This window comes from Rhizobium sp. 16-488-2b (genome assembly GCF_017741815.1).
GTDB lineage: Bacteria > Pseudomonadota > Alphaproteobacteria > Rhizobiales > Rhizobiaceae > Rhizobium.
The window spans coordinates 1-57,518 of sequence record NZ_JAGHMF010000022.1 but is presented as its reverse complement, the minus strand read 5'-3'; the positions used below and the strand labels follow the sequence as shown (position 1 = coordinate 57,518).

The 57,518-nt window shown below is 63.0% G+C and carries 50 protein-coding genes and 2 pseudogenes (1 of these 52 running past the window's edge); 22 read left to right on the top strand and 30 right to left on the bottom strand.

All coding sequences use genetic code 11. The annotated features are described in order from the left end of the window. Positions 1–778, top strand: the 3' portion of a protein-coding gene (locus J5286_RS19055; protein ID WP_018901926.1) for a TRAP transporter substrate-binding protein. 329 nt of this gene lie to the left of the window's left edge; the window shows 778 of its 1,107 coding nt (coding positions 330–1,107); its start codon lies beyond the left edge, outside the window; its stop codon occupies positions 776–778. Positions 779–980: 202 nt separating this feature from the next. Here J5286_RS19055 and J5286_RS19050 read toward each other — a convergent pair whose 3' ends face one another. Together J5286_RS19050 and J5286_RS19045 are read right to left on the bottom strand one after the other, a co-directional pair. Further along, positions 981–2,489, bottom strand: coding sequence for a TRAP transporter large permease (locus tag J5286_RS19050; protein ID WP_209191707.1), 1,509 nt, complete (start codon positions 2,487–2,489; stop codon positions 981–983). A gap of 21 nt (positions 2,490–2,510) precedes the next feature. Continuing rightward, complete coding sequence (locus J5286_RS19045) at positions 2,511–3,050, bottom strand: TRAP transporter small permease subunit (RefSeq protein WP_209191706.1); 540 nt, start codon at positions 3,048–3,050, stop codon at positions 2,511–2,513. Positions 3,051–3,381: 331 nt separating this feature from the next. Here J5286_RS19045 and J5286_RS19040 point away from each other — a divergent pair, with 331 nt between their 5' ends. The 4 genes from J5286_RS19040 (at position 3,382) to J5286_RS19025 (ending at position 7,605) form a co-directional block, all read left to right on the top strand. Then, complete coding sequence (locus tag J5286_RS19040) at positions 3,382–5,688, top strand: putative bifunctional diguanylate cyclase/phosphodiesterase (protein ID WP_112942840.1); 2,307 nt, start codon at positions 3,382–3,384, stop codon at positions 5,686–5,688. A 188-nt stretch (positions 5,689–5,876) separates the two neighbouring features. Continuing rightward, a complete protein-coding gene (locus tag J5286_RS19035) occupies positions 5,877–6,629 on the top strand; it encodes an N-acyl amino acid synthase FeeM domain-containing protein (RefSeq protein ID WP_112823385.1) in 753 nt (250 codons plus the stop codon). 174 nt (positions 6,630–6,803) lie between these two features. Then, complete coding sequence (locus J5286_RS19030) at positions 6,804–7,028, top strand: aa3-type cytochrome c oxidase subunit IV (protein WP_209191705.1); 225 nt, start codon at positions 6,804–6,806, stop codon at positions 7,026–7,028. Positions 7,029–7,257: 229 nt separating this feature from the next. Next, positions 7,258–7,605 (top strand): DoxX family protein, encoded by a 348-nt coding sequence (locus tag J5286_RS19025; protein ID WP_348529275.1) that lies wholly within the window; start codon positions 7,258–7,260, stop codon positions 7,603–7,605. A gap of 19 nt (positions 7,606–7,624) precedes the next feature. Here the strand turns inward: J5286_RS19025 and J5286_RS19020 are convergent, their stop codons facing one another. The 4 genes from J5286_RS19020 to rpsU (J5286_RS19005) all read right to left on the bottom strand — a co-directional run bounded on the left by J5286_RS19020 (position 7,625) and on the right by rpsU (J5286_RS19005) (position 11,807). After that, positions 7,625–9,283: a sensor histidine kinase gene (locus J5286_RS19020; RefSeq protein WP_209191703.1), complete on the bottom strand. Its 1,659-nt coding sequence runs from the start codon at positions 9,281–9,283 to the stop codon at positions 7,625–7,627. A gap of 216 nt (positions 9,284–9,499) precedes the next feature. Beyond that, on the bottom strand, positions 9,500–10,561 hold the full coding sequence (locus J5286_RS19015; protein WP_209191702.1) for an NAD(P)/FAD-dependent oxidoreductase: 1,062 nt from the start codon (positions 10,559–10,561) through the stop codon (positions 9,500–9,502). 32 nt (positions 10,562–10,593) lie between these two features. Further along, positions 10,594–11,457: a tetratricopeptide repeat protein gene (locus J5286_RS19010; protein WP_018899828.1), complete on the bottom strand. Its 864-nt coding sequence runs from the start codon at positions 11,455–11,457 to the stop codon at positions 10,594–10,596. A 134-nt stretch (positions 11,458–11,591) separates the two neighbouring features. Continuing rightward, the gene (rpsU, locus tag J5286_RS19005) at positions 11,592–11,807 is read right to left on the bottom strand and encodes a 30S ribosomal protein S21 (protein ID WP_018899827.1); all 216 of its coding nucleotides are present in this window, start codon (positions 11,805–11,807) and stop codon (positions 11,592–11,594) included. A 420-nt stretch (positions 11,808–12,227) separates the two neighbouring features. Between rpsU (J5286_RS19005) and J5286_RS19000 the strand changes: the two genes are divergently transcribed. The 4 genes from J5286_RS19000 (at position 12,228) to J5286_RS18985 (ending at position 14,409) form a co-directional block, all read left to right on the top strand. Continuing rightward, positions 12,228–12,374 (top strand): hypothetical protein, encoded by a 147-nt coding sequence (locus J5286_RS19000; protein ID WP_018899826.1) that lies wholly within the window; start codon positions 12,228–12,230, stop codon positions 12,372–12,374. 139 nt (positions 12,375–12,513) lie between these two features. After that, positions 12,514–12,753 (top strand): 30S ribosomal protein S21, encoded by a 240-nt coding sequence (gene rpsU / locus J5286_RS18995; RefSeq protein ID WP_018899825.1) that lies wholly within the window; start codon positions 12,514–12,516, stop codon positions 12,751–12,753. A gap of 34 nt (positions 12,754–12,787) precedes the next feature. Then, a complete protein-coding gene (locus J5286_RS18990) occupies positions 12,788–13,012 on the top strand; it encodes a hypothetical protein (protein WP_047509628.1) in 225 nt (74 codons plus the stop codon). 206 nt (positions 13,013–13,218) lie between these two features. Next, positions 13,219–14,409, top strand: coding sequence for a vWA domain-containing protein (locus J5286_RS18985; protein WP_209191701.1), 1,191 nt, complete (start codon positions 13,219–13,221; stop codon positions 14,407–14,409). A 69-nt stretch (positions 14,410–14,478) separates the two neighbouring features. On the opposite strand, the pseudogene J5286_RS18980 reads toward J5286_RS18985, so the two are convergent. Beyond that, positions 14,479–15,218, bottom strand: a pseudogene (locus tag J5286_RS18980) (SDR family oxidoreductase). 121 nt (positions 15,219–15,339) lie between these two features. Between J5286_RS18980 and J5286_RS18975 the strand changes: the two are divergent. After that, the gene (locus J5286_RS18975; protein WP_209191730.1) at positions 15,340–16,263 is read left to right on the top strand and encodes a LysR family transcriptional regulator; all 924 of its coding nucleotides are present in this window, start codon (positions 15,340–15,342) and stop codon (positions 16,261–16,263) included. A 58-nt stretch (positions 16,264–16,321) separates the two neighbouring features. Here J5286_RS18975 and J5286_RS18970 read toward each other — a convergent pair whose 3' ends face one another. Further along, positions 16,322–16,759: a VOC family protein gene (locus J5286_RS18970; RefSeq protein ID WP_209191700.1), complete on the bottom strand. Its 438-nt coding sequence runs from the start codon at positions 16,757–16,759 to the stop codon at positions 16,322–16,324. A gap of 14 nt (positions 16,760–16,773) precedes the next feature. Beyond that, a complete protein-coding gene (locus J5286_RS18965; protein WP_209191699.1) occupies positions 16,774–17,040 on the bottom strand; it encodes a DUF2277 domain-containing protein in 267 nt (88 codons plus the stop codon). 131 nt (positions 17,041–17,171) lie between these two features. Here J5286_RS18965 and J5286_RS18960 point away from each other — a divergent pair, with 131 nt between their 5' ends. Continuing rightward, positions 17,172–17,843, top strand: coding sequence for a hypothetical protein (locus J5286_RS18960; RefSeq protein ID WP_209191698.1), 672 nt, complete (start codon positions 17,172–17,174; stop codon positions 17,841–17,843). A 9-nt stretch (positions 17,844–17,852) separates the two neighbouring features. Here J5286_RS18960 and J5286_RS18955 read toward each other — a convergent pair whose 3' ends face one another. Then, positions 17,853–18,254 (bottom strand): DUF930 domain-containing protein, encoded by a 402-nt coding sequence (locus tag J5286_RS18955; protein WP_209191697.1) that lies wholly within the window; start codon positions 18,252–18,254, stop codon positions 17,853–17,855. 257 nt (positions 18,255–18,511) lie between these two features. Here J5286_RS18955 and J5286_RS18950 point away from each other — a divergent pair, with 257 nt between their 5' ends. Genes J5286_RS18950 through J5286_RS18935 form a run of 4 tightly spaced genes read left to right on the top strand, consistent with a single transcriptional unit; the run spans position 18,512 to position 23,650 of the window. Next, positions 18,512–19,765: a sarcosine oxidase subunit beta family protein gene (locus tag J5286_RS18950; protein WP_016557052.1), complete on the top strand. Its 1,254-nt coding sequence runs from the start codon at positions 18,512–18,514 to the stop codon at positions 19,763–19,765. Positions 19,766–19,777: 12 nt separating this feature from the next. Continuing rightward, positions 19,778–20,119 (top strand): sarcosine oxidase subunit delta, encoded by a 342-nt coding sequence (locus J5286_RS18945; RefSeq protein ID WP_209191696.1) that lies wholly within the window; start codon positions 19,778–19,780, stop codon positions 20,117–20,119. Next, positions 20,116–23,109 carry a sarcosine oxidase subunit alpha gene (locus J5286_RS18940; protein ID WP_209191695.1) on the top strand — a complete coding sequence of 998 codons (2,994 nt, stop codon included), beginning with the start codon at positions 20,116–20,118 and terminating at the stop codon, positions 23,107–23,109. Before J5286_RS18945 ends, J5286_RS18940 begins: the two co-directional genes overlap by 4 nt. Continuing rightward, complete coding sequence (locus J5286_RS18935) at positions 23,102–23,650, top strand: sarcosine oxidase subunit gamma (RefSeq protein WP_209191694.1); 549 nt, start codon at positions 23,102–23,104, stop codon at positions 23,648–23,650. The genes J5286_RS18940 and J5286_RS18935 overlap by 8 nt, the downstream gene beginning before the upstream one ends. Before the next feature lie 102 nt (positions 23,651–23,752). Here J5286_RS18935 and J5286_RS18930 read toward each other — a convergent pair whose 3' ends face one another. From J5286_RS18930 to J5286_RS18865, 15 genes are all read right to left on the bottom strand, one after another. Further along, positions 23,753–24,178 (bottom strand): type II toxin-antitoxin system VapC family toxin, encoded by a 426-nt coding sequence (locus tag J5286_RS18930; RefSeq protein WP_209191693.1) that lies wholly within the window; start codon positions 24,176–24,178, stop codon positions 23,753–23,755. A gap of 423 nt (positions 24,179–24,601) precedes the next feature. Further along, entirely contained in the window at positions 24,602–24,727 is a 126-nt protein-coding gene (locus J5286_RS31560; protein WP_280638487.1) for a hypothetical protein, read from the bottom strand. A gap of 277 nt (positions 24,728–25,004) precedes the next feature. Then, entirely contained in the window at positions 25,005–25,490 is a 486-nt protein-coding gene (locus tag J5286_RS18925) for a MaoC family dehydratase (RefSeq protein ID WP_209191692.1), read from the bottom strand. A gap of 90 nt (positions 25,491–25,580) precedes the next feature. Continuing rightward, positions 25,581–27,536: a glycogen debranching protein GlgX gene (gene glgX / locus J5286_RS18920; RefSeq protein WP_209191691.1), complete on the bottom strand. Its 1,956-nt coding sequence runs from the start codon at positions 27,534–27,536 to the stop codon at positions 25,581–25,583. Positions 27,537–27,744: 208 nt separating this feature from the next. Further along, complete coding sequence (locus J5286_RS18915; RefSeq protein WP_111563428.1) at positions 27,745–29,376, bottom strand: alpha-D-glucose phosphate-specific phosphoglucomutase; 1,632 nt, start codon at positions 29,374–29,376, stop codon at positions 27,745–27,747. Positions 29,377–29,382: 6 nt separating this feature from the next. Then, positions 29,383–30,825 (bottom strand): glycogen synthase GlgA, encoded by a 1,443-nt coding sequence (glgA, locus tag J5286_RS18910; RefSeq protein WP_209191690.1) that lies wholly within the window; start codon positions 30,823–30,825, stop codon positions 29,383–29,385. Positions 30,826–30,828: 3 nt separating this feature from the next. After that, positions 30,829–32,091 (bottom strand): glucose-1-phosphate adenylyltransferase, encoded by a 1,263-nt coding sequence (glgC, locus tag J5286_RS18905; RefSeq protein WP_018899809.1) that lies wholly within the window; start codon positions 32,089–32,091, stop codon positions 30,829–30,831. 19 nt (positions 32,092–32,110) lie between these two features. Then, the gene (glgB, locus tag J5286_RS18900) at positions 32,111–34,318 is read right to left on the bottom strand and encodes a 1,4-alpha-glucan branching protein GlgB (protein ID WP_209191689.1); all 2,208 of its coding nucleotides are present in this window, start codon (positions 34,316–34,318) and stop codon (positions 32,111–32,113) included. Then, a complete protein-coding gene (locus tag J5286_RS18895; RefSeq protein WP_209215372.1) occupies positions 34,315–36,777 on the bottom strand; it encodes a glycogen/starch/alpha-glucan phosphorylase in 2,463 nt (820 codons plus the stop codon). Before J5286_RS18895 ends, glgB begins: the two co-directional genes overlap by 4 nt. A gap of 273 nt (positions 36,778–37,050) precedes the next feature. After that, entirely contained in the window at positions 37,051–38,268 is a 1,218-nt protein-coding gene (locus J5286_RS18890) for a pilus assembly protein TadG-related protein (RefSeq protein WP_209191687.1), read from the bottom strand. A gap of 5 nt (positions 38,269–38,273) precedes the next feature. After that, positions 38,274–38,438, bottom strand: coding sequence for a hypothetical protein (locus tag J5286_RS18885; protein WP_209191686.1), 165 nt, complete (start codon positions 38,436–38,438; stop codon positions 38,274–38,276). Between the two features lie 95 nt (positions 38,439–38,533). Next, the gene (locus J5286_RS18880) at positions 38,534–39,523 is read right to left on the bottom strand and encodes a TadE/TadG family type IV pilus assembly protein (RefSeq protein ID WP_245206279.1); all 990 of its coding nucleotides are present in this window, start codon (positions 39,521–39,523) and stop codon (positions 38,534–38,536) included. A 185-nt stretch (positions 39,524–39,708) separates the two neighbouring features. Beyond that, complete coding sequence (locus J5286_RS18875) at positions 39,709–40,587, bottom strand: transglutaminase family protein (protein WP_209191685.1); 879 nt, start codon at positions 40,585–40,587, stop codon at positions 39,709–39,711. Positions 40,588–40,591: 4 nt separating this feature from the next. Further along, positions 40,592–43,009 carry a circularly permuted type 2 ATP-grasp protein gene (locus tag J5286_RS18870; RefSeq protein WP_209191684.1) on the bottom strand — a complete coding sequence of 806 codons (2,418 nt, stop codon included), beginning with the start codon at positions 43,007–43,009 and terminating at the stop codon, positions 40,592–40,594. A gap of 13 nt (positions 43,010–43,022) precedes the next feature. Further along, positions 43,023–46,343 (bottom strand): transglutaminase family protein, encoded by a 3,321-nt coding sequence (locus tag J5286_RS18865; RefSeq protein WP_209215371.1) that lies wholly within the window; start codon positions 46,341–46,343, stop codon positions 43,023–43,025. A gap of 159 nt (positions 46,344–46,502) precedes the next feature. On the opposite strand from J5286_RS18865, the gene J5286_RS18860 reads away from it, so the two are divergent. Both J5286_RS18860 and J5286_RS18855 read left to right on the top strand, forming a co-directional pair. Beyond that, on the top strand, positions 46,503–46,778 hold the full coding sequence (locus J5286_RS18860; protein WP_209191682.1) for an AbrB/MazE/SpoVT family DNA-binding domain-containing protein: 276 nt from the start codon (positions 46,503–46,505) through the stop codon (positions 46,776–46,778). Further along, entirely contained in the window at positions 46,775–47,173 is a 399-nt protein-coding gene (locus J5286_RS18855) for a type II toxin-antitoxin system VapC family toxin (protein WP_209191681.1), read from the top strand. Before J5286_RS18860 ends, J5286_RS18855 begins: the two co-directional genes overlap by 4 nt. Before the next feature lie 36 nt (positions 47,174–47,209). On the opposite strand, the gene J5286_RS18850 is transcribed toward J5286_RS18855, so the two are convergent. The 3 genes from J5286_RS18850 to J5286_RS18840 form a co-directional block, all read right to left on the bottom strand. Then, on the bottom strand, positions 47,210–48,583 hold the full coding sequence (locus tag J5286_RS18850; RefSeq protein WP_209191680.1) for a sensor histidine kinase: 1,374 nt from the start codon (positions 48,581–48,583) through the stop codon (positions 47,210–47,212). Continuing rightward, positions 48,580–49,284 carry a response regulator gene (locus J5286_RS18845; RefSeq protein WP_209191679.1) on the bottom strand — a complete coding sequence of 235 codons (705 nt, stop codon included), beginning with the start codon at positions 49,282–49,284 and terminating at the stop codon, positions 48,580–48,582. The genes J5286_RS18850 and J5286_RS18845 overlap by 4 nt, the downstream gene beginning before the upstream one ends. Positions 49,285–49,355: 71 nt before the next feature. After that, positions 49,356–51,206: an adenylate/guanylate cyclase domain-containing protein gene (locus J5286_RS18840; protein ID WP_209191678.1), complete on the bottom strand. Its 1,851-nt coding sequence runs from the start codon at positions 51,204–51,206 to the stop codon at positions 49,356–49,358. A 164-nt stretch (positions 51,207–51,370) separates the two neighbouring features. Here J5286_RS18840 and J5286_RS18835 point away from each other — a divergent pair, with 164 nt between their 5' ends. Together J5286_RS18835 and J5286_RS18830 are read left to right on the top strand one after the other, a co-directional pair. Continuing rightward, positions 51,371–52,438 carry an ABC transporter substrate-binding protein gene (locus J5286_RS18835; protein WP_209191677.1) on the top strand — a complete coding sequence of 356 codons (1,068 nt, stop codon included), beginning with the start codon at positions 51,371–51,373 and terminating at the stop codon, positions 52,436–52,438. 267 nt (positions 52,439–52,705) lie between these two features. Then, a pseudogene (locus J5286_RS18830) lies at positions 52,706–53,110 on the top strand (response regulator); the annotation flags it as partial. A gap of 155 nt (positions 53,111–53,265) precedes the next feature. Here the strand turns inward: J5286_RS18830 and J5286_RS18825 are convergent. Further along, the gene (locus J5286_RS18825; RefSeq protein WP_112942864.1) at positions 53,266–53,466 is read right to left on the bottom strand and encodes a hypothetical protein; all 201 of its coding nucleotides are present in this window, start codon (positions 53,464–53,466) and stop codon (positions 53,266–53,268) included. Between the two features lie 326 nt (positions 53,467–53,792). Between J5286_RS18825 and J5286_RS18820 the strand changes: the two genes are divergently transcribed. The 3 genes from J5286_RS18820 to J5286_RS18810 are packed head-to-tail and all read left to right on the top strand — an operon-like array spanning position 53,793 to position 56,765. Further along, on the top strand, positions 53,793–54,737 hold the full coding sequence (locus tag J5286_RS18820) for a Bug family tripartite tricarboxylate transporter substrate binding protein (RefSeq protein WP_111563451.1): 945 nt from the start codon (positions 53,793–53,795) through the stop codon (positions 54,735–54,737). Next, entirely contained in the window at positions 54,734–55,225 is a 492-nt protein-coding gene (locus J5286_RS18815; RefSeq protein ID WP_111563415.1) for a tripartite tricarboxylate transporter TctB family protein, read from the top strand. Before J5286_RS18820 ends, J5286_RS18815 begins: the two co-directional genes overlap by 4 nt. 22 nt (positions 55,226–55,247) lie before the next feature. Next, positions 55,248–56,765 (top strand): tripartite tricarboxylate transporter permease, encoded by a 1,518-nt coding sequence (locus tag J5286_RS18810; protein ID WP_018899791.1) that lies wholly within the window; start codon positions 55,248–55,250, stop codon positions 56,763–56,765. 96 nt (positions 56,766–56,861) lie between these two features. Here J5286_RS18810 and J5286_RS18805 read toward each other — a convergent pair whose 3' ends face one another. Further along, positions 56,862–57,467, bottom strand: coding sequence for a dienelactone hydrolase family protein (locus tag J5286_RS18805; protein WP_209191728.1), 606 nt, complete (start codon positions 57,465–57,467; stop codon positions 56,862–56,864). Positions 57,468–57,518: the final 51 nt, after the last annotated feature.

Sequence of the window (57,518 nt, the reverse complement as noted above, 5' to 3'; positions counted from 1 at the left end):
CTACGCGATCGGCACCGCCATTCCCTTCGGGCTTAACGGGCGCCTCACCAATGCCTGGTTCTACGAGGGCAACGGCAATACGCTGATGAACGAATTCTACGCCACGCAGGGCATTTACGGCCTGCCGGCGGGCAATACCGGCGCCCAGATGGGTGGCTGGTTCCGCAAGGAAATCAACACGCTGGATGATCTGAAGGGCGTGAAGATGCGCATCGCCGGCCTCGCCGGCCAGGTGATCAGCAAGCTCGGCGTCATCCCGCAGCAGATCGCCGGCGGCGATATCTATCCGGCGCTGGAAAAGGGCACGATCGACGCCTCGGAGTTCGTCGGCCCATACGACGATCTGAAGCTCGGCCTGCACAAGGTCGCGAAGTATTACTATTATCCCGGCTGGTGGGAGGGTGGCCCGACGGTGCACGCCTTCTTCAATCTGGAAAAGTGGAACAGCCTGCCGAAGCACTATCAGGCGGCACTCACCGATGCCTGCGCCTTCGCCAACACCAACATGATGGCGAAGTACGACATGAAGAACCCGCCGGCGCTGAAGCAGCTGGTCTCCGAGGGGGCGACGCTCAGGCCGTTCAGCCAGGAAATCATGGAAGCCTGCTTCCAGGCTTCGCTTGGGATCTATGCGGAGATTTCGGCGTCCAATCCCTACTTCAAGAAGATCTACGAGGATCAGACGGCGTTCAAGCGCGATGCGTATCTGTGGATGCAGCTGTCTGAGTATACGTTCGATACGTTCATGATGATCCAGCAGCGGGCTGGGAAGATTTAGCTCGAGTTCTGAGGGGGCTGGCGTTCTGGCGTGTGGCCCCCTCATCCGACCCTTCGGGCCACCTTCTCCCCGCTGGGGAGAAGGGGAGGTCGGCGCGAGCGGCCCACTAAGAGTCTCTTCTCCAACGGGGAGAAGGTGCCGGCAGGCGGATGAGGGGGCTCCGGTCTCCCACCCATCCAAAATCATTATCCAACTGAAATCCCTACTTGATCACCGGCGGCTGGCTCAGATCCGGCTGCGCGGGTTTCACCTGTGCCGGTGGTTGCCCCGGCAAGCCATTCATCGGCGGCAGCGCCAGGCCCGGCATCCCGGGTGGCGTGCCAAGCCCGTTGCCGCTAAAGCCGGGGACCTCGATCTTGATCGTGTTGAGATCCACCTCCGGCCCCTTCTTCAGCCAGTAGGTCACCGATTGCGGCCAGAAGATCACGATGGCGACGAGGATGAGCTGCATGCCGACCCAGGGCAGGGCGCCCATGTAGATGTCGGAGGTCTTGACGCTGCGGTCGGCGATCGAGCGCAGATAGAAGAGCGCGAAGCCGAAGGGCGGGTGCATGAAGCTCGTCTGCATGTTGACGCAGATCAGCACGCCGAACCAGATGAGGTCGATGCCGAGCGCGGAGGCAACGGGGGCCAGCATCGGGATGACGATGAAGGCGATCTCGAAGAAATCGAGGAAGAAGGCGAGCACGAAGATGAAGATGTTGACGAAGATCAGGAAGCCCACCGGGCCGCCGGGGATGCCTGAGAGCATGTGCTCGATCCAGCGCGAGCCGTCCATGCCCTGAAAGACGAGGCTGAAGCAGGTGGAGCCGATCAGGATCATCACCACCATCGACGTAATGTGCATGGTGGAGCGCATCGCCTCCTGCATCAGCGGCCAGGTCAGGCGGCGGTGCATGGCGGCGAGCGCCATGGCGCCGACGACGCCGAGCGCGCCGGCTTCGGTCGGGGTCGCGAGCCCCATGAAGATGGTGCCGAGGACGAGGAAGATCAGCACGATCGAGGGCACCATGCCCGACAGCACCTTGAAGAGCAGCGCCCAGGTGAAATCGCCGCGCACCTCCTTGGGCAGCGGCGGCACGGAGGCGGGTTTTACGATCGACAGGATCAGGATGTAGATCATGAAGATCGCCACCTGCAGGATCGAGGGGCCGATGGCGCCGAGATACATGTCGCCGACGGACTTGCCGAGCTGATCGGCGAGGACGACGAGAACGAGCGAGGGCGGGATCACCTGGGTGATGGTGCCGGATGCGGCAATCACCCCGGTGGCGAGCCGCGGGCTATAGCCGTAGCGCAGCATGATGGGCAGCGAGATGACGCCCATGGTGATGACCGAGGCTGCGACCGTTCCGGTGATGGCGCCGAGCACCGCGCCGACGAGGATGACGGCATAGGCAAGGCCGCCGGGGATGCGGCCGAAGAGCTTGCCCATGCCCTCGAGCAGGTCTTCCGCCAAGCCGCAGCGCTCCAATATGGCGCCCATGAAGGTGAAGAAGGGAATGGCGAGCAGGAGATCGTTGGAGACGATGCCGAAGAAGCGCAGTGGGAGCGCCTGCAGGAAGGCCTCGCTGAAATGGCCGGTGGCGACACCAATGATGCCGAAGAACAGGCCGACGGCGGCCAGCGAAAAGGCCACCGGGAAACCGTAGAGCATGAACAGGACCATGCCCACGAACATGGCCGGCGGAATGATGCCGAAATCAAACAATGGCTTTCCTCCCGGTCGCGGTCACTGCAGCGGTTTTTCGTATTTGGTCTCGACGACCAAATGACCCGTCAGCGCGGCGATGCGCTTGATCAGCTCGGAGAGACCCTGCAGCGTGAGCAGGCCGAAGCCCGCGACCAGGATGAGCTTGACCGGCCAGCGGATCAGGCCGCCGGCATTGGAGGAGACCTCGTGCTTGATATAGGAGAGCCAGAAGAAGGGCCAGCAGAGCCAGGTGAGGAAGATGCAGGCCGGAAGCAGGAAGACGATCAGGCCGATCGTGTCGATCCACAGCCGCGCCCGGTCTGACACCGAGCCGTAGATCAGGTCGACGCGGACATGTTCGTTCATTCTGAGCGTATGGGCGGCACCCAGCACGACGACGAAGGCGAAGAGATACCACTGGATCTCGAGCCAGCCGTTGGAGCTGTAGTTGAAAGTGTAGCGGATGAGTGCGTTGGCGGCGCTGATCAGGCAACAGAACAGCACCATATATTCGGACAGCTTGCCCATGAACTGGCTGACAGCATCGATCAGCCGGCTGGCGGCTAGAAAAACCGGCATGCCTTTCCCCCTCCTATTTCATGGGTTTTACCCCATGCTCTCCCACCTCAAGTGGTAGATCAGGGACCCTGAAATTGGAAGCGGAAAGCCCGGATGTTGGATTATAGTCTTATATCGCGGGCGACCCGCCAGCAGCGCTTGCCGGCTGCAAAGACGACAACCTGTGGATGGACCGCCTCATTGTGAAACATCCCCGCGAAGCTGCAAAAACTGCCGATTCCCGCTCTTGTTCTCGCTAAGATTGTAGAAAAATCAACAAAATGTGTGGGTGACCTGAAATCAATTTTTAAAGGGTTGGCGGTAGGGTGCTGCGGTACAGGGAAAATATTGGATGAAGCCAGATAGCCCGAGCAGGGTCCCTACGGATGTATATCTCTCGTTTGTGAGTTCCCTCTCGGGAAACCGCATGACGCTGCTCGCCGGTGTCATCGTTCACATCGCGACCTGCCTGGCCATTGCCTTCAAGACCGGCACCACCCTCTACCTCTGGCTTGCCGCGGGCTTTCTCCTCGTCTTCTGCGCACGCATGATCATTTTCCGCCAGTTCGACCGCGTCGACAAGCAGACGCTGACGCATGCCGGCATCGAGCATTGGGAGCGGATCCTTGTCGCGGGCGCTGCCTGCACGACGACGCTGCTCGGTATCTGCAGCGGTTATGCGATCTTCATGGTGCACGACAGCTTTTCGGAGCTCGCCAGCATCTCGGTGACGATGGCGACCATGGTCTCGGTCGTCGGGCGCAACTATGGGTCGCGCATGGCTGTCGACCTGCAGACCTTCTCCTGCTGCCTGCCGATGATCATCTGCAGCCTGATGGCGATGGATTTCTATCGCGGCATCCTGTCCATCTTCCTCATTCCCTTCTGGCTCACCACCCGGGCAATGGCCAACGGCGTGCGCGAGTTCCTTTATGAGAACGTCATCGCGCGGCGGGAGATCACCTCGATCGCCGACCGGTTCGACACGGCGCTCAACAACATGCCGCACGGACTCGTCATGGTGGACGCGGAAAACCGTATCCAGGTGGTCAACCGCAAGGCATGCGAACTCCTGAAGATCGGTGCGCCGGACCGGTTGAAGGACCGCGATCTCGGTGCCGTGCTGCGCTATGGCGCGCGCTACAATTTCATGGATTCCTCGCAGCCGGAGCTTATCCTGCGGCAGATGACGCATGTCGCCGAGGGCAAGCTGTCGCGCATGCTCATCCATTTTCCGGAAGACCTGTCGCTCGAGTTCTCCGCCAGCCGCCGCGCCGATGGCGGCGCCGTGCTGATCTTCGAGGACGTGTCGAGCCGCGTGAAGGCCGAGCAGAAGATCCTGCACATGGTGCGCTACGACGCGCTGACGGGCCTGCCGAACCGCGAATATTTCAGCCACCTCGTCCAGGACTACCTGAACAAGCATCCGAAGAAGCGTGGCCCGCTCGGCTTCATGGTTCTCGACATCGACGAGTTCAAGCATGTCAACGACATGCGCGGCCACATCACCGGCGACCGGCTGCTCTGCGCCATTGCCAACCGCATCGAGGAGCGCTCGCGCAAGGCGATCGTCGGCCGCCTGATGGGCGACCAGTTCATCCTGTTCTTCCCGCACGCCAAGGATGCGGAAGCGATGGACGCGGAGATCCGCCGCGTGCATGCCGAGATCCAGGGGAATTACGAGGCCGACGACGTCACCTTCCTGGTGTCGCTCTCGGCCGGTTTCGCCATCCTCGAAAGCGATGCCTTCGCGATGGACGAATGGAGCATCAAGGCGGATCTCGCGCTGTTCGAGAGCAAGTCCAAGGAGCGCGGCGGCATTTCCGGCTTCGAGCGTGAGATGGACGGCCGCTATATCGAAAAGCAGAAGCTGAAGGCGGACCTGCGCGAGGCGGTGGCTGCCGGCGGGCTCAACATTGCCTACCAGCCGATGTTCAAGGCCGACGGCTCGCGCATCGAATGCGCCGAGGCGCTGGCGCGCTGGGTGCATCCGGAGAAGGGGGCCATTCCGCCGGATGTGTTCATCCGCCTTGCCGAGGATATGGGCATCATCTCCGACATCACGCGTTTCATCCTGATGAAGGCCTGCATGGACTGCATGACGTGGCCGGATCACATCGCGGTCTCCGTCAACCTTTCGGCGCGCGACCTGCGCGACAACGACATTCTCGCGGTCGTCTCGCAAGCGCTGAAGAACTCCGGCCTGAGCCCCGATCGGCTGCACCTCGAAATCACCGAGAGCTGCCTGATCGATGAGCCGGCCGCGGTACGCGCGATCCTGGCGGAGCTGCGCAACAGCGGCATCACCATCGCCATCGACGATTTCGGCACCGGCTTCTCCAGCTTGAGCTATCTCGACACGCTGCCGCTCGACATCATCAAGATCGACCGCTCGTTCCTGCGCAATATCGTGGAGGACGGCCGTCGTCTGAAGCTTCTGCGCGGCACGGTCAACCTTGCCCGAGAACTCGGCCTCAAGATCGTCACCGAAGGCGTCGAGACCACCGAGCAGCTGGCCTTGCTCAACAAGTACCGGGCGACCGATCTCGTCCAGGGCTACGTCTTCTCGCCGCCAGTGCCGTCGCAGAACATCGCGCTGCTGCAGGAGGCGATTGGCCGCCGTACGCCGGTGCCGCGCCGCCGCAACAACGTGGCCTGATCCTTCATCTCACCACTTCTGATCGCCGCTGATGCCGTCCGCTTTGCAACCGGGCGGCTTTTAGTCATTCCTTAATGATTGCGGCGCGTTAACCTTAACAACTTAAATACGATTAAATTTATCTTAAAATCTTGCGTTCCGGGCCGTAATCGTATGATTAATAAGCCGTTAACGAACGGACGGACAAAATGTCAGGATCACATTCCAACGTAAGTGATTTCAGCCGCAAGATTCTTGAAGTTCTCGATAATGTCGAATACCGCCGCGTTGAAAGCAACGAGGACCTGGCACAGGTGGAACGCCTGCGCTACAAGGCCTACAAGGCGCACGACGTGCTGGCGCTGGCCCCCAAGGGCCTGCTCGACGACAGCGATTTCGACAGCCATGCCTATGTTTTCGGACTGTACTATTATGGGGAGATGGTCAGCACCGTCCGGATCCATTATGTGACACCCGACCATCGGCTCAGCCAATCGGGCGGGGCGTTCCCCTGGGCGATGGACGCGATGCTCGATGCCGGTCTGACGCTGATCGACCCGGCGCGCTTCGCCGCCGATCCCGAGATGACGGCGGATCTCTCCTGGATCCCGTATCTCACGCTGCGCCCCTCGATCGTCGCCGCGGCCTATTTCCGCGCCAGCCGGGTGCTGCAGTTCTGCCGGCCGCCGCATGCCGCCTTCTACAAGCGCGTCTTCTATGCCGACACCATCGTGCCCGGTCAGCTGGCGAAGAACTACGGCATCGACATGACGCTGATGGCGACCAACGTGATCGAGGTCGGGCGCAAGCTTTTGACGCGCTATCCGTTCTTCATCTCCAGCGCCAGCGAACAGCGGATGATGTTCTCGCGCAACCCGAACGACACGCTGCCGCCGCTGACCATCATTCCGACGGCGCGTTTCGTGCCCGAGGGCCAGTTCGGCACCGATCTGCCGCTCTGAGGCAATCCAACACGATGCATGGGAAAGCCGCGTGGCCGCGGCATTCTCATGCATTGCGCTTTTCCGGGCTTTGTGTAATTCCTCTAGCGGGACATTTGTACGTGGGAGCGTGCGGATGAGAAAGTCATGCGGCCGCATCGTGATGCGGGCCGGGGTTTCAGGGAGATGACAAGCATGGCCGAGTACAATACCGGACCCGCCGAAGTCGGCGCGCCGATGGACTATCCAGCGCACGAGCAGACCTACAACATGTTCCTGGCGGCCGCGAAGTTCGGCACGCTGTTCCTCGTTGCGCTGCTGCTCGGCATGACCGCCGGCTTCTTCGCAGGCGCCGGCCTGCTCGGCGGCATCGTGGTGCTGCTAATCGTCTTCATCGCCGGCCTCGTGCTGCTGCGCTAATCAGCCACCGACATCAGATCGACGTATCGAGAGCAGGGCGGGAATGCGTTTCCCGCCTTTGCGCGTGTATTCGCTTGCCAATTATTGCAACATGCGGTTTCATTCGTCATCGCGGCGGCATCATTCAAGTGCATTCCTTGCAAAGCAACTCGGTTTTGATGGGTGTCACAGATGGCTTTTACACATGGATCGTGAAGTCTCTATCTTCAGTGTCATTGCTGGGTGGGCCTTGAGCGCGCTTGTTTGCGTGGCGTTGCTTGCCGATGCCGGCATCAATCTGTTTGCGCCGCAGATGCTGGCGACCGACATGGCAGCATCGGGCTTCCCGCCCGAACTCGCGACCAAGCTCGGGCTTATCATCCTCGTCTGCGTCGTGCTTTACGCCATTCCGGCAACGGCTGCGCTCGGCGCTGTCATGATAACGGGGTTTCTCGGCGGAGCGATCAGCATTCATTTCCGGCTCGGCGAGATATTCTCGCCGCCGCAGCTGATATGTCTGATGCTTGGCGTGCTGGCGTGGGGTGGTCTCTATCTGCGCGATGCGCGGATCAGGAACATCATTCCTATCCGCCTTTGAGGCTGTGTACGGTCGGGCTTCAGTCGCGCTGCAGCACGCGGCGCGGGGCCGTGAGTTCCCAGCGCAGGCCTTCCGGGCGGAAGTCGACGTGGACGCTGCCGCTGAAGGCGGCGGCGGCGTGGTTCTTGATGACAGTCGTGCCGAAGCCGGAGCGCTCGGGTGTCGTGACAGGCGGGCCGTTTCGCTCGTCCCAGACGACGCGGAGCATCTCTTCGGCGTGATCGTCTTCCTGGATGCTCTGCCAGTAGAGCCGGACGCTGCCCTGGGGGACGGAGAGCGCGCCGTACTTGATCGAGTTGGTGGCGAGCTCATGCAAGGTGAGGCCGAGGTTCTGCACGGCCTCGGGTTTCAGCGTGAAATCGGTGCCCGTCACCTCGATCTGCTGCAGGGCGTGCGGGAAGGCTTCGAGGTGGATGTCGATGACGCGGCGCAGCGACGCGCCGGCCCATTGCTCGCTGGTCAGAAGCTGGATGGAGCGCGCCAACCCCTCGAGGCGATCGGCGACGGCAGCCTGGTATTCCTCGACCGAGCTCGCCTGCCGGGCGATCTGGCGCATCATCGCCTGGGCGAGCGCAAGCAGGTTCTTGGTGCGGTGGACGAGCTCGTTCATGACGAAATGCAGCCGGTCTTCCGTCTGGCTGCGGTCGAAGGAGGCGTTGGAGAGCGCCACGGCCACGCGGTTGGCCTCGATCACGCTGGTCTCGATCGGCGCGACGATGTGGCCTTCGCCCATGCGGTTGGCCATATCGGCGATGGCGCGGATGGTGGTGCGCACCTGGCGGGCAACGATATAGGCGCCGAAGATGGCGACCAGAAACAGCGCGATGCCGCCGATGATCAGGAAGCGCCATGTCGTGAGGATCGAAGCCTGGGCGGTGGCGACCGGTCCCCAGACCACGGCCTTCCACGACCAGCCGGGGATCTGCGCATAGCCGAGCAGAGCCTTGGGCATGATGACGCTGTCTTCGTACACACCGCTCGAATTGATCAGCTGAGGCAGAATGCGCGGATCGAAAGCCTGGCCGAAGGCGAGGTTGGTGGCGCCGGCCGAGGCGACCACATGGCCGCTCTGATCTAGGATAGCGGCCGACCAGTCGGACGACAGGCCCTCCGTCGAGACCATCTTGGCGAGGTCCTTGGCGTTCTGCGTGACGATCAGGGCCGCGACGTCGCCGACATTGACGGGCATGGCGACGTTGTAGACCCACTCGCCGCTGGTGCGGCCCATGAAGACGTCGGAGGCTTCGATGCGGCCGGAGCGCAGGACCGATTCGACCGATGGCATGTTGCCCACCTTGCCGAGCGGCGTGCCGTAATCGACGCGGGTGTTGAGCAGCAGCTGGCCCGATTTGTCCACCGCCAGCACGTAGAGCGTATCAGCGCGCATCGCGGTTTCGGTGCGGTTGTGGAAGGCGGCGAAATCGTCGTGCTCGAGTTCGGGCGAGGTCGAGAGCAGCCGCAGCGTGGTCGCCATGTCCTGCAGCTGGCGGTCGACGGTGCGGGCAAGGGCTGTCGCGTCCTGCGCGGTCTCGCGCTTCAGGATCGAGCGCTGGCTGTCTTCCAGCTGGCCGAGCAGCAGTGCCACCAGCGCGAAAATGGGGAGCGCCACGGCAACAGCCATCGCGATCAGGTAGGTACCGATCGAAGCCTTGGGGAAGAAACGCAGGCTACGCTTCATCGGCACTGGCACCGCCTGACGCGTGAGAAGGCGACCGCGGACACAGGTTTCCAACAGGTAACAGCAGAGACTTCAATCACGATATCCGCCCTCAACGCGCTATCACATTCCCGATAGCCTGCTATCGAACGTGTCGCATGTTAGGGGCAGGGGGGATCGCTTGCAACATACTAAAACATGCCCGAAGGCATTTGTCGGTCACTGCTGCGTGCGCCGTCAGAGGAAGCGGGTCGGCCTGAAGGGCGTGAGCATCGGATCGCTCTCGCCCTGCAAAATCTCGCTGGAGGCGAGCAGGCCAGCCAGTGGCGCCAGCGTCACGCCGGAGTGCATGACGGCGATATAGAGGCCGTCGCAGACATCGCCGATCACAGGGAAACCGTCCTTCGGGGTCGGGCGATAGCCGACGGTGAAGAAGTCCATGGCGAGCGATTGGCTTTCGGCAAGTGCTGCCTTCACCTTGGCGAACAGGGCTTCCGCCGTCGCATGCTGGTCCTCGCCCGGCTGCGCGCCGCCGAAATCGCTGCCGGCGATGATGCGGCCTTCCGATGTCTGGCGCATGTGCAGCTCCGGCGCCATGACGAGGCCGTTCAGCCGTCTTGCATGCGGGCGGGAATGGACGATGAGGCCGGCGGGTGTTTCGATCTGAAGCGTGATGCCGATGCTTGCGGTCAAGGGCGCGGTACCGGCGCCGGATGCGAGCACGACGTGATCGGCCTCCATCACGCCCGCCGACGTCACCACGCCGGAGATACGCTCGCCGGTGCGCAACAGCCCGCGCACGGCGGCGTCGATCACGGTCGCGCCGCGCGTCTTGGCATCGGCGAGCATCATGCGGGCGGCGGCGACAGGCTCGACGGCGCCTTCCTCGGCAACGACCACGGCGTGATCGGGATGATTGGCGAGATGGGGTTCGCGCTTACGGATCGCATCGCCATCGACGCGTTCGATGCCGTAGCCCCAGGCGCCATGCTCGGCGATGAAGGCTTCCAGCCGCTCCGGCGGCAGGTCCCAGGAGAGGCTGCCGCACCATTCGAGCGGCAGGCCTGGCAGCTCGCCGGCCAATTTTTTCCACTCGGCCATCGAGCGGCGGCGGAAGCGATAGTAGAATTCGGGATTGCCCCAGCTGGCGTTGATCCATGAGAAGGAGCAGGGGGTGGCGACGCCGCCATTATCTTCGGCGACGACGGTGACCCTGGCGCCGTCGCGGGCCAGATGCCAGGCGGTGGAGGCGCCGATGATGCCGGCGCCGACGACGATCACATGCGGTTTGGCAGCCATCGTCGTCTTCATCCTTCGCTGATTAGGCTGGATCAGCCGGCGGCGCTGACGCGGGCGAGGCCGTCCTTGGCAGGCTGGTATTTCGGGCTGAGGCCGATGGCGTGGCGATAGGAGCGGGCGGCCTTCTGCTTGTCGCCGCGACGCTCGTAGACCAGCGCCTGGTTGGCCCAGCTCTCGGCGATGTTGCCGTTCAGCTCGATCGCGTGATTGAAGTCGGCGAAGGCGTTGTCGTCGTCGTTGAGCGCGATGTAGGAAATGCCGCGGCCGTTATAGGGCTCCGGCGAGTTCGGGGACAGCGATATCGCCTTGGAGAAATCGTCGATCGCCTTGGCCTGGTCGTTGCGCTTCTGGAAGATCAGGCCGCGATTGTGGTAGGCGCGACCGTCGGTGGTGCCGTTCTGGATCGCCTTGTTGAAATCGTTGAAGGCGGCGTCGTCCTGGCCGGCAGTGCGGTAGACGTTGCCGCGACCGATCAGAGCCACGTCGTAGTTCGGGTTGATCTGCAGCGCCGAATTGTAATCCTGGATCGCCTGCTGCTGCTGGCCCATGTTGCGGTAGACGAGCGCGCGGTTGGCGTAGGCCTGGTAGAACTTCGGATTGATCTGCAGGGCGGTGTTGAAATCGTTCAGCGCCGCGCGGAAATCGCCGCCGCGACCATAGGCGGAGCCGCGAACGTTGTAGCCCTCGGGATCGCGCGGGTTGGCGTTGATGACCGAGGTCAGCGATGCGATGTTTTCCTGCGAGCCCTGGGCCTTGTCGATGCGGATGACGGCATCGGAGGTGCTGTTCGTGGTGCAGCCGGCGAGGCCGAGAGCGGCGACCAGCGCCAGCACGGGCAGGGCGGTCATTTTCGTCGACGAACGCAAGGATCGGGCATTCAACATCGTATCAGCCATGCGGGCTCGTTTTCCCCATTACGGCCGGCCGGTCTTGAGACGGGCAGGCGAAGCAGCAAACAAAAAAGGCGGTGGCGACCAGATCGCCCCCGCCAACATGCATCTGAAAACGTCGAAATAACGACGGGAACGCCTTAGCGTGCAGCAACTCCGCCTTCGCGCTGAAGGCGCTTGCGGGCCAGCTTGCGAACGCGACGAACAGCTTCGGCCTTTTCGCGAGCGCGCTTTTCCGAAGGCTTTTCGTAGTAGTCGCGCATCTTCATTTCGCGGAAAATGCCTTCGCGCTGCATTTTCTTCTTGAGAGCGCGGAGAGCCTGGTCAACATTGTTGTCGCGGACGAGTACCTGCACGAGAATCACGTTCCTTTGGTTCGGTTGATGCCTGGGTCATCCCAATGACAGAGGCAAAAAATGTTCATTCCGCGCGGCAGCGCCTCGCGATTGGTGTGCGGGATAGCAGATCACTTGGCCGAAGTCCATATGGATCAGCGGGTTTCAGCCGAAAAAACCCTGCAATCCAGGCTCGCATTGGCGCAAAAGGTATTTTCCCCCTCGAACCGCGCCACAAGTGCCCCATGCGGCGCCCGAAAGCCCCGTGACGGCAGGGCTTGGCGGCTAATTCCGGTTCGTTCCTTGCATCGGCTGCCGTTTGCACTATAATTGCGCCATCGACTATTGCTTGTGACCTTTGTCAAAGAGCCCAATCGCTCCGTCAGATCTCCTCTCAAAATCGATCATGCCCGGCACGCAATTGCTGGGAAATGCCTCGCATTGGAAGTGATCATTGGTATCGCTGCGAGGATCGGCTTTTTGCCGGTCGCCTCAGGATTTCGATCCTCCGGCGCAGCAGTTCAGACCGTTTCGGGGCCCTGGGTCTCGATTGTTGAAATTGCCGGCGGCGATTTCGGCACCACTTAGCCGGCATCCTCGATGCCAGACACGAAACCGCGACGATTGCCGTCAAGACATCCCGGCCTCGCTTATGGCGCCAAGGGCGGGAAACAGTTTTCGGCTCGTCAAAAACCGGCAATCCGTTGCCGCAAGAAAGGAATACAATTTGCAGGTTCTCGTCAGGGATAACAATGTCGACCAGGCGCTCCGCGTCCTGAAGAAGAAGATGCAGCGCGAAGGTCTCTTCCGCGAATTCAAGGCGCGCAGCGCCTATGAAAAGCCGTCGGAAAAGCGCGTGCGCGAAAAGGCCGAAGCCGTTCGCCGCCAGCGCAAGCTGACCCGCAAGAAGCTGCAGCGCGAAGGCCTGCTTCCTGCACCGAAGAAGGCCGTGCGTCCGGCCCGCTAAAGGCTGGCCCAACGCTTAGATGTAGAGAGCGCAGATGACTTCAGATGATGAATTCTTCAACCAGGCCAAGCTCTCGTCTCGCGATAAGGCTGTCGTGACCGACACGACGGCCCGTGCGATCATTTCAGCCGAGGCCGCGGCTCGCGAATTGAAGACGGAGAAGCTCAAGGCTCTCCGCCTGCAACGCGCTGCCGAGGCCCCGCCTGAGGCCGAACCCGTGAAGAAAAAGCGGGCAACGTCCAAGACCGCGTCCTCCTGATCTCGGAGCGCCCGATCGGGCACGCGTCGTTCCTCCCGACAATCGGTTGACTGTGCACATTGGCATCTGGCCCCTTTGGGTCTGTGTCGCCGATCTGTGTTTATTCCTCTGTTCTAAAATGATCCGGACTTCCCGATAGGCTTACCTACGGTTAAGTGCGATTCAACGTGCGATGGCACTTTTGCGCCGCGTGCTCGTTTTCGAGCATGCTGTACGTTCAAGACATAAAGCGTCTCCTGAGGCGTCGAGATGGAAACTTCGGCATCACCACCGCGCTCGTGCTGCCTATTCTGGTCGGTGTGGCGGGGCTGGCGGTCGATACCGCAAACCTCTCTTTGTCGCAGCGCCAACTGCAGGAAGCGACGGATGCGTCGGCACTTGCCGTCTCGACCGCGCTTATGAAGGGAACCGCCGACGAGACGTCAGGAAAGACGCTGGGGCTTGATTTTCTCTCCGGCCAGGTGGCCAGCATTGCCGGCAGCACGGCTGCGGCGGCCGCCAAGCAAGCGGCCACGGTCTCGATCACGACGACGACCACTTCGTCCGGAAAAAGCTTCGTGGTAGGCGTGGCCGCCTCGATGCCGGTGACGCTGACGCCGCTCAGCGCGCTCATCGCCGGCAACACGAGGACGGTGGCGGCCGCCAGCAAGACCACCAGCGGCACTGGAACGACGAAGAACGGCATCTCGATCGAGGTGCTTCTAGATGCATCGACCTCGATGTCCGAGGATACCACCACGCAGAACGGCACGAAGTGCGCGATCTACCTGCTCGGCATCTGCATCGGCACGCAGCCTGCCTACTATACCAAGATCGACGCGCTGAAGATCGCCGCGGCCAAGCTGTTCGATTCGCTCGACAAGTACGATCCGAATGCGCGCTATGTCCGCAGCGGGGCGATTTCCTACACCAGCAGCATCAAGGGACAATCGCCAATGGCCTGGGGTACGACGAGCGCCCGGGGTCACGTAAGCGGCATAACGATCGAAAAGAACAATGGTACGGACGCCACGGCGGCGATGAAGGCAGCGAATGCCAACATCGCCAAGAACCAATACGGCACCGACACGGAAAGCGTCGAGCAGAAAAAGAGGGACAACACCAATTCCGATCGCATCATCATCTTGATGACCGATGGCGACATGACCGGGGATACCGGCAGTTGGGTCAGCAAGCTCGACCAATCGGTGCGCGACGAGTGCACCAAGGCCAAGGGCGCCGGCATCAAGATTTATACGGTGGCCTTCATGGCGCCGGACAAGGGCAAGGCGCTCTTGAAGTTCTGCGCCTCCACCGACGCGAATTACTACGAGCCGAACACGATGGACGCCTTGACGGCGGCGTTCAGCTCAATCGGCGAGGCGGCTACCAAGGCGATGAGCCGGCTGACGAATTGAGAAACGGAAACGGCTCGCCTCTCTATTTCCGGAGAGGCGAGCCGCGGCAATATCATACTGCTATATAGATCAGAATTCCTGGGCGGTCGGGCGCAGGACGATCTCGTTGATATCGACATCGTCGGGCTGGGCGATGGCATAGGCGATGGCGCGGGCCACCGCGCTTGCCGGAATGGCGATCTTGTAGAAATCGAGCACGGTCGATTGCGCGGTGCCCGTGGTGTTGTGCTTGAGCTCGCTGTCGACGGCGCCGGGCTCGATCGAGGTGACGCGAACCTTGGAGCCGACTTCCTGGCGCAGGCCGTCGGAGATGGCGCGGACGGCGAACTTGGTGCCGGAATAGACGGTACCACCTGGCGCGAAGACCTTGATGCCGGCAACCGAGCTCAGGTTGATGATGTGGCCGCGGCTCTTTTCCAGGAAGAAGGGCAGGGTTGCGGCGATGCCGTAGAGCGTGCCCTTGATGTTGACGTCGATCATCGCGTCCCATTCCTCGGTGTTGACCTCGGCCATCGGACGGATCGGCATGATCCGGCATTGTTGATCAGCACATCCAGCGTGCCGAAATCGGCGATCACGGCGTCGGTGACCTGCTTGACCTGGTTCTTGTCGACGACATCGAGCTGGTAGGCGCGGGCTTCGCCGCCGGCCTTGGTGATTTCGGCGACGACTTCATCGAGCTTGTCCTTGCGACGGGCGGCGATCGCGACGCGGGCGCCGTTGGCTGCCAGATGGCGCGCCGTCTCGGCGCCGAGACCGGTGCTGCCACCGGTGATGAGTACGACTTTGCCCTTGATGTTCTCACTCATGATCGTTCTCCTTGTTTCAGCCAGACTGTGCTGGACTTCGATGAACGGATCATGCACTTCGAATATCTATTTCAGAAATTTATTTGTTTGATCCTAGATATTCATGCTGCATTATAACTGCATGCGATACGACCTCAATCTGCTGCCCGTCTTCGTGACCCTGATGGAAGAGCGAAATGTCACGCGCGCCGCCGATCGCCTGGGCATTACCCAGCCGGCACTCTCCAATGCGTTGTCTAGGCTGCGCGTCGTCATGCGCGATCCGCTGTTCGTGCGCGAGCGCTATGGGATGCAGCCGACGCAGATGGCGCTGGAGCTGGCGCCCGTGATCGCCACCGCGCTGGCGGCGATCGATGGGGCGGTGCTCGGGCAACAGGAGTTCGATCCCGCTGAGGCCGATCTCTCCTTCACCATCGCGCCCAACAGCTATGTCGAATATGTTCTGATGCCCGCCATCGTCGCGAGGCTGCGCGAGACGGCGCCAGGGATCCGGCTTCGGCTGACGCCCTATGGCAACGACCTCATCGAGACCGGTGTCATGTCGGGCACGACGGCGATGGTGCTCGGCCGCATCGTCGAGCCGCCGGACAATCTGGCGGTGCAGCATCTGATGGATGAGGGGCTCGCCTGCGTGGTCAGGGCCGATCATCCCGAGGTCTCCGATAGCCTGTCGAAGGAGCAGTACGAGCGGATGCGGCATGTGAACGTCGTGCCCCATGGCCGCTTGCGCGTCGGGCTGTTTCAGGCGCTGGAGCAGCGCGGGCTACGGCGCGAGGTGGCGGTGTCGGTGACGCATTTCCTCGCCGTGCCGGAGATGATCGCGGTTACCGACTATTGCGCGACGCTGCCGAGGCTGATCTGCCGACACCTGGCGGCCGACCCCAGGCTGAAGATCGTGCCGGCGCCCGTCGATCTCGGCAGCTTCCCCGTCGATCTCGCCTGGCACGTCCGCCACCGCAACGACCCCGCCCACCGCTGGCTGCGCTCGCTGATTGCTGATGTGGCGCGCGAGGTTTCGGAGGTGCGGTGGACGCCGGGAGAGTGAGAGAAGTGGCCGGCTTGAGGGCGCAGACGGCTCTGTGCCGAGATCGACCGCCGTGCCATCAGTCCAGTTCCTGCGCAAGGCCGATCAATAGCCCGCCCGGACCCCTGATGTAGCAGAGCCGATAGGCGTCCTTGTATTGCACCAGCTCGCCTTCGAGCCTGGCGCCGCGTTTGCCTAGCCGTTCGAGCGTGTCGTCTATGTCATCGACGGCGAACATGACGCGGAGATAGCCGAGCGCGTTGACCGGGGCGTCGCGGTGATCGGCGATGATGTCAGGCGAGATGAAGCGGGAGAGTTCGAGGCGGCTGTGGCCATCGGGCGTGCGCATCATGGCGATCTCGACGTGCTGGTCGCCGAGCCCGGTGATGCGTCCGGCCCACTCGCCCTCGACCATGGTACGGCCCTCGAGTTCGAGGCCGAGTTCGCGGAAGAAATCGATCGTCTCGTCGAGGTCGTCGACGACAATGCCGACATTGTCCATGCGCTTGACTGTCATGCGTCCTGCCTCCTTCACGCGAACCGGAGCGCTGATTTCGCGCGCGCCTTGGCGGCCACTTCCTCGCGATCGCGTGGTGGCTGCGAGGTCTCCAGCGTGTCCAGCAGTTCTCTAGCGCAGGCCGCGATCGACTTGACGGCGGCCTCGAAGGCTTTCTCGTTGCGTTTCGACGGCTTGTTGCTGCCGCTCAGCTTGCGCACGAACTGAAGCGCCGCATCATGGATTTCCGCGTCCGTTGCCGGCGGGTCGAAATTGAACAGGGGTTTGATATTCCGGCACATGCCTTGCCTCCCTTTCTCGTCGCACCACCGCTTGGCTGCGGCGGGACTTCATGGGAAAGCTAGGCGAGGGAGTGGCAATTGCAACCGACGGCTTTGCCGATGTCGGGGATCGGAAGGACAGGAGGCGAGGCATGAGGCGCGCGATAACACGCGGGATGCTCCGAGCAACGATCGCGCTTTGCGTCATTGCTGGTTGCGCCATCGCCTGGCAGGTCTTCTCGCGGCGATCCGTGGTGATCGATCTCAAGCCGAACGAATATGTGTTGTCATACACCATGGCCTGGGGGCTGGGCATGGATCAACGACTGACGCTCGAGCGGAAGGGCTGGCCGTGGGCTGTGGGATCGAGCGACTGGATCGAAATCTGGAAGAAACCCTATAATTCCGGGGCCGCCGTCTATGTCAGCGAGACGGACGACACCTACTATATCGGGACCGGTTACAAGCTCATCTTCGTGACGCCGCTGCAGGACACCGTCTTGGCGAGCTGCGACGAGCGCCTCACTCCCAAGCTGACGCCATTTGCGGAGCGGCTTTCGCACCGAGGTTTCGAGCCGATTGACGATAAGATCGACCCCGGGGCGGCTCGCACCCAAAGCTACATTAGTGCCGACGAAGTTGGGGAAGCGACATCTGTTTCGCCGCCGCCCTCACGCTATTACGCAGGCCTCAGATACCTGGGCAGATTTGGCATCATCCATCCCGGCCACACTCGTGCCCCCAACCGGGGGAGCGAGGTCGGATTTGCGCCTGCTGGAAGCGCTCCGGAGCCGCGATTGGCGCTGCAGTCCAGCTGTGGGTGAAGCCGCCGCTTACGGATAGAGATAATACCGCGTCCAGTCCTTGTGGGCGATGATCGCGCCGCGCTTGAAGGAGAAGGCGACGATCGAGAGGTGGTCGGGGCTCGTCGTGCAGGCATAGGACAGGCGGTACCAGTTGCCGTTGCGCCGGAACACCGCGCCATCTGCATCGACATGCACCGCCGTCCGCTTGGGATGCGAGAAGGTGTAGGAGATGACCTTGTCGGCCTGCAGCCGGTCCATCGCTTCGATGTCGCATCGCTGGTCGAGCTGATCGACCGGGGTGAGCTTCTTGATCTGGGCGATCGTTCTGCCATCGAGTGCGAGTGCGTCGGTCGAAAGGGCGCAGATCGCGAAAAGGGCGAGGCCCGTCTTGAGAAGGCCGAGGCCCATCGGGGGTAGTAGCTTTGCCATGCCGCGCGACTAGCACGCGCTTCGAAAGACGATCAAGGTCAGCCGGGCCCCGATCACGACATTGCTATTCAACATGGGTTATTCATTCCCGGTCCGGCGAAAATGTCGCAGCCTGTCTCGCGGCGCATCCCAAGCAATCTTGCGCCGTGTCAAAACAAAAGCCTCCCGGCGTCGCAAAAGAAACGTTGTGCCGCATTTGGATTTGCGATTTGTATGGCCGACGACAGGGGATTTTCCCCGCAAGGAGATCAAGGCGGATGCGCAGATATTCGGTTTTTGCCGTGGCACGTGAGGCTCTCAGGGGGCACAAGGGCTGGGACAAGCAATGGACTTCGCCGGAGCCGCGCGCCGAATACGACGTCATCATCATCGGTGGCGGCGGACATGGCCTGGGCGCGGCCTATTATCTGGCCAAGGAGCACGGCATCACCAATGTCGCGGTGCTCGAAAAGGGCTGGCTCGGCGGCGGCAATACCGGCCGCAACACGACCATCATCCGCTCGAACTATCTCTATGAAGAGAGCATGCATATCTACGAGCATTCGATGAAGCTCTGGGAGAACCTCTCGCAGGATCTCAACTACAATGTCATGTACTCGCCGCGCGGCGTGATGATGCTGTCGCACAATGTGCACGACCAGCAGTCGTTCAAGCGACATATCCATGCCAACCGTCTCTACGGCATCGACAATGAATGGCTGACGCCGGAGCAGGCGAAAGCCTATTGTCCGCCGCTCGATATCTCCGCCAGTGCCCGCTACCCGATCAACGGTGCGGCTCTCCAGCGCCGCGGCGGCACGGCGCGCCACGATGCTGTTGCCTGGGGCTATGCGCGCGCGGCGTCCGATCGCGGCGTTCACATCATCCAGAATTGCGAAGTGACCGGCATCCGCCGAGGCCCTGACGGTCGCGTCACCGGTGTCGAGACATCGCGCGGTTTCATCGGCGCCAAGAAGGTCGGCGTTTCTGCCGCCGGCCACACCACCACGGTCATGAAGATGGCCGATGTGCGCGTGCCGCTGCAATCGAGCCCGCTGCAGGCGCTTGTCTCCGAACCGCTAAAGCCGATCTTCCCCTGCGTGGTCATGTCCAACACGGTGCATGCCTATATCTCGCAGTCCGACAAGGGCGAGCTCGTCATCGGCGCCGGCACCGACCAGTACAATTCCTACAGCCAGACCGGCGGCCTGCAGATCATCACGCATACGCTCGATGCCATCTGCGAGCTCTTCCCGATGTTCCGCCGCGTCAAGATGATGCGCCAGTGGGGCGGGATCGTCGACAACACGCCGGATCGCTCGGCCATTCAGTCGAAGACGCCGGTTCCGGGGCTCTACGTCAACTGCGGCTGGGGCACCGGCGGCTTCAAGGCGACGCCGGGCTCGGCCAATCTCTTCGCGCACCTCATTGCCCGCGACGAGGCGCACAAGTTCAATGCCGGCCTGACGCTGGACCGCTTCCGCACCGGCCGTCTGATCGACGAAGCCGCCGCCGCAGCCGTCGCGCACTGACACGAGGACATCATGCTTCTTATCTATTGCCCATACTGTCAGGAAGAGCGCTCCGAGCTCGAATTTCGCGGCGCCGGCGATGCCCATATCGCCCGCCCGACCAATATCGCCGAGATCTCCGACGAACAGTTCGAGGAGTTCTTCTTCGTGCGCGACAACCCGAAGGGGCTGATCTTCGAACGCTGGCGCCACCAGCACGGATGCGGCCGCTTCTTCAACGCGGCGCGCGACACGATCAGCGACAAGTTCATCATGACGTACAAGGCCGGCGAGCCGAAGCCCGATATCGGTGCTGCGGCCGCGCCCCATGCTCCCGTCGAGACCTATGAGCAGCTCGAAGGAGAAGCGAAATGAGCGCTGCGAACCGTATATCGGGCAAGGGCCGCCTGACGCCCGCCAAGACCGCGCGCTTCACCTTCGACGGCAAGACCTATACCGCGCTCGAGGGCGACACCGTCGCCTCGGCGCTGATTGCCAACAACATCCATCTGGTCGGCCGCTCGTTCAAGTATCACCGCCCGCGCGGCATTTTGTCGGCCGGCGCCGAGGAGCCGAACGCGCTGATCGACGTGTCGCGCGACGCTGCCCGCAAGCAGCCGAACGTGCGCGCCACGGTGCAGGAAGTGTTCGACGGGATGATCGTCGAATCGCAGAACCGCTTCCCGTCGCTTTCCTTCGATATCGGCGGCATCAACAACCTGCTCTCGCCCTTCTTCGCGGCCGGTTTCTACTACAAGACCTTCATGTGGCCGAAGGCCGCCTGGAAGAGCCTCTATGAGCCGATCATCCGCCGCGCGGCCGGCCTCGGCGTTGCGCCGAAGGAAGCCGATCCGGATCACTATGCCGGCCGTTACGCGCATTGCGACGTGCTCGTCGTCGGCGCCGGCGTTGCTGGTCTTTCGGCGGCACTGGCCGCGGCGCAGACCGGCGCCAAGGTCATCCTCTGCGACGAGCAGGCCGATGTCGGCGGCGCGCTGCGCTACGATAGCGGTGTGACGATCGACGGCCTTTCCGGCTACGAGTGGGCGCAGAAGACGGTTGCGGCTCTGAAGGCAATGGACAATGTGCAGGTTCTGACCCGCACCACCGCTTTCGGCTATTACAACCATAATTTCGTCGGCCTTGCCGAGCGCGTGACCGACCATGTCGCCAACCCCAGCCGCCATCTGCCGCGCGAGCGTCTGTGGCAGCTGCGCGCCAAGCGCGTTATCCTCGCCAACGGCGCCATCGAGCGCCACATGGTGTTCCCGAACAACGACCGTCCGGGCATCATGCTGGCATCCGCCGCGCGCATGTATCTCAACCAGTACGGCGTTACCGTCGGCCAGAAGGTCGGCGTCTATACGGCGCACGACTCGGCCTATGAGGCGGCCTTCGACCTGAAGCGCGCAGGCGTCGAGATCGCGGCGATCGTCGATTGCAGGCAGACGCCGGGTGCTGCGGTTCTGGCCGAGGCCCGTTCGCTCGGCATCGATGTTCTCTCTGGCCAGTCGGTCGTCAACACCTCAGGCAAGCTGCGCATCTCGTCGATGACGGTCGCCCGCAACGGCGGCGGCTCGCCGCGCAAGATCGCGGTCGATGCGCTGCTCGTTTCGGCCGGCTGGACGCCATCCGTGCATCTGTTCTCGCAGTCGCGCGGCAAGGTGAAGTTCGAGCCGGAAACGCAGCGCTTCCTGCCCGGCACCTATGCCCAGGATTGCCTCTCCGTCGGCGCCTGCAACGGCACCGACGACCTGCAGCGCACGATCGAGGAATCACTGGCCGCCGGCGAGCTGATGGCGCAGGCCGCCGGCAAGGCGTCCGCTGGCAAGATCAGCATCTCCGCCGAGCAGGCACATCAGTGGACCGGTGGGATGATCGGTGCGGCGGAAGGGGCGGGTCCGGAGACCAGCGCCAAGGCCTTCATCGATTTCCAGCACGACGTCTGCGCCAAGGATATCCGCCTTGCCGTGCGCGAGGGGATGCACTCGATCGAGCACATCAAGCGCTTCACCACCAACGGCATGGCGTCCGACCAGGGCAAGCTCTCCAACATGCACGGTCTGGCGATTGCCGCCGAGATGCTGGGCAAGGAGATCCCGCAGGTCGGTCTCACCACCTTCCGCGCGCCCTACACGCCGGTGACCTACGGCACGCTGATCGCGCATTCGCGTGGCGAGCTGTTCGATCCGACGCGCAAGACGCCGCTGCACCAGTGGGAAGAAGCCCAGGGCGCGGTATTCGAGGATGTCGGCAACTGGAAGCGTGCGTGGTTCTACCCGCGCGCCGGCGAAACCATGCACCAGGCGGTGGCGCGCGAATGCAAGACGGCGCGCGATGTGGCCGGCGTGTTCGATGCCTCGACGCTCGGCAAAATCGAGGTCGTCGGTCCCGATGCCGCCGAGTTCATGAACCTGATGTACACCAACGCCTGGGACACGCTGAAGCCTGGCAAGTGCCGCTACGGCATCATGACCCGCGACGACGGCTTTGTTTATGACGACGGCGTCGTCGGGCGCCTGGCCGACGATCGCTTCCACGTGACGACAACGACGGGCGGCGCGCCGCGCGTGTTGAACCACATGGAAGACTATCTGCAGACCGAATTCCCGCATCTGAAGGTGTGGCTGACGTCTGTGACCGAGCAGTGGGCCGTTATCGCCGTGCAGGGTCCGAAGGCGCGCGAGATCATCGCGCCGCTGGTGGAAGGCGTCGATATCTCCAACGAGGCCTTCCCGCATATGAGCGTTGCCGAGTGCACGGTCATGGGCGTTCCGGCGCGCCTCTTCCGCGTGTCGTTCACCGGCGAAACCGGCTTCGAAATCAACGTGCCGGCAGATTACGGCCAGTCGGTTCTCGAAGCCGTCTGGGCGAACGCCGAGCCGCTCGGCGCCTGTGTCTACGGCACGGAGACGATGCACGTTCTTCGCGCCGAGAAGGGCTACATCATCGTCGGCCAGGACACGGATGGCACCGTGACGCCTGAGGATGCCGGCCTCAACTGGGCGGTGTCCAAGAAGAAGACCGACTTCGTCGGCATACGCGGCCTGAAGCGGCCGGATCTCGTCAAGGAAGGCCGCAAGCAGCTGGTCGGCCTCGTCACCAAGGATCCGACGTTGGTTCTCGAAGAGGGCGCGCAGGTCGTCGCCAACCCGAACGAGCCGAAGCCGATGACGATGCTGGGTCACGTGACCTCGTCCTACTGGTCGGAGAACCTCGGCAAGTCGATCGCGTTCGCGCTGGTCGCCGGCGGCCGCAAGCGCATGGGCGAGACGCTCTACGTGCCGATGCCCGACAAGACGATCGCGGTCGAGGTGACGGATATGGTGTTCTTTGACAAGGAAGGAGGCCGCATCAATGGCTGATACGGCAGTTCGCACATCCGTTCTCACGGGCAAGCAGGGCGGCTCCGCCAGCGTACGGCTGACACCCGCACCATTCGCCACGCGCGTTGCGCTGCGCGCTCCGACTGAAGCGCTTTCGGCGCTCTCGTCGGCGCTCGGCGTCACCGTTCCTGACGCACCGAAGACCTCGGGCCGCAAGGGCGGCCGCGCCGCACTCTGGCTCGGGCCGGACGAATGGCTGGTCATCGACGAGAGCGGCGCCGACATGATGGGCGCGCTGAAGGACGTGGGCGTCGTGCATTCGGCGACCGACGTCTCCCACCGCAACGTCGCGATCATCGTCTCCGGCCCGGGCGCCGAGACCACGATCTCCACGGGCTGCCCGCAGGACCTTTCGCTCGAAGCCTTCCCCGTCGGCGCCTGCTCGCGCACCCTGTTCGGCAAGGCCGAGATCGTTCTCTTCCGCACCGAGGAGGATACGTTCCGGGTGGAATGCTGGCGCTCCTTCGCGGACTTCGTCTTCGGCCTGCTCGCCGAGGGCGCCGAGGATGCGGGGCACTGAGCTTCGCCGTGTTATGATTATGAGATCGGGGACGGTGCCAGCGCGCCGTCCCTGACTTGGTTTTGGCTATGCCCAAGGCCCTGACGGTCGACGCCAACAGCATCAGCAATTTATAACGTCGACGTAGCCAGTTGATGCCATCGCCAGCATCACCTTGTCGCGTGAGACGATCGGCATCCTTCTCACCCGCGCCGTCGCTATCAGATAGCAATCGCCGGGGTCCTTGTGTCCCGTGGTCATGACCACATCCGCCGCCTCTATCGCAATTTTCTGGTTAATTGAAACCACCCTTGCAGTGGTTTCACGAACGGCGTCTCGAAACCAGTTGGCAATGCCGACGCCGCCTATGTCAGGCGCATTGTTTGGCTTCCGAACTGCAAGCGAGAGCTCCCAAGCCGTGATCGGCGAGACGTAGAGGCTGCGAGCCTCTTGGCCTTTGCCAATCGCGACGAGAGCTTCATCGGAGAGGGGTTGATTTCCGCTGACCAGCCAGTAGAGCGCGTGCGTGTCGAGCAGAACTCCCTGCAATATTGTCGGCCTCTACTTTCGCCGATCTTTCAAGGCTTGCGATGAGATCGGCTTGGTCAGATCGACGTCCTTGCGAATCTTCAGGTCGCTATCCTTCAAAGCGCCGGCACCACGCACAATGACGGTTTTCCCGGTCTTTGCGTCGCGAACCATAACAGCCGATTGTGCCGAGGATTTTGCCATGTGATCAGTATAGTCGATCCGCGTGGGGAAGGCGACGCCAACTTTTGGGTGTGTTTTTATCACGTGCTCGCCACGGCTGACCTACTTGCCCGGCTCCGTGTGGTGACGCTTGATGTCCCACATGTGCAGGCGCATGGCGATGTAGCCGAGTACGATAACGACTGCCGGTGTGACGACAAAAGCAAATACCCAATCGCTCATTGATCGATCCCATTCAGAACGAGTCTTATCAAGATACGACTACTCGCCCGGCTGATCGCGATGCTTGCGCCACTCGCGCTCGTGCCAAAGAACCGCCGCATAGGCGAGGATGGCGATAATGGCCGGGAGGCCGAATGATACGAACAATAAGGCACCAGTATTCATGGTCTGAGCCCCTTCAGCGTTCTTCTCGCCAGAGAATGTAATATCGCGGCAAGCAAAAGCCAACCTGCGAAGTAGCTGGCAAGCCACCAGCTGTATATCTGGACGAAGTTGCCGATCCCGTAGAGCGCGCCGGCGATCGGCGTGACGATGCCGACGGTGAAGCAGGCCGTCGAGGCGCGGTCCAGGGCATTGGCGAAAAGCTTTGCTGCTCATTATATGCCAAGCTCATCGCCGCCCTCCTGGCGTTATCGTAGCCCCCGCCTACACGTCTTCCCGCCTAATGGTCCTCCGGCCGATCCTTCGGGTCGAACTGGATGATCGTCGTCCAGCGTGCCGTCAGCGCCGGCTTGCGTTCGTTTTCGATCTCGATGGTGACGTCGTAGGTGGTCATCAGCATGCCGCCGCCGCGAAAGCGGGCTTCGGCGAGGATGAAGCGGCCGCGGATGCGGGCGCCGGATTTGACCGGGGCGACGAAGCGGACGGTGTCGAAGCCGTAGTTGATGCCCATGGTCTGTTCGCGCACCTTGGGCAGGCAATTGTAGTTCATCGCAGACAGCAGCGAGAGCGTCAGGAAACCATGGGCGATCGTGCCGCCAAAGGGGCTGTCGGCGGCGCGGGCCGGATCGACATGGATGAACTGGTGGTCGTGGGTGGCGTCGGCGAAGGCGTTGATCATCGTCTGATCGACGACGATCCAGTCCGAAAGGCCGGTTTCCGTGCCGACCAGCCCGCGAACGTCAGCGAGCGATATTTCCTTGACCATCAATTCCTCTTGAAAAAAAGCTGCTTCGAAAAGACTTACAATGGCTTCGTGACGATTACGATAAGGATATTAATGCAACTTACGGGCGCGTCAATTTCCCAGGAAGAAAGAAACGGATCGGGCCGGTACGCGCGCCTGTTTCTGAGCCGCGGAGCTTTCATCCTCATCGACCCGGTGCCATGTCGCATCGGCGGGCAGCGAAAACGTCTGTTCGGATTGTGAGCGGTTGAAGAGCACCGCCAGCCTGACCTGTTTGCCGGTGTTTGCGTCCTCGCTTTGGAGGATCATGCCGAGCGTGGCGAAGTCAGGCGTTTCCCAATCCGATACGCTCATCGGCTGGCCTGAGGGCGCGATCCAACTCACGTCGCCGTCGCCCTTGAAGAAAGCGAATTGCGAGAAGACGCCGAAGCGCTTGCGTAGCTTTGAGACGAAGGCGGTGTGGGCGATCAGATCTTCGTCGAGCGAGGCCCAGTCGACCCAGGTGATGGCGTTGTCTTGACAGTATGCGTTGTTGTTGCCGCGTTGGCTGCGTCCGCCTTCGTCGCCTGCCGTCAGCATCACCGTGCCGCGCGTCGCAAAGAGCGTGGAGATGAGCGCCTTCAGGTCGGCGCGGCGCCGCGCGATGATTGCGGGGTCGTCAGTCTCGCCCTCAGTGCCGTTGTTCCAGGAGTGGTTCTCGTTGTGGCCGTCGCGGTTGTCCTCGCCGTTGGCTTCGTTGTGCTTGCCGGCGTAGGAGACAAGGTCGTTTAGCGTGAAGCCGTCATGGGCGGCGAGGAAGTTGACACTGCGGGTGGCGGTGGCGTTGTTGCGGGCGAAGATGTCGGAGGAGCCTGATAATGCCGAGGCCAGAGCGCCGGTCTTGTAGTGGTCGCCGCGCCAGTAGCATCTGAGGTCGTCGCGGGCGCGGTCGTTCCATTCGAGGAAGGGGGTGGGGAAGTTGCCGAGCTGGTAGCCGCCGGGGCCGATGTCCCAGGGTTCGGCGATCATGATGCGGTCGGCGAGAACCTCGTCCTCCAGCATCGCCTTCAGCGTTTCGCCGTGTGCCTCGAAGCCTGACGCGGTGCGGCCGATGATCGGCGCGAGGTCGAAACGGAAGCCGTCTATGCCGGCGTTAGCCACGAAATGGCGGAGCGTGTCGACGATCAGCTGGCGGACATAGGGGTGGTCGCAGGCCACCGTGTTGCCGGTGCCGGTGTCGTTGACCAGCGTGCCGGGTTGGCCGGGGACGTGGCGCAGCATCGCGCGGTTGTCGAGGCCGCGCATGGAGAGCGTCGGGCCGAAGCGATCGCTCTCGCCGGTGTGGTTGAAGACGAGGTCGAGGATGACGCCGATGCCTTCAGCGTGGAGTTTGGCGACGGTGTCGCGCAGCTCTGCCATGCCGCCGGGGGCAAGGCGCGGGTCGAGCGCCATGAAGGCGATTGGGTTATAGCCCCAGCCGTTGGTGAGGCCGAGCGGGGGAAGGTGGCGCTCGTCGATCCAGGCGGTGATGGGCATCAGCTCGATGGCGTCGACGCCGATGCGCTTGAGGTGGGCGATGATCGAGGGGTGGGCGAGGGCCGCGATGGTGCCGCGCTGGGCTTCCGGCACATCCGGGTGCAGCATGGTGAAGGGGCGGACGGCAACCTCGTAGATGAAGCCGCCGGGGCGGAAGACGGGGGGCGCGGGATCTACCGTGACGTCGCGGGTGACGATCGCGCGGGGAACGAGGTGTTGCGTGTCGGCGCCGAATTTCGAGAGCAGCGGGTCGTAGCGGAAGGGGCGGTCGAGCTCTCGAGCGTAGGGGTCGACCAGGAGTTTGGCGGGGTCGAACCAGAGGCCGTCGTCGGGGGCGTAGGTGCCTTCGGCGCGGTAGCCGTAGCGGGCGCCGGGGGCGATGCCTTCGACGAAGAGATGGTGGAGGTCGTCTTCGCCTCGCGTCATCGGCAGTCGGTCGGTCTCGCGGCCGGTCTGGTCGAAGAGGCAGAGGTGGAGCTTCGTGGCCTCGCTTGAGCGGACGACGAAGGTGGCGCCTGTGGCGGTGAGGGTTACGCCGGAAGCGAAGGGCATGGGGTGCTAGGTCCTTGTTCCGGGGGGATGTTTGATGGGGTTGGGTTGGTGCCGTGTGGCCCCCTCATCCGACCCTTCGGGCCACCTTCTCCCCGTGGGGGAGAAGGGAAGGTCGAGCGAGCGGCCCGCCCCGAGTCTCTTCTCCCCAACGGGGAGAAGGTGGCGGCAGCCGGATGAGGGGGCCGCACGCGCCGAGGCCTCGGCTATCTCAGGTAATCACCGAAGGGGCGTCGCGGCCGGTGCGGGACTTGATGTCGGCGATGGTTTCGGCGGCGGCGATGAGGTCGGCCAGCGCTTCCTGGGTCTCGATGTTGTGGCGGCTGGAATCGGGCTCGTAGCGCTCGATGTAGACGCGCAGCGTGGCGCCCGAGGTGCCGGTGCCAGAGAGGCGGAAGACCACGCGGGAGCCGCCTTCGAACATGATGCGGATGCCCTGGTGTTCGCTCACCGACTTGTCGACCGGATCGTGATAGGCGAAGTCGTCGGCCTTTTCGACCTTCAGCGGGCCGAAGGTCTTGCCGGGAAGGCTGGAAAGCTGGGCGCGGAGATTGTCCACCAGGCCGTTGGCGGCTTCGGTGTCGACGCCTTCATAGTCGTGGCGCGAATAGTAGTTGCGGCCGTAGGTCTGCCAGTGCTGGGTGACGATGTCCTGAACGCTCTCGCCGCGCACGGCCAGGATGTTCAGCCACATCAGGACCGCCCAGAGGCCGTCCTTTTCGCGTACGTGGTTGGAGCCGGTGCCCGCACTTTCCTCGCCACAGATCGTCGCCATGTTGGCGTCGAGCAGGTTGCCGAAGAACTTCCAGCCGGTCGGCGTTTCATACATGCCGATCCCACGCTTTTCGGCGACGCGGTCGGCGGCACCCGAGGTCGGCATGGAGCGCGCGATGCCGGTGAGGCCGCCGGAATAGCCGGGGGCGAGATTGGCGTTGGCGGCGATGATCGCCAGGCTGTCTGATGGCGTCACGAAGATGCCACGGCCGATGATCAGGTTGCGGTCGCCGTCACCGTCGGATGCCGCGCCGAAATCAGGGGCGTCGTCGCCCATCATCTCGTCGTAGAGTTCCTTGCAGTGAACGGGGTTCGGGTCCGGATGGTGGCCGCCGAAATCGGGAAGCGGCATGAAGTTGCGGACCGAGCCGGACGGGGCGCCGAGGCGGTTTTCGAAGATTTCCTTGGCGTAGGGGCCGGTGACGGCGCTCATCGCATCGAAGGCGATGCGGAAGCCGAGGCTGATGAGGTTGCGGATGGCGCCGAAGTCGAACAGCTCTTCCATCAGCGCCGTGTAGTCCTCGACGGAGTCCAGAACCGAAAGCAGCATGCCGCCGGGCAGCTCGTCCTTGCCGATGCGGTCGAGATTGACGTCGGGGAAGTCGGCGATCTTGTAGGTGTCGATCACCTTGGTGCGTGCATAAATCGCGTCGGTGATCTTTTCGGGCGCCGGGCCACCATTGCTGATGTTGTACTTGATGCCGAAGTCTTCGGTCGGGCCGCCGGGATTGTGGCTGGCGGACAGAATGATGCCGCCGAAGGCCTTGTACTTGCGGATCACATGCGAGGCGGCCGGCGTCGAGAGGATGCCGCCCTTGCCGACGATGACCTTGCCGAAGCCATTGGCGGCGGCCATCTTGATCGCCTTCTGGATGACTTCCTTGTTATAGTAGCGTCCGTCGCCGCCGATGACGAGGGTCTTGCCCTGAAATCCTTCCAGCGAATCGAAAATCGACTGGATGAAGTTTTCCGCGTAGTTCGGCTGCTGGAATACCGGGACCTTTTTACGCAGTCCCGACGTGCCGGGCTTCTGATCCTGATAGGGGGTGGTGGATACGGACTTGTTCATTTTCTGTCACTTGCCTTTCGGGGCGAGGCTTGAATAGAGGGCAGCATAGCGCTCGGCGCTTTTCTCCCACGAAACATCCGATTTCATGCCCTGCTTTTGCAATTGGGTCCAGACCTTTTGATCGGCATAGAGATGTAGCGCACGGCGGATTGCCTGCAACAGACCGGAAGCGGTCACCGGAGAGAATTGTATCCCGGTTGCCACTTTGGCCGCAAGTGCGGCGTGATTGGCATCGATGACGGTATCGGCAAGACCGCCCGTGTGGGCGACGATCGGCACGCAACCATAGCGCAGGCCATAGAGCTGCGTCAGGCCGCAGGGCTCGAAGCGCGAGGGGATGATGATGGCGTCGGAGCCTGCCTGCATCAGGTGCGACATCGGCTCGTTGTAGCCGATCGAAACGCCGATGCGGCCCGGATGGCGGGCGGAGGCGGCGAGCAGCGAGCCCTCGAGCGCCGGATCGCCGGAGCCCAGAATGGCAAGCTTGCCGCCCATGGCGACGATCTCGTCGGCGCAGGCGGCGATCAGGTCCATGCCCTTCTGCCAGGTGAGACGGCTGATGATGCAGAAGATCGGTGCGTTGTCATCGTGCAGGCCGAAGAATTCCTGGACGGCTGCTCGGTTGGCGGCGCGGTTCTTCAGCGTCGCGCCGGTGTAATGCGTCTGCAGCACAGCGTCGGTGGCGGGGTCCCAGACCTCGTGGTCAATGCCGTTGACGATGCCGTGCAGCGCCTCGATGCGGCTGGCGATCACGCCTTCGAGGCCCATGCCGAATTCGGAGGTCAGGATCTCGCCGGCATAGGACGGGCTGACGGTGGTGATCGCGTGCGCGGTCTTCAGGCCGCCCTTCAGGAAGCCGATATTGCCGTAATATTCCAGCGCTTCCACCGAGAAGGCCTGCGGGGGAAGGCGCAGGCCGGAGAAGATCTCGGCGCTGAACTGGCCCTGGAAGGCGATGTTGTGGATGGTGAGGATGCTCGGGAGTTCCGGCGTCGGGTAAAAGCGCATGTAGACGGGCGTCATCGCCGCCTGCCAGTCATGCGCATGGACGACGTCGGGGCGCCAGTCGGGCATCAGCCCGGCGGCGATTTCGGCGCCGGCAAGCGATAGCGCGGCAAAGCGGCGCCAGTTGTCGTGGTAGTCCTTGCCGGTTGCGTCCAGATAGGGGCCGCCGGAGCGGTCGTAATAAGCGGGCGCGTCGAGGACGAGGATATCGAGACCCTCGTGATTGACCTCCAGAACCGTTGCCGGTTCGCCCAAGAGATCGTCGAAGCGCATGCGGACGACCGGGTCGCGGATGACCTTCATCACCGCGGGATAGCCGGGCATCAGCGTCTTGGTTTCGATGCCGAAGCGCTTCAGCGCGATCGGCAGGGCGCCGGCCACATCGGCCAGGCCCCCTGTCTTTATCAATGGGAAGACTTCGGACGAAACCGAAAGAACTTTCATCGCTTACATATCCAGCTTGTCGATCATCGGCTGCGTGATGAGGCAGATCCCGCCTTCGGAGCGGCGGAAACGCTTGGCGTCGAGAACCGGGTCGTCGCCGACGACCAGACCTTCCGGAATGACGACGCCGTGGTCGATGACGACATTCGTCAACTGCGCGTGGCGGCCGATCTTGACGCTCGGGAGCACGACGGCGCCCTCAAGCTTCGAGTAGGAATTGGCGCGCACACCGGTGAAGAGCAGGCTGTTGTTGAGCGTTGCACCGGAGATGATGCAATCGCCGGCGATGACCGAGGAGGTCGCGGAACCGCGGCGGTTCTCGTCGTCGTGGACGAACTTCGCCGGCGGCGAGATTTCGGCATAGGTCCAGATCGGCCAGGACTTGTCGTAGATGTCGAGTTCGGGAACGATCGCCGTCAGGTCGATATTGGCCTGCCAGTAGGCATCGATGGTTCCGACGTCGCGCCAGTAGGGCTCGCGCTCGAAATCGGAGCGCACGCAGGAATTGGCGAAGCGGTGGGCGACGGCTTTTCCGTTCTTGACGATATAGGGAATGATGTCCTTGCCGAAGTCGCGGCTGGAATTCGGATCGGCGGCGTCGCGGCGCAGTTCCTCGATCAGGAACTTGGTGCGGAAGACGTAGATGCCCATCGAGGCGAAAGCGCTGTCCGGCTTGCCGGGAATGGCAGGCGGATCGGCGGGCTTTTCGACGAAATCGATGATGCGGTCGGTCTCGTCGACATGCACGACGCCGAAGCCCACGGCTTCCATGCGTGGCACTTCGAGGCAGCCGATGGTGACGTCGGCGCCGCTGTCGACATGCTGCTGCAGCATGTATTCGTAGTCCATCTTGTAGACGTGGTCGCCGGCGAGGATGACCATGTACTCGACGCCGTAGTCCTGGATGATGTCGATGTTCTGGTAGACGGCGTCGGCGGTGCCTTCATACCACTGCGTCTCGGAGACGCGCTGGGAGGCCGGCAGGATGTCGAAGCTCTCGTTGCGCTCGGGGCGGAAGAAGTTCCAGCCGCGCTGCATGTGGCGGATCAGCGAGTGCGCCTTGTATTGCGTGGCGACGCCGATGCGGCGGATACCGGAGTTCAGCGCGTTGGACAGCGCGAAATCGATGATGCGTGACTTGCCGCCGAAATAGACCGCGGGCTTGGCGCGTCGGTCGGTGAGTTCCTTCAGACGGCTCCCCCGGCCGCCGGCGAGAACATAGGCCATTGCATCGCGGGCAAGTGGCTGAATGCGTTTTTCTACCATTGTCTTCCTCCCACCAGTCTCAAGTCTCAGGTTCAAGCATGATAACCGCCAGCGGCGGCAAGGTCAGTGATGCAACGACGGTGCCGCCGGCGTTGACCGCCTGGACACGACCGCCATTGCCTTTGCCGCTGCCGCCATAGATGTCGGCATCGGTATTCAGGATTTCGCGCCAGCGGCCTTCGGTGGGCAGCCTGACGGCGTAGTTCTCGCGGTATACAGGCGTCATGTTGCAGATGACGGCGACCGGCTTTTCACCCGGCGACTTGCGCAGCCAGGCAAAGACCGAGTTCTCGTGGTCGTCGGCCACCAGCCATTCGAAGCCTTCGCCTTCGCAGTCGCGCGCGTGCAGCGCCGGCTTGCTGCGGTAGGTGAAGTTGAGGTCGCGCACCAGGCGGCGCATGCCCTCGTGCATGCGGTACTGAAGCAGGTTCCAATCGAGCGAGCCGGCCTCGTTCCATTCGCTCCACTGGGCGAATTCCTGGCCCATGAACAGAAGCTTCTTGCCGGGATAGCCCCACATCAGCGCGTAATAGGCGCGCAGGTTGGCGAACTTCTGCCAGTCGTCGCCGGGCATCTTGGCGATCAGCGAACCCTTGCCGTGCACCACCTCGTCGTGGGACAGCGGCAGAACGAAGTTTTCCGAGTAGGCGTAGAGCAGGCCGAAGGTCAGTTCGTTGTGGTGGTGCTTGCGGTGCACTGGCTCGCGGCTCATGTAGCTCAGCGTGTCGTGCATGAAGCCCATGTTCCACTTGAAGCCGAAGCCGAGGCCGCCTTCATGCACCGGCTGCGACACCTTGGGCCACGACGTCGATTCCTCGGCGATGGTCATGACGCCGGGGTGCTCGGCATAGATGCGGGTGTTCATGTTCTGCAGGAAGCGGACGGCCTCGAGGTTTTCGTTGCCGCCATATTCGTTGGGGATCCACTCGCCGTGCTTGCGGGAGTAATCGAGGTAGAGCATTGAGGCGACGGCATCGACGCGCAGGCCGTCGAGATGGAATTTCTCGGACCAGTAGAGCGCGTTGTTGACCAGATAGGACACGACCTCGGTGCGGCCGAAATTGTAGATCGCCGTGTTCCAGTCGGGGTGGAAGCCCTTGCGCGGGTCCTCGTGCTCGTAAAGCGCGGTGCCGTCGAACCAGCCAAGGCCATGCTCGTCGGTCGGGAAATGCGCCGGCACCCAATCGAGGATGACGCCGATGCCGACCTTGTGGGCGCCGTTGACGAAGCGGGCGAACCCCTCCGGCTCGCCGAAGCGGGCAGTGGGGGCATAGAGGCCCGTCGTCTGGTAGCCCCAGGACGGATCATAGGGGTGCTCGGTAATCGGCAGGAACTCGATATGGGTGAAGCCCATGTCGACGCAGTAGGGGATCAGGCGGGCGGCGAGCTCGTCCCAGGAGAGGAACGTGCCGTCGTCGCGGCGCTGCCAGGAGCCGGCATGCACCTCGTAGATCGAGATCGGCTGGCGGCGCTTGTCGATCTCGCTCCAGTGCTTGAGGTGGGCTTCGTCCTCCCACTCCTGCAACAGCTCAGGCGTGGTCACCGAGGCGTTCTTCGGGCGCAGCTCGCTGCGGCGCGCGAAGGGGTCCGCCTTGAGGGGCAAGAGCACGCCGTCCTGGCCACGGATCTCGAACTTGTAGGCGAAGCCTGTGGGCACATCGGGGGCGAAGATTTCCCAGATGCCGGCGCCGGCGCGCAAACGCATGACGTGGCGGCGGCCATCCCAATTGTTGAAATCGCCGACGACGGAGACGCGCTGCGCGTTCGGCGCCCAGACGGCGAAGTGGATGCCTTGCGCGCCCTCGTGCTTGATCCAGTGCGCGCCCATCTTGTCGAAGAGGCGCAGATCGGAGCCTTCGCGGGCATAGTAATCGTCCATCGGCCCGAGAACGGGGCCGAAGCTGTAGGGGTCGGTGACGGCCCATTCGGCGTCGCCACGGCGGGCGCGATAGCGCACCGGCACCTGCTTGTTGACCGAGATGGTGCCGGCGAAGAAGCCATCGGGATGCTGGAGCGCCAGATCGCCGATCGCGGTGCCGTCGAGCGACATCGCGGTGACCTCTTCGGCACCGGGAATGAAGCATCGGGCAACGTAAACGCTGCCCGATTTGTGGACGCCCAGAACGGCAAACGGATTGGAATGCGCGCCGGCAAGGATCGCCGCTATTTCATCTGCCGAAATTTCCCAGGGAAGCTTGACTTCAGGGGTCGCCTTCGGCGTTTTCATCCGGCTCTCCAGATTTCCTTGGCATACTGCCGGATCGTGCGGTCCGACGAGAACCAGCCCATGCGGGCGGTGTTGCGGATGGTCTTTTCGCTCCAGGCGGACTTGTCGTTCCAGAGTTCGTCGACTTCGCGCTGGGCCTGGGCGTAGGCGTCGAAATCGGCGGCGACCATGAACCAGTCGTGCGAATAGATGCCCTCGATCAGCTCGGAATAACGGTTGCGGTCATCCGGCGAGAAAACGCCGGAGCCGATGGCCGAGAGCGCCTGCGACAGCTCGTGCGAGCCTTCGATGATGGCGCGCGGATTGTGGCCGTCGGCGCGCAGGTTGGCGACCTCATCGGCGCGCAGGCCGAAGATCTTGATATTGTCGGCGCCGACATTGTCGCGCATTTCGACATTGGCGCCATCGAGCGTGCCGATGGTGAGCGCGCCGTTGAGGCCGAACTTCATGTTGCCGGTGCCAGACGCTTCCATGCCGGCAGTCGAGATCTGCTCGGAGAGATCGGCGGCCGGAACCATGACCTCGGCCAGCGAGACGTTGTAGTTCGGCACGAAGACGACCTTGAGCAGGCCGCGCACGGCCGGGTCGTTGTTGATGGTGCGGGCAACGTCGTTGATCAGCTTGATGATCAGCTTGGCGTTGTGATAGCTCGGCGCCGCCTTGCCGGCGAAGAGTTTTACGCGCGGCACCCAGTCCAGCTCGGGGTGCGAGCGAATCTGGTCGTAGAGCGCGACCGCCTCGATGACATTAAGGAGCTGGCGCTTGTATTCGTGGATGCGCTTGATCTGGATGTCGAACATCGCCGACGGATCGAGCTTCACGCCCATGCGCGATGCAACCAGATTGGCAAGCGCCACCTTGTTGGTGTGCTTGACGGCCGCGAACTTATCTTGGAAGGCGCTGTCGGTGGCGAACTTGTCGAGCGCACGCAGCTTTTCGGCGTCGTCGAGGAAATCGTCGCCGATCGCCTCGCGGATCAGGCCCGTCAGACCCGGATTGCACTGCTGCAGCCAGCGGCGCGGGGTGATGCCGTTGGTCTTGTTGTTGATGCGGTCGGGATAGAGCTTGTGTAGGTCGGCGAAGACGGTGACCTTCATCAGGTCGGTGTGCAGCGCCGAGACGCCGTTGATCGAATGCGAGCCGACGAAGGCGAGGTTGCCCATGCGCACCCGGCGGCTGCCACCTTCCTCGATCAGCGAGATCGAGCGGATCTCGGTGTCGGAGAAGTTCTTGGTCTTGCGGGCTTCGAGCAGCACCTTGGCGTTGATCGCGTAGATGATCTGCATGTGGCGCGGCAGGAGACGCTCGAACAACGGCACCGGCCAGCTTTCCAGCGCCTCGGGCAGAAGCGTGTGGTTGGTGTAGGCGATCGTGCCGCGGGTGATGTCCCAGGCCTGGTCGAACTCCAGCCCGTGCACGTCGCAGAGCAGGCGCATCAGTTCGGCGATGGAGACGGCCGGATGGGTGTCGTTCAGCTGGATCGCCACCTTGTCGGGCAGCGAGGTGAAATCGTCGTACTGCTGCAGGTGACGGCGCAGGATGTCCTGCAGCGAGGCGGACGAGAAGAAGAACTCCTGGCGCAGGCGCAGCTCCTGACCGGCAGGCGTCGCGTCGGCCGGGTAGAGAACGCGGGTCAGGCTTTCGGCCTTGTTGCTCTCGCGCAGCGCGCCGATATGGTCGCCGGCGTTGAAGGCATCGAGCAGGATCGGGTCGATCGGCTGGGCCGACCAGAGGCGGAGCGTGTTGACGCGCTTGCCACGCCAGCCGACGACGGGCGTGTCGAAGGCGGCGGCGATGACGCGCTCGGCCGGCTTCCAGACATAGCGCGGTTCGCCATCGGCGCCGTTGGCGACATCGACCGAGCCGCCGAAGCCGATTTCATAGGCGCTCTCGCGGCGTTCGAATTCCCAGGGGTTGCCGTGGGCAAGCCAGCTTTCCGGCAGCTCGACCTGCCAGCCATCGGCCATCTGCTGACGGAACAGGCCGTGGACGTAGCGGATGCCGTAGCCATAGGCGGGCACGTCGACGGTGGCCATGCTCTCCATGAAACAGGCGGCGAGGCGGCCGAGACCGCCATTGCCGAGCGCTGCATCCGGCTCGAGGCCTGCGATGACTGACACATCGATGCCGAGCGAAGCGAGCGCGTCACGTACCTCTTCCATCAGGCCGAGGTTGGACACGGCATCGCGCATCAGGCGGCCGATGAGGAATTCGAGAGATAGATAGTAAACGCGCTTGGCGCCCGTGGCGTAGACCTTGCGGGTGCTCTCCATCCACTTGTCGATGATGCGGTCGCGGATGACGAGGATGGTTGCGGTCAGCCAGTCATGCGGCTTGGCGACCTTGGCATCCTTGCCGATGCGGTAGGTCAGACGTTCGATGATTTCTTCTGCGAGAATTTCCGGCTTGGAACTGCGCGGTGCGGGAGAGGGGATGGTGGGCTTCGAAACGGGGGTCATCGTCAGGGCTCGCCAATTCTGTTTTGGTTTCAGTAGGTTATACGTACTTCAATCGATTTACTCACGCACTAGCGATGCAGTTTATGCACCGTTACTACGCACTTGCAACAAGGGAAAACCGGCAAACGGAAAAATTGACGCGGGGCACCCGTGGACGACGGAAAGAACTTGATTTTTATCGGCTTTCTGATTTTGATAGACCGGATTGCACAACAACGAAAAGCCGCTCCGGTTTGTTCCGGAGCGGCTTTTTTGTTTTGTGGGATTGCGCGATCAGTTGATCAGGCGCGTCGTCTGGTTGGCGGCCTTGGCGCCGATCTTCTTGAAGGCGGCCAGGAGGTCGGCCATGCTTTCAGCCTGGAAGTAATGGCTTGCGTCCGTAGCGCAATTCTTCAGAAGCTTCTGCCCGGTTGTCGGAGCCATGAAGGCAACAGTGAAGATTTCGATGCCCTTGGCCTTGGCGGCGTCACAGGTGGCCTTTGTCGCCGTGTCATAGGAGCGCCCGCCCCATTTGTCGTCGTTGTTGTCGCCATCGGTCATGAAGACGATGTATTTCTTCGGGATCTGCTTCGTCTTTGCGTAGTGTATCGCATCTTCGCTGTCGTTTCCGGCGCTGTTCTTTGCCGTCAAAGAGGTGAATGCCGTGTTCATGGCGTCGCTTGAGTTCGTCCCGCCGTCCGCGTCGAGCGCGTTAACGTAGGCTGTAACAGCGCTGGTACCCCAGGCAAGCTTACTGGCGGCATATTCCTTGATATCGTAAGATACCGCACCCGTGCGTGCGTAGATGTGCGTCGGATCGGCAGTCTCAAGCTGAGTCGTCAGACTGCCAACGGCCAGTTTCAACGCCTCGATCTTCGAGTAATAGTTGGTCTGAGTTCCTGTGCATGTTTTAGGCTGATACCAGGTGCCGCAAGAGTAGGTGTACGTGGTTGTAGGTTGCGTTGCGTTGACCGTCGTCGTCGCGTAGTCCATCGAGCCGGACTTATCCAGCGCAAGGAACATCGAGACAGAACCCTGCGTCTCGGAATAGCCGCCGGCCGTCTGGCTCGATACCCCGATCTGCGTCGTCTTGAAGCCGGCGACCTGCGCCAGGCCGCTGAACTGCATCGTGTAGCTCGACGAAATGCTGACGCTATAGCTGGTCGCGGCGCCTGAGGTCGACTTCGTCGCCGTGGCGGTCGTGGCGTCCTTCAGCGCGGTCGTATCCGAGAGATAGTTCGCCATCTGGCCGGCGATAAAATCCTTGGCGAAGGCGGCAGCCCCTGATGTGTCGATCTTGCCGTCGGCCAGCGCCGATGCCGTGGCGAGCGCCGCGGAATCGGCCGCTTCCTGCAATTGCCGCTTCGACATGGCCGCACTGGCTACATCGACAGCGAGGCTTCCCGCGCCGAACAGGACCGGAATCACGAACGCCGTCGTGATCGCGAAATTTCCGTCCCGATTGGACATCAATCGGGAAATGCCATTCATCATAAATAGCAAGGTGTTCATCATGCTCACCCGAATAGTTGCTTTTGACAATGTGGCAGTGATGCGCCCAATTCATTGAGCTTGTTTTTACGGGTTTGCTTCAATTTTAATGGAATGTTGCTTTCCAACACGAATTCGGGAGCGACGTGGCTTTTCGCCAAACTGCGTTCGGCGCTGTTGCGTTCATGCATCACCATCGCGTCGCGTGACCATCCTCAGGTTTCGCGACAACAGAAAAGCCGCCCCGGATCGTTCGGGGCGGCTTTTTGTTGCGATGAGATCGATGTTACTGCGTCAGGCGGACGTAGTTGCTGTCGGTAGCGGTGCAATCCGACGAGATCGTGTAGAAGATATCCTGGCGATCCCAACCACCGCCGTCTTCCCAGGCGTGGCTTTGCGGCTTCGCGCAACCGAAGTATTTTTCCAGCGGGAAGTTGATGCCCTGGGGCATCTGCGTGCCGTCGACAAACAGGTAGTTGCTGGTCGCCGGGTTATCGGTTCGGAGCGTGTTGTTGTAGGAGAAGTAGCCGATGTACTGGCTCTTGTTCTTATCCTTGGCGGCGATCACGTTGCAGGTGACGTTCTTCTTGCTGTCGACAGTCGCATAAGCGCCGAGCGGGCAGCCGTCGGTCTTGATGTCCATCTTCAGCACCAGCTTGGTATACTTGCCAAGATCGATGGCGCCGGCAGGACTCATGGTCTTCGTGCCTTGGCCGCCGTCATTTTGCGTTGTCGGCTGGTAGGTGTAGGTGCCCAGCACCACTTCGGCGGTCGTGTCCGGACGCACGACGATGATCGACACGACCTTGTACCAGTAGCCCTGGGCATTGGTCGGCGTCAGCGTGACCTTCTGCGGCTTCATCGGCGCGATGGCCGCAGCGTCGGCACTGATCGGGATCGAGTTGTAATTGGCGATCTTCATCAGCGACGTGTCAACCGCCGCGTTCAGGGAAACCTTGAACGTCCTGCCATCTGCGGTCATGCTCGATGTGACATTGCTCGGCATCTGCGCGGAGTAGCCCTTGAGGAAAGCCTGGGCCGTGGTGGTGGCTGCGGCAAGATTGGTACCGTCGAAGATCTTGCCGCCTTCGAGCGCGGTCGCGTCGGCAATTTCCTGCAAGTTCGTCCTTTGCGCGGACGCGTTGGAAAAGTCGATCGCAGCGCCGCCCGCCAGAAGCAGCGGGGTGGCGATCAAGGCCGTCACCATGGCGAAGTTGCCGCCGCGGTCGTTGAACAGGCCGGCAAGTGTGGCCTTAAGCGTATGCAAGGTGTTCATCATGTTCACCCGAATGGAGTTGCCCTGGTCGTGACAATAGTCATGGGCCATATCCATTGAGGTCGGCTTTATGCGTTTATTCGAACTTTATTGAATTGTCGCTTTCCTGCGCGGTTTTGCGCGAAACCGATGCCGACCGGGTCGATTCCCGTGACGGCGTTCACCATGTGGTCGGACGGCCGCCCCTACTTCACCGGAATGACATCAACCGCCTGAACCGCCCGCTGGCCGCCATAGCTCTTCAGTACGCCGATGACGGGGGCGACGTCGGAGTAGTCGCGGCCGTAGCCGACGACGATGTGGTCGGTGCCGGCGGGGATGTTGTTGGTGGGGTCGAGCTCCACCCAGCCGGTGGTCTCGCCGCACCAGACGCGCACCCAGGCATGCATGGCGTCGGCGCCTTCGAGACGCTCCTTGCCCGGTGGCGGGATGGTGCGCAGGAAGCCGGAGACGTAGCCCGCGGGAATGCCGAGGCTGCGCAGCGCCTGGATCATCACATGGCTGAAATCCTGGCAGACGCCGCGCTTCAGCCGGAAGGCCTCGATCGGCGTGGTGTCGACGTTGGTCGCCTCGGCGTCGTATGTGAAGTCCTTGTGGATCGCGGCGCAGAGGGCGGTCGCGATCTCCAGCACGGTCAGCCTGGGCTGGACGACGCCTTGGGCGTAATCCGAAATTATGGGCGTTTCGATCAGGCGCGGGCTGTTGCCGAGAAAGTGATGCGGCGAGCCCGGCTTCAGCGACCAGACGCCTGCGATCTCCTCCGGCAGATCGGCGAGCACGGGCGAGAAATCGGCCGTGATCGAGTGGCTCTCGACCTGAACGCGGGCATGCATGCGGATGTCGAGCTTCTCGTGGGGCGCGCGGACCATGAAGGAGGTCGCGGGATGCTCGAAGAAATCGGTGAAATTCGACTGCTCGTCCGGGGTCGGCGAGACCTTGATGGAGCCCGCGATCAGGCGCTGGCGATCGGGCAGCGACAGCGGCAGGAGGCGCATGATGTGGCGGGCGCCGGAGGCCGGCCAGTCGTAGCTATAGCCCATGTGCAGCGACAGATCGTAGAGCACAACATCACCCCAGATAGGTTTGCGCGAGGAGATCGGAGAGGTTCTCAAGCTCGCGTTCGAGGCTGCGATAGACGTCGTCGGTCATCGTCTCGGGCGTCATGACGGCGAGGCCGGAGCGCAGGCGCATGGATTCGCGGTAGAAGGGCGACATCTGGCCGTTGCTCAGTGCATTCGGCAGCTGCTCGACCTCGCGCAGGATCTCGTTCATCTGGAAGAGGATCGAGCGCGGGTTCAGCCCGTCGAGCGCAAGCAGGTCGGTGACAGTCAGCCGCGCGGTGTTGACATTGTAGCGGCGGCGGTGGGTCATGACGCTGTCGCCGATCTCGAGCAGCATGTCGAGCGCCCCATCGGGCGCCTCGGGGCCGGACATGTGGCCGAGCAGGCGGGTCATGTGCAGCGCGCGCTCGATATGGCGGCCGAGCGACAGGAAGCGCCAGCCGGTGAAGCGGTACATGTTTTCATGCACGAGACCGGCGAAGCCCGCGAGCTTGCGCAACAGGATCGTCATCGCATGGCTGGCGTCGTCGCCCGGCGATACGGTGGCGTGGAAGCGGCGGGCGGTCTTGGCGAGATCGGTCAGCGCCAGCCAGCCATCCGGCGAGAAGCGGTCGCGGATGTTGCTGGCCGAATAGACGGCGCTGTCGATGTTGCGCAGCAGCGTGTCGGGCACCGCGTCCTCGGTGTCGATATCGACCGCGGCGAGATAGGCGCTGACATCGGCCAGCAGCGGCTGGCTCGGATCGGCGGCCTCGGCGAAGCGGGCGTGCCAGGCGCGCAGGATGCGCAACGCCCCTTCGGCGCGCTCGATATAGCGGCCGAGCCAGAAGAGATTGTCGGCGGCGCGGCTGGGCAGGCTGCCCGGCATGTTGCGGGTGAAGCTCGCCTCAGTCGGCAGCAGTGTGTGGCGCTCGACGGGCTTGTCGCTAACGATCCAGACGTCGGCGGCGGCGCCACCCGACTGCATCGCGATCGCCGCCACGTCGTCGCCGGCGCCGATGCGGGCGAAGCCGCCGGGCATGATCTGCCAGCCGTTCTTTGTGCGGGCGGCGAAGACGCGCAGCGACATCGGCCGCGGCACCAGCTTGCCGTTCACCCAGCTTGGCGTGGTCGAGAGCGTCACCGCTTCCTGGCCGACGAGCTTGGGGCCATCGGTGTTCAGCCAGTCGCCGATGGAATCGCGGGCGGTGGCGCGCAGCGCCGAGCCGAGCACGGATTCACCATTGTCGTCGAAGAAGGGCGCACGCGAATAGGCCGGGCCGATCACCATCTTCTCGATGTTCTGGGCGACATGGTCGCGCTCGCTCTTCTGGCCGCACCACCATGTGGCGATCGACGGCATCTTCAGCTCCTCACCGAAGAGGCGGCGGCAGATGGTGGGCATGAAGGCGAGCAGCGCGCGCGTTTCGATGATGCCGCTTCCGAGCGCATTGACGATGGTGACGCTTTCGGCGCGCAGCGCTTCCACAAGGCCCGGCGTGCCGATGTGCGAGGTCTGGTTGAGCTCGAGCGGATCGGCATAGGCGGAATCGAGGCGGCGCCAGAGCACGGTGATCGGCTTCAGGCCGGAGACGGTGCGCACCATCACCTTGCCGTTGACGACGGTCAGGTCCTCGCCCTCGAGCAGCATGAATCCGAGATAGCGGGCGATGTAGGCGTGTTCGTAATAGGTCTCGTTGGCGGGGCCGGGGGTGAGCACGGCGATGCGGTCGTCGCCGCTGTGCTTCATGCCCTGCAACGCATCGCGGAAGGCGCCGAAGAAGGAGGCGAGCCTGTGCACCGGGGTTTCCGCATAGATGTCGGAGAAGGCGCGGGTGGTTGCCACGCGGTTTTCCAGCGCGAAGCCGGCGCCGGAGGGGGCCTGTGTGCGGTCTGCCAGAACCCACCAGTTGCCATCGGGGCCGCGACCGACCTCGAAGGCGCAGAAATGCAGATAGTGGCCGCCGGCCGGCTTGACGCCGACGAGCGGGCGCTGGAACTCCGGATTGGAGGCGATCAGCGCCGGCGGCAGCACGCCATCCTCGACCAGCCTGTTGTCGCCATAGATATCGGCGACGATCGCTTCGAGCAGGTCGGCGCGCTGGACGAGGCCTTCCGACAGGCTCTCCCATTCGCGCTCGTCGATCAAGACGGGGATGGGCGAGAGCGGCCAGGAACGTTCGGCGCTGCCGGTGCTGCCATAGGCGCGGTAGAAGACGCCGGCATCGCGCAGATAGCGGTCGGCGCGGGCGAAGCGCTCGGTCAGGTCCTTTTCCGGCATGCCGCTCAGATGCGCCATGAAGCGTTGCCAGACCGGGCGGATCGCGCCGTTCTGGTCGACCATCTCGTCGGCGACGCCGGGCGGCGGGCGATAGCCGAGCACCGCCTCGTTGCCGATGCGCTCGCTCTTCTGCTGCCGCAGCTCTCTTGCCGGTTTCTTGCCCATGAACCCCTAAAGTCTAAATGCCTGCCGGTCTTCTCAGATCCAGCGTCAGCGGGAACTCCGGCGATCCGGTCTCGATCGCGGGGATATAGCCGCCCGATGTATGCCCCCATGGCTCGAATCGCGCCAGACGCCTGGCTTCGGCTTCGTTACCATTGACCGGGAAGGTGTCATAGTTACGCCCGCCCGGATGGGCAACATGATAGATGCAGCCGCCGATCGAACGCTTCGACCATGTATCATAAATGTCGAAGGTGAGAGGGGTGTTGACCGGCAGTAGCGGGTGCAATCCCGACGCCGGCTGCCATGCCTTGAAGCGAACGCCGGCGACCGAGACGCCAGCGGTGCCCGTCGGCGTCAGCGGCACGGTGCGGCCGTTGCAGGTGACGGTGTAGCGGGACGAATTGCTGGTCTCGAGCCTCACCTGCAGGCGCTCGACGGAGCTGTCGACATAGCGCACGGTGCCGCCGATCGCGCCTTCCTCGCCCATGACGTTCCAGGGCTCCAGCGCCTGGCGCAGTTCCAGCTTCGAGCCCTCGTATTCGACCTCGCCGCAGAAGGGGAAGCGGAATTCGAGCTGCGCCTTGAACCATTCCGGGCTGAGGTCGAAGCCGTTCTGCTTGAGATCGGCGAGCACGTCCTGGAAATCCTGCCAGACGAAGTGCGGCAGCATGAAGCGGTCGTGAAGCGTCGTGCCCCAGCGCACGAAGCGGCCATCGGCCGGGTTCTGCCAGAAGCGGGCGATGAGGGCGCGGACCAGAAGCTGCTGGGCAAGCGACATGCGCGCGTTCGGCGGCATTTCGAAGCCACGGAACTCGACGAGGCCGAGCCGGCCGGTCGGGCCGTCGGGCGAAAACAGCTTGTCGATGCAGATCTCGGCGCGGTGGGTGTTGCCGGTGACGTCGATCAGCAGGTTGCGGAACAGGCGGTCGGTAATCCAGGGTAGAGGGGTTACGCCCTTGCCTGGCGCGGGGATCTGGGCGAGTGCTGTTTCCAGTTCGTAGAGGCTGTCGTGGCGGGCCTCGTCGATGCGCGGTGCCTGGCTGGTCGGGCCGATGAACATGCCTGAGAACATGTAGGAGAGCGAGGGATGGCGCTGCCAGTGCAGCACCAGGCTCTTCAACAGGTCGGGGCGGCGTAGGAACGGGCTGTCGCCGGGATTGGCGCCGCCGACCACCACATGGTTGCCGCCGCCGGTGCCGGTGTGGCGGCCGTCGATCATGAACTTGTCGGCGCCGAGCCGCGACTGGCGGGCCTCCTCGTAGACGACGCTGGTGATCGCCACGCAGTCCTGCCAGTTGGAGGCCGGGTGGATGTTGACCTCGATGACGCCGGGATCGGGGGCGACGCGGATGACGTTGATGCGCTCGTCCTGCGGCGGGGAGTAACCCTCGATATGGACGGGCAGGCCGAGCTCGGCGGCGGCGTTTTCGGCGGCCGCGATCAGCTCAAGATAATCCTCGATGCGCTCGACCGGCGGCATGAAGACGCAAAGCCGGCCGTCGCGCGGCTCCACCGAGATCGCGGTGCGCACGGCGCCGCCGATCTCGCCCAGCGTCTGCTCGACGCGGCTCTGGCCGACCTCTTCGCTGTGGCGCGAGGCTTCCGGCATGGCGCGGCCCGAGGGCACGAAGACATCGGGCAGCGGCCTGCGGGGAATGGATGGGTCGGCGGGGTGGATATAGGGGAAGCGGGCGGGCGGTACGTAGGGCAGCGTGCCGAGCGGCAGGCGGTAGCCGACGGGGCTGTCGCCGGGCACAAGGAAGATCTTGCCGCGCCGCGTCTTCCACCGCTCGCTCATCCAGCGCTGGCCGGATGCCTGGGCGTTCCAGGCCTGGACGGGGAGGATATAGCCCGTTGGCGTCGTCAGGCCGCGCTCGAAGACGCGGGCGATGCGGTTGCGTTCTTCCGGGTCCTTCAGCTTGGAATTGGAGGGATCGACATTGTCGGGCAGGCTGCCTTCCTTGAGGATCCATTCGGCCGGGTCCTCGTAGGCCGGCAGCACCATGTCGGTGTCGATCGCCAGTTCCTGGGCGATGGCGCCGAGCAGGTTGGCGGCGTCGTCGGCCGCGACACCTGTGTCCTTGCCTTCGCCAGCGATGAGCTCGGGATTGCGCCAGATCGGCTTGCCGTCCTTGCGCCAATAGAGCGAGAAGGTCCAGCGCGGCAGGCTTTCGCCGGGATACCACTTGCCCTGGCCATAATGCAGGAAGCCGCCGGGGGCGAAGCGCTCGCGCAGCTTGCGGATCAGGATATCGGCCTTTTCGCGCTTGGTCGGGCCGACGGCCTCGGTGTTCCATTCGGCGGATTCGAAATCGTCGATCGAGACGAAGGTCGGCTCACCACCCATGGTGAGGCGGACGTCTTCTGCCTGCAGGATACTGTCGACCTTGGCGCCGAGCGCGTTGAGTTCGTCCCAGCTGTCGTCGGAGAAGGGCTTGGTGATGCGCGGATGTTCGGCGACACGCGTGACCTTCATGTCGAAGGCGAATTCGGTGTTGGCGTGGCCGTAGAGCGCACCGGAGATCGGGGCGGCGTTGCTGTAGTGCGGGGTGGCGGCAAGAGGGATGTGGCTTTCGCCGGTTAAGAGGCCCGAAGTCGGATCGAGCCCGATCCAACCGGCGCCGGGGATATAGACCTCGCACCAGGCATGCAGATCAGTGAAATCGACCTCGGTGCCGGATGGGCCGTCGAGCGCCTTCAGATCCGGCGTCAGCTGGATGAGATAGCCGGAGACGAAGCGGGCGGCGAAGCCGAGATTGCGGAGGATTTCGACGAGCAGCCAGCTGCTATCGCGGCACGAGCCGAGCGCCAGTTTCAGCGTCTCCTCCGGCGACTGCACGCCGGGCTCCATGCGGATGACATATTCGACGTCGTTCTTCAGCCGGGCATTGAGGCCGACGATGAAATCGGTGGTTCGCATCGGCGTGCGGTCGATGCCCGAGAGATAGGCTGCCAGCGCCGACTCCACCGGCTGCGGCTGCATGTAGATCTTCAGGTCGTCCCTGATCTCCTCCGGATAGGAGAAGGGCCACATTTCGGCGCTCTCCTCGATGAAGAAATCGAAGGGGTTATAGACCGTCATGTCGGCGACGAGATCGACCTCGATCTTGAACTCGGTCACCGGGTCGGGGAAGACGTAGCGGGCCAGATAATTGCCGTAGGGATCCTGCTGCAAGTTCACGAAATGGTTCGCCGGCGAGACCTTCAGCGAATGACTGATCACCCGCGTCTTGGAATGCGACGCGGGCTTGAGGCGGATGATCTGGGGCCCGAGGCGGACCGGCTTGTCGTATTTGTAATGCGTCAGGTGATAGATGCTGGCTTTGATCGACATGGACTGCCTTATCCGCGGCCGTATCGTTGTACGGCATTTGCTGTTCCCAAGTGCAGTGTGTGCAATGCAGCGAGAGAATGCAAGGTAGGAGTCGGCCTCGCGCAGCTTGAAAGTAATGCATTACTGCATTACCTTATTTTCTGAATGGGAGACCGGATCATGACGACATTGACGGTGACAACCCGCGGACAGGTGACGTTCCGGAAAGATGTACTCCAGCATCTGGGTATCCAGCCGGGCGGCAAGATCAGGGTAGAGCTGCTGCCCGACGGACGGGCGGAGCTCAGAGCCGACCAAGGCAGCGGTCGCTGGCATGAACTCGCCGGCATGCTAAAGGGCAAGACCAACGGCGCCAGGCTTTCGATCGAGGAGATCAACGACGCCATCGCCGAGGCGGGGGCTGCGGCCGGAACGGCTGGACTGACGCGCAAGTGAAGATCGGCCTCGACACCAATGTGCTGCTGCGCCTCATCGTCGGCGATGACGCCGCGCAGCAGCAGGTTGCGATTGACGCGCTCGAACGTGCCGAACTGATTGCGGTCAGCATTCCCGCGCTCTGTGAATTCGCGTGGGTGCTCGACAGAAGCTACCGCGTTGGCAAGCCCGACATCGCTGCCGCGATCCGCCGTGTTCTCAAGATGCACAACCTTGTCGCCAACCGGCCAGCCATCGAGGCGGGCCTCGCCATGCTCGATGCCGGCGGCGACTTCGCGGACGGCGCCATTGCCTACGAGGGGCAATGGCTGGGCGCGGAGACCTTCGTAACGTTCGACAAGAAGGCGGTGCAGCTGGTGCAAGCGCAGGGCGGAGCGGGCTTGTTGCTGAAATGAGCGGGCCGGCTGCGGAAAGCCAAACACTGGCCTTTGCTATTTTCGCCCAAACCTGACCGTCGCCCTCAACCCCCTACCACCAATTCCCGCCTCCAGCGCCAGCGTCGCACCAAACAACCCGCAAATCTCCTCGACGATCGGCAAGCCCAATCCAGCGCCTGGTGCGCCGGATTGGTCGGCGCGGGAGAAGCGGCGGCGGACGGCGGCGAGCTGGTCGGGTGGGATGCCGGGGCCGTTGTCTTCGACTTCGAGCAGTACGGCATCGTCGAGACCGCGGATGCGGACGGTGACTTCGGCGCCGTGGCCGGCATAGGCGATGGCGTTGCCTGTAAGGTTGCGCAGGAGTTCGCCGATCAGGAGCGGTTCGGCGCGGATCATCTCTTGTTTGTCGCCCTCGAAGCCTAGGTCGATGCCGGCGGCCGATGCTGTGGGGATGAGTTCGCCGGTGATCTCCTGGGCGATGGCGGTGAGGTCGATGGCCGTCAGTGCCTCGCGCGATGTGGCGGCGTCGATCTTCGCCATCAGGAGCAGCTGGGCGAGCACGCGTTCCGCATGCGCCACGGCCTGGTCGCCCTTCAACGCGACGGCCTGGGCATCGGCGAGCGAGGTGGCGCGGGCGGAAAGCGCCAGCTGTGTGCGGATGATGGCGAGCGGGGTGCGCAGCTGGTGGCTGGCGTTGCCGGTGAAGTTGCGCAGCGCGTCCAGCGCCTGTTCGAGCCGGATCATGAAACCGTTGACGGTATCGACCAGCGGCTGGACTTCGCTCGGGACGGATTGCTCGATCGGGTGCAGGTCGTCGGGGCTGCGCTCGCCGATCGCGTCGCGCAGCTTGTAGAGCGGGCGCAGCGCCACCGTGACCGAGATCCAGACGATGATGGCGGCGCCGAGGATCATCACGGAGAGGCGCAGCGCCGAGCGCAGCAGGATGGCGCGGGCGAGCTGGCGGCGGGCGATGGTGGTTTCGGCGACGGTGACGGTGAAGGGGACCGAGCGGATGCCCGTCGAGGCCGAGCGGTTGAGGGTGGCGACACGGATCGGCTCGTTGCGGAAGCGATCGTCGGCGAAGGCAGCACCGTCGCCCTTGGTGTTCTTGATGACGGGGAGCGCCTGGTAGCCGGTGATGAAGTCGCCGGGTGGGCCGTCGACACGGTAGAAGACGCGGTCCTGTGCCGCCGATGTCAGCATTTCCAGCGCCACATAGGGGATGTCGACCTGCAGCGAACCGTCCTCGGCGACCACGACGCGCTCGGCGATTGCCAGCGCCGAGCCGGCGAGAACGCGGTCGGAGACGATGTTGGAGGTCTGCACGGCCTCGCGATAGGTGTCCGCCAGCGCCACGATGCCGATCACGGCGGTGGAGATCAGCAGCCAGAAGAGGAGGCGACGGCGGAGCGAATAGGCCGCTGTCATGAGGCCTCGGGAGCGGCAATATCGGGTGCGGGCTCGGGCAGCTTGTCGAGATAGTAGCCGATCCCCCGCGCGGTCTTCACCGTCAGCCCATGTGGGGCGAGGCGTTTTCTGAGGCGGCTGACATATTGTTCGATGGCGTTGGCGGAGATGTCGTCGTTGAAGGCGGTGAGCGACTGGATGATCGCTTCCTTCGACACCACCTTGCCGGCGCGCATGAAGAGGATTTCGAGCAGGCCGAGCTCGCGGGCGGGGATGTCGAGCGGTGTGCTGCCCGAGAAGAAGGCGCGCGAATTCAGATCGAGCGACAGGCCGCCGAAGCTGACGGTTGCCGAATGCAGGCCGGCCTGGCGGCGCAGGAGAACGCGCACCCGGGCCTCGAATTCGGAGATGTCGAAGGGTTTTATCAGATAGTCGTCGGCGCCGAGGTCGAGGCCCTTGACGCGCTCTTCCGGCGTGCCGCGTGCGGTGAGGATCAGGACGGCGGCCTGGTTCTGGCGGGCGCGCATGGCGCGCAGCACGTCGAGGCCGTCCATCTCGGGCAGGTTGAGATCGAGCACCACGAGGTCGAAGCTCTCGGCCGCCGTCACCGCATTGGCGGATGCGCCATCATGGACGACATCGACGGCATGGCCGGTGCCGCGCAGAATGGCCGACAGCCCGTCGGCCAGCGCGATATTATCCTCCACCAGTAGAATGCGCACGGATCCTCCCCTCGATCTCGCCGGAGACTACAGGGCGGCGCTGGCGATGTCACGATGCGCTTTTTACGGCTTCACTGCTCAGCGATGGCGGCCATCAGCTCGATGAAGCGTGGGTCGGAGCGGATGTTGTCGAGGTCTGAATCGTTTTCGAACCAGCCGATCTGGTAGGAGGAGCTATTGGGGAGCAATTGCTGCATATGCTCGACGGCGCGGTCGGTTTCTCCAAGCAAAGCGTGGACGCAGACGGCGTTGTAGCGGGTGATGACGTCATGCGGGTCCATGGCGAGCGCGCGGTTGATCCAGGAGACGGCACGCTTGTCGTCACCGATCTGCGCGTAGGCAAGCGCCGCGCGGTGGACAGGGGCGGAGTTGCCGGGGTTCTGCTCGGCGGCGCGTTCGGCGCGAACAGCCCCTTCGGCCGCCCATTTGCGGCCATCCTCGGGAAGTCCGAGCGAGCGGAAGGCGGCGGCGAGCAGGACCGGGGAGACGTAGTCATCGCCGTAGAGGCTGGCGGAACGCTCGAAATAGATGATCGCGTCCTCGAACTGGCCGCGCTTGAACAGGCGGTGGGCGAAGTGGAAGTTGGCCTCGAAGAGATTGGGGTCGAGCGCCAGCGCCCGGGCGAAATAGATGTCGGCTTCTCCGTCGCGGGCGGCGTGATGCAGCGCGATGGCGCGGGCGGCATGGGCTTCGGCGAGATTTGGGTCCAGCGCCAGCGCCTTTGATGTCATCTCGAGGATCTCGTCGATCGGCAGCTCGGCGGCGTACCAAATGTAGAGCGCGCTGTCGCAATCTGCGATGCCGGCATAGGCGCGGGCATAATTCGGATCAAGCTCGACCGCCTTGTAGAACATGCGCCTCGCCATGATGAGGTAGGACATGGTCATGGTGCGGGCGAACTTGCGGCCGCGCAGATAGTAGGTGTAGGCCTCGACATTGGTGGTGGGGTCGCTTTCCAGCGCGCGCACTTCCTCCGGGCGCATCTTGACCTTCAATTGGCCGACGATCGCATGCGCGATCTCGTCCTGGATGGCGAAGATGTCGGTGAGGTCGCGGTCGTAGCGATCGGCCCAGAGGTGATCCTCGTTGCAGGCGTCGATCATCTGGGCGCTGATGCGCACGCGGCCGCCGGATGTGCGAACACTGCCCTGCAGCACATAGCGAACCGAGAGCTCGCAGGCGATCTGGCCGATCTTCATGGCGCGGCCCTTGTAGGCGAAGGTGGTGTTGCGCGGCGTAACCAGCAGGCCCGAGATCTTCGACAGGTCGGTGATGATGTCTTCCGTCAGACCGTCTGAGAAATACTCCTGGTCGGGATCGCCGCTCATGTTGGTGAAGGGCAGCACGACGATGGAGCGCGTGCCGGCGATGGGCGTTTCGGAGGCCACGCCCGTGCTCTGATCAGGGAGATCAACGAGCACGGCGTAGACATGGACCTTCTGCTCGATGTTCTTCAGTGTCTGACGGCCGCGATCTTCGAAGCGCAGGTCGAGACGGGCACCGACATGGTCGCGGACCGAGGAGGAGACGGCAATGCCGCCGGGGTCCGCGACGGCCTCGAGCCTTGCCGCGACATTGACGCCGTCGCCGAAGATATCGCCGCCCTCGACGATAACATCACCGAGATTGACGCCGATGCGGAAGCGGATGCGGCGTTCCTCGGGCACCTCGGCATTGCCGAGTGCTACGCCGCGCTGGATTTCGACGGCGCAGGCGACCGCGTTGACGACGCTGCCGAATTCCACCAGCAGACCATCGCCGAGCAGCTTCACCACCCGGCCGCCATATTCGAGAATCGCCGGCTCGATCAGCTCGACGCGGTGACGGTTGAAGGCCTTCAGCGTGCCTGTTTCGTCGATGCCCATCAGCCTGGAATAACCGACGACATCGGCGGCGAGGATGGCTGTCAGTCGTCGCTCCAATGCGGCCTCCGCGTGATAGGGCAACTGGGTCGCTTGAAGTCTAACGTCTTTGGTGCTGCTTGTCGCGCGCGACGGTTACGCCTTTGGGCGGGCATTGAGCATGTGCAGCATAGCGTGGGTGGTGCTCACTTGTGCCTTATGGCGCAGTCATGCATTCTCATCGCATGAGGAGACTGCCACTATTTGCGTTGATGTTGCTCTGTCCGGGCTTGGCCCTGGCGGAGCCGATCTTCTATCCGGCTGTGTCGGGCAATGCTTCGGCACCCGTGCTCGTCGTCTATTCGTCGCTCGACGAGCCGCTGGCGCAGCCGATGATCCGCGGATTTCAGGAGGCGAACCCCGACGTCGCCGTCACCTACGAGGACATGCTGACCGGGGAGATCTACGATCGCATCGTGCAGGAGACGGACGCGGGGAAGCCGACGGCGGATTTCGCCTTTTCGTCGGCGATGGACCTGCAGGTGAAGCTTTCCAACGACGGCTATGCGCAGCCGAGCAACCTGCCGATGAGCGGGATCTGGCCGAAATGGGCGAACTGGCGCAACACCGCCTATGCGCTGACCTTCGAGCCCGCCGTCTTCGTCTATCACAAGCCGAGCTTCGTCAATGAACAGCCGCCGAGCTCACGCGCCGAGTTCGTCGATTATCTGAAGCGCAAGGGCGATGCGGTGCATGGGCGGATCGGCACCTATGATATCGAGCGCTCCGGCGTCGGCTTCCTGTTCATGGCGCGCGACCAGGAGCAGTTCGGCGATATCTGGTCGGTCATCGGCGCCATGGGGGCGGCGGGGGTGAAGCTTTATTCGACGAGCTCGGCAATCCTGGAGCGGGTGTCGGACGGACGCTTCGTGCTCGGCTACAATATTCTCGGCTCCTACGCGGCGGATTGGGCCAAGCGTAACCCGCAAGTCGGCATCGTGCTGCCGAAGGACTATACGGTCGTGATGTCGCGGATCGGGCTGGTGCCGCAGGCGGCGGCCAATCCGGAGCTTGGGCGGCGCTATCTCTCCTTCTTCATGTCGAAGGAGGGGCAGACGATCATGGCGCGCGAGCTGCAGATCCCCGCCGTCAGCCCCGAGGTGACCGGCGAAAACACCGCGAACACTATGCAGGCGCTGCTCGGCGCGCAGCTGAGGCCCGTGCCTGTCAGCCCCGGCCTGATGGTCTATCTCGACCAGGTGAAGCGCGCGCGGCTGATCGCGCATTGGAACGAGGTGCTGCGCACGCAGTAGATGCTAGCTAAGCGTCAGATAAGCGCTCGGCGTGTTGTTTTGGCGCATTTATATCGGATGGGTTGCATAAGTATATTTTCGCCCGATTTCATCGGTTTTGCCGGGGACATGCGGGGTTTGTATTGAACATTTAAAGCCCAAAATTGGTATGGCGCGGCTACTATTCTTTTAACCCTCGGGCTCCATATTAGGAAATTGGAAAGGTCGGGAACCAATCGCGGCGTCACGCGTTTTCGAGTTTCAGGCTGGCATGCATTCCACAGATATGGGCACTACCGCATGAATATTCTTATTGTCGAAGACGAATTGTTGATCGCGCTCGATCTCGAATCCATCGTCGAGGATCTCGGTCACACCGTCATCGGCCCGGCCCGAACGCTGGACGAAGCGCTGGAGCTTGCAGATCAGGCAGAAGTGGCGCTGGTGGATGTTCAGCTTGCCGATGGCGTGACCGGTCCTGCGATTGCCGAGCGTTTGTCTAGCGAGCATGGCGTGACCGTCGTATTCGTCACCGGCAATCCCGAGATGGTGCGCAACAGCCGCAGCGCCGTTGGCGTCGTGTCGAAGCCGCATTGGCCGGAGAAGGTGTCGGAAGCGCTTGATTACGCGGCCGCGATCCGCTTCGGAAAATCGCTGATCTCGCCGCGCTTCCTGATGCCGCTGGCATCGTGAGCCGCAGGGCGGTTCGCTAAAATCTCATTTGTCTGATGTGAAAATAGGTCCGCTTAGGCGCCGCGATCATGCCGTATGTGCGGGCCGCTCGATAGCGCGCCCGTGGTGTTCGCCAGGGATGGGTGTTTTGACCTATTCGCGCGACGCTCCGCTTCTCAGCGGAATCGGCAGGGGCGCTGGGCGTTCGAGAGCAGTTCCTGCTTTGTCGCGAAGGAGCCAAACAGCTTGAAAAGGCGCTGCTCCTCTTCCTTTTCCAGCCGGTGACGGCGCGAAAAATCGGCGACGCTCCAGACTTCCCGCAAGCGGTCATTCTGGCGGTCGTCGTTGATCTGGTTGATGTCGATGTGCGTGCTCATGGCGCAAATTCCCCTATTACTTTCGTCTAACGTCGAAGGGCGACAAGGGTTCCCGACATCAATCAGAAATCTGCAGTTTCGGGCACGAATTCGAATTGCGGCAAAAAAGTGTCCGTCCTGACTGGATAAGCGCGGGGTGTCAGCTAAATGACAGCTTGTTGTGGTCCCTTTTGACGAACTTCAACTCCGTGGAGGCGGATAGGGGAAGTTTCGGGAGGAGTTTCGCCAGATATTTCGGATGCGTTTTCGCGTCCGTGTGCGCTGTCCTTCCCGATCCGATCGAGAACAACGCGTGGTCACAGACCGCGCATTTGGAGGACAGTCTCTTGAAGCATATTTTCCTGACCAGCATTTTCGCGGCGGCCATCGCGCTGCCGGCCTATGCCGCCGACTATTCGATCATGGCGCCTGCCGCTCCCGGCGGCGGCTGGGACCAGACGGCCCGCACCATGCAAACCTCGCTGCAGAGCGAGAAGATTTCCGGAAAAGTTCAGGTCATGAACGTTCCGGGCGCCGGCGGCACGATCGGCATCGCCCAGTTCGCCAGCCAGCAGAAGGGCAATCCGAACGCCCTGCTCGTCGGCGGCTATGTCATGGTCGGCGCCATCTTGACCAACAAGTCGCCGGTGACCCTCAAGGACGTTACTCCGATCGCCCGCCTGACCGGCGAATACGAGGCCATCGTCGTGCCGGCGAATTCCGATATCAAGACGGTCGCGGATCTCGTCGCCAAGCTGAAGGAAAATCCGGGCGCGGTTTCCTGGGGTGGCGGTTCTGCCGGCGGCACCGACCACATTCTCGTCGGCCTGCTCGCCAAGGCTGCCGGTGCCGATCCGACCAAGATCAATTACATCGCGTTTTCCGGCGGCGGCGAGGCTCTGGCCGCCATCCTCGGCGGTCAGGTGACGGCCGGCGTATCGTCCTATGGCGAATTCGAAGGCCAGATCAAGGCCGGTGCTCTGCGCCTGCTGGCGATCTCGGCCGACAAGAAGGTCGACGGTATCGACGCGCCGACGCTGAAGGAATCCGGCTTCGACGTCGTGCTGCAGAACTGGCGCATGGTTGCTGCCGCTCCCGGCCTTACCGACGAGCAGAAGAAGGCCGTGACTGACGATGTCGAGAAGCTCGCCAAGTCGAAGACCTGGCAGGACAACCTGAAGACCAAGGGCTGGATGGACACCTATCTCTCCGGTCCGGAATTCGAAGCACAGCTCGCGCAGGACATTTCCGCGACGGAAACGATCCTGAAAGACATCGGACTGGTTAAATGAACCCCGAAAACCAAGTGACATCGCAACAGCGCCGCCCTGATTGGGCGGCGCTTGTTATTGCCGCCGTGCTGGTCGCCATGGCGGCCGTCATCTTCTTCGACGTGGCGCGCCTCAACGAGACGACGGGCTATTCGCAGGTCGGCCCGGCGACGGTGCCGCACTGGATCGCCTATGTCCTCGTCGGCCTGGGCGTCTGGACCGTCTTTGCCGCATTCCGCCGCGATTTTCCCGAGCGCGAGCGCCAGGAGTTTGGCCCGGTCGTCTGGGTCGTCGCCGGTCTCGTCGCGCAGATGGTGCTGATCCGGCCGCTCGGCTTTTCGATTGCCACCGGCGCCCTGTTCGGTCTTGCCGCCGCCGGCTTCGGCGCCCGCAGGATCTGGATCAGCATTCCTGTCGGCATCGTCATCTGTCTCGGCATCTACTGGCTTTTTGCCGTTGTGCTTCAGCTTTCGCTTCCGGCGGGACCGCTGGAACACCTGATCCATTGACGGGAGCCCTGAGAGTAGCATCATGAGCACATTCGAATTTCTTCTACAGGGCCTGGTCTCGGCGATGGAGCCGATGAACCTGCTCTATGCGCTGATCGGCGTCACGCTCGGCACCATGGTCGGCGTGCTTCCCGGCATCGGCCCGGCCACAACAGTGGCGCTTCTTTTGCCCGTCACCTACCAGCTCGACGCGACCGGCTCGCTGATCATGTTCGCCGGCATCTACTACGGCGGCATGTATGGCGGCTCCACGACATCGATCCTCTTGAACACGCCCGGCGAAAGCGCCTCGATCGTCACGGCGCTCGAGGGCAACAAGATGGCGCGCGCCGGACGCGGCGGGCCGGCTCTCGCCACCGCGGCGATCGGCTCCTTCGTCGCCGGCCTGATCGCCACGCTGGCGCTTGCCTTCATCGCGCCGCTGATCGTCAAGATCGCCCTCGTCTTCGGTCCGCGCGAATATTTCGCGCTGATGATCCTCGCCTTCGTTACCGTGTCTTCGGCCTTTGGCAATTCGTCGCTTCGCGGCCTCACCTCGCTGTTTATCGGTCTTGCGCTGTCGCTTGTCGGCATCGATCAGCTGACCGGCCAGAACCGGCTTTCCTTCGGCGTTCCGGATCTCCTCGACGGCATCGAGGTGACGACGATGGCGGTGGCGATGTTTGCGATCGGCGAGACGCTGTTCATCGCAGCACAGGGTGCGTCGGCACCCGACAAGATCGAGGCGATCAAGGGCTCGGTCTGGATGACGGCGCAGGACTGGGCACGCTCCTGGAAGGCGTGGCTGCGCGGCACCGTCATCGGTTTCCCGATCGGCGCCATGCCGGCCGGCGGCGCCGAGATCGGCACGTTCCTCTCCTACGCGACCGAAAAGAAACTCTCCAAACATCCGGAAGAATTCGGCAACGGCGCGATCGAAGGCGTCGCCGGCCCGGAAGCCGCCAACAATGCCTCGGCCGCCGGCACGCTGGTGCCGCTATTGACGCTCGGCCTGCCGACTTCGGCAACGGCGGCGATCATGCTGGCCGGCTTCCAGCAATATGGCCTGCAACCGGGGCCGCTGCTGTTTGCCACCAATCCGCAGCTCGTCTGGGGCCTGATCGCCTCGCTGCTCATCGCCAACCTGATGCTGCTCGTCCTCAACCTGCCGCTGGTCGGGCTGTGGGTGCGGCTGCTGACGATCCCGAAGCCGTGGCTCTATGCCGGCATCCTGGTCTTTGCGACGCTGGGTACGATCGGCGCCAATCCCTCGGTGTTCGAACTCGGCATGTTGCTGGTGTTCGGGCTGATCGCCTATGTCATGCGCGTCTTCGACTATCCGATCGCGCCCGTCATCGTCGGCCTGATCCTCGGACCGCTGGCGGAGCAGCAGCTGCGCCGCGCGCTCGCCATCAGCCAGGGCGACGTGACGACGCTCGTGCAATCGCCGATCGCCGCCGTGCTGCTCGGTCTGGCGGCCTTGGCGCTGATCCTGCCGCTCATCCTTCGCTTGCGCGGGCGCGGCGATGTGCTGACACAGATGGCGGCCAGCGAAGACTGAGCCGCCTTTAGACAAAGAAAAAGACTGCCCAAACCCCAAGACTTGCGGCCGGCGATGGAGACATCCGCCGGCCGTTTTCGTCAGGCCGGTTCTCCCTCAAGGCAGGCCGTCGCCGGCGCCGTTGACGTGTCTGAGGAAATCGAGGACGCGGCGGGTGAGCACTTCGGCGGCGTCGGAATCCCATGAGGGGAGCGAGCTGTCGGCGAAATAGTGCTGGTCGCCGGGGTAGAGGAAAAGGCTCGCCTCTTTCACATGCTCCAGGATCTCGCGGGCGGCATCGATATCGCCCTCGCGCATAAAGATCGGGTCGGCATCCATGGCATGGATCTGCACTGGCACGCCCTCAGGCCATGGGCCGAAGGACCACTCGCCCGATATCGGCAGGCAGGCGTGGAACAGAAGCGCGCCGCGCGCGCCGGGCCGCGTCTGCGCCAGCTGCTGCGCCGGCACGACGCCAAAGGAGAAGCCGGCATAGACAAGCTCGGCCGGCAGGTCGTCGGCCAGCCTGACGCCGCGCTCGCGCAGCGCATCGAAACCGGTCGCCTGGATATAGGCCATACCCTCGTCGATGCTTGCAAAGACATGGCCGTCGAAGAGATCAGGCGTGTGCACGACATGGCCGGCATCGCGCAGGTGATCGGCGAAGATATGGATGCCTGATGTCAGGCCCTGGGCGTGGTGAAAGAGCAGGACTTCGGCCATGGGTTACCTCCGGGAGGGGTAGGTATGGGGGGGGCGGGGGAATTCCATGGG

Excerpts from the sequence above, each read along its gene's own strand:
- J5286_RS19045 (WP_209191706.1), bottom strand. The coding sequence starts at position 3,050 with ATGCCGGTTTTTCTAGCCGCCAGCCGGCTGATCGATGCTGTCAGCCAG.
- J5286_RS19040 (WP_112942840.1), top strand. The coding sequence starts at position 3,382 with ATGAAGCCAGATAGCCCGAGCAGGGTCCCTACGGATGTATATCTCTCG.
- J5286_RS19035 (WP_112823385.1), top strand. The coding sequence starts at position 5,877 with ATGTCAGGATCACATTCCAACGTAAGTGATTTCAGCCGCAAGATTCTT.
- J5286_RS19030 (WP_209191705.1), top strand. The coding sequence starts at position 6,804 with ATGGCCGAGTACAATACCGGACCCGCCGAAGTCGGCGCGCCGATGGAC.
- J5286_RS19020 (WP_209191703.1), bottom strand. The coding sequence starts at position 9,283 with ATGAAGCGTAGCCTGCGTTTCTTCCCCAAGGCTTCGATCGGTACCTAC.
- J5286_RS19015 (WP_209191702.1), bottom strand. The coding sequence starts at position 10,561 with ATGGCTGCCAAACCGCATGTGATCGTCGTCGGCGCCGGCATCATCGGC.
- J5286_RS19010 (WP_018899828.1), bottom strand. The coding sequence starts at position 11,457 with ATGGCTGATACGATGTTGAATGCCCGATCCTTGCGTTCGTCGACGAAA.
- J5286_RS18990 (WP_047509628.1), top strand. The coding sequence starts at position 12,788 with ATGACTTCAGATGATGAATTCTTCAACCAGGCCAAGCTCTCGTCTCGC.
- J5286_RS18985 (WP_209191701.1), top strand. The coding sequence starts at position 13,219 with ATGCTGTACGTTCAAGACATAAAGCGTCTCCTGAGGCGTCGAGATGGA.
- J5286_RS18975 (WP_209191730.1), top strand. The coding sequence starts at position 15,340 with ATGCGATACGACCTCAATCTGCTGCCCGTCTTCGTGACCCTGATGGAA.
- J5286_RS18970 (WP_209191700.1), bottom strand. The coding sequence starts at position 16,759 with ATGACAGTCAAGCGCATGGACAATGTCGGCATTGTCGTCGACGACCTC.
- J5286_RS18965 (WP_209191699.1), bottom strand. The coding sequence starts at position 17,040 with ATGTGCCGGAATATCAAACCCCTGTTCAATTTCGACCCGCCGGCAACG.
- J5286_RS18960 (WP_209191698.1), top strand. The coding sequence starts at position 17,172 with ATGAGGCGCGCGATAACACGCGGGATGCTCCGAGCAACGATCGCGCTT.
- J5286_RS18955 (WP_209191697.1), bottom strand. The coding sequence starts at position 18,254 with ATGGCAAAGCTACTACCCCCGATGGGCCTCGGCCTTCTCAAGACGGGC.
- J5286_RS18950 (WP_016557052.1), top strand. The coding sequence starts at position 18,512 with ATGCGCAGATATTCGGTTTTTGCCGTGGCACGTGAGGCTCTCAGGGGG.
- J5286_RS18945 (WP_209191696.1), top strand. The coding sequence starts at position 19,778 with ATGCTTCTTATCTATTGCCCATACTGTCAGGAAGAGCGCTCCGAGCTC.
- J5286_RS18940 (WP_209191695.1), top strand. The coding sequence starts at position 20,116 with ATGAGCGCTGCGAACCGTATATCGGGCAAGGGCCGCCTGACGCCCGCC.
- J5286_RS18935 (WP_209191694.1), top strand. The coding sequence starts at position 23,102 with ATGGCTGATACGGCAGTTCGCACATCCGTTCTCACGGGCAAGCAGGGC.
- J5286_RS31560 (WP_280638487.1), bottom strand. The coding sequence starts at position 24,727 with ATGAATACTGGTGCCTTATTGTTCGTATCATTCGGCCTCCCGGCCATT.
- J5286_RS18925 (WP_209191692.1), bottom strand. The coding sequence starts at position 25,490 with ATGGTCAAGGAAATATCGCTCGCTGACGTTCGCGGGCTGGTCGGCACG.
- glgX (WP_209191691.1), bottom strand. The coding sequence starts at position 27,536 with ATGCCCTTCGCTTCCGGCGTAACCCTCACCGCCACAGGCGCCACCTTC.
- J5286_RS18915 (WP_111563428.1), bottom strand. The coding sequence starts at position 29,376 with ATGAACAAGTCCGTATCCACCACCCCCTATCAGGATCAGAAGCCCGGC.
- glgA (WP_209191690.1), bottom strand. The coding sequence starts at position 30,825 with ATGAAAGTTCTTTCGGTTTCGTCCGAAGTCTTCCCATTGATAAAGACA.
- glgC (WP_018899809.1), bottom strand. The coding sequence starts at position 32,091 with ATGGTAGAAAAACGCATTCAGCCACTTGCCCGCGATGCAATGGCCTAT.
- glgB (WP_209191689.1), bottom strand. The coding sequence starts at position 34,318 with ATGAAAACGCCGAAGGCGACCCCTGAAGTCAAGCTTCCCTGGGAAATT.
- J5286_RS18895 (WP_209215372.1), bottom strand. The coding sequence starts at position 36,777 with ATGACCCCCGTTTCGAAGCCCACCATCCCCTCTCCCGCACCGCGCAGT.
- J5286_RS18890 (WP_209191687.1), bottom strand. The coding sequence starts at position 38,268 with ATGAACACCTTGCTATTTATGATGAATGGCATTTCCCGATTGATGTCC.
- J5286_RS18885 (WP_209191686.1), bottom strand. The coding sequence starts at position 38,438 with ATGCATGAACGCAACAGCGCCGAACGCAGTTTGGCGAAAAGCCACGTC.
- J5286_RS18880 (WP_245206279.1), bottom strand. The coding sequence starts at position 39,523 with ATGAACACCTTGCATACGCTTAAGGCCACACTTGCCGGCCTGTTCAAC.
- J5286_RS18870 (WP_209191684.1), bottom strand. The coding sequence starts at position 43,009 with ATGGGCAAGAAACCGGCAAGAGAGCTGCGGCAGCAGAAGAGCGAGCGC.
- J5286_RS18865 (WP_209215371.1), bottom strand. The coding sequence starts at position 46,343 with ATGTCGATCAAAGCCAGCATCTATCACCTGACGCATTACAAATACGAC.
- J5286_RS18860 (WP_209191682.1), top strand. The coding sequence starts at position 46,503 with ATGACGACATTGACGGTGACAACCCGCGGACAGGTGACGTTCCGGAAA.
- J5286_RS18850 (WP_209191680.1), bottom strand. The coding sequence starts at position 48,583 with ATGACAGCGGCCTATTCGCTCCGCCGTCGCCTCCTCTTCTGGCTGCTG.
- J5286_RS18835 (WP_209191677.1), top strand. The coding sequence starts at position 51,371 with ATGAGGAGACTGCCACTATTTGCGTTGATGTTGCTCTGTCCGGGCTTG.
- J5286_RS18825 (WP_112942864.1), bottom strand. The coding sequence starts at position 53,466 with ATGAGCACGCACATCGACATCAACCAGATCAACGACGACCGCCAGAAT.
- J5286_RS18815 (WP_111563415.1), top strand. The coding sequence starts at position 54,734 with ATGAACCCCGAAAACCAAGTGACATCGCAACAGCGCCGCCCTGATTGG.
- J5286_RS18810 (WP_018899791.1), top strand. The coding sequence starts at position 55,248 with ATGAGCACATTCGAATTTCTTCTACAGGGCCTGGTCTCGGCGATGGAG.
- J5286_RS18805 (WP_209191728.1), bottom strand. The coding sequence starts at position 57,467 with ATGGCCGAAGTCCTGCTCTTTCACCACGCCCAGGGCCTGACATCAGGC.